The 56496-nt window shown below is 42.0% G+C and carries 60 protein-coding genes, 2 tRNA genes, 3 pseudogenes and 1 riboswitch (1 of these 66 only partly in view); of the genes and pseudogenes, 36 read left to right on the top strand and 29 right to left on the bottom strand.

Features of this window, described 5'->3' with window-relative positions:
- Positions 1 to 1155: the 3' portion of an aminotransferase-like domain-containing protein gene (locus NZD81_RS17015; protein WP_282374006.1), read on the top strand. 294 nt of this gene lie to the left of the window's left edge; 1155 of the gene's 1449 nt are visible here — the last part of the coding sequence; the start codon falls outside the window, past its left edge; it ends in the stop codon at positions 1153 to 1155.
- Positions 1156 to 1272: 117 nt separating this feature from the next.
- On the opposite strand, the gene NZD81_RS17010 is transcribed toward NZD81_RS17015, so the two are convergent.
- Positions 1273 to 1896 carry a flavin reductase family protein gene (locus tag NZD81_RS17010; protein WP_136654812.1) on the bottom strand — a complete coding sequence of 208 codons (624 nt, stop codon included), beginning with the start codon at positions 1894 to 1896 and terminating at the stop codon, positions 1273 to 1275.
- 88 nt (positions 1897 to 1984) lie between these two features.
- Here NZD81_RS17010 and NZD81_RS17005 point away from each other — a divergent pair, with 88 nt between their 5' ends.
- Positions 1985 to 2665, top strand: a complete 681-nt coding sequence (locus NZD81_RS17005) for an ArsR/SmtB family transcription factor (protein WP_282374007.1) — start codon at positions 1985 to 1987, stop codon at positions 2663 to 2665.
- Positions 2666 to 2747: 82 nt separating this feature from the next.
- Here the strand turns inward: NZD81_RS17005 and NZD81_RS17000 are convergent, their stop codons facing one another.
- The 3 genes from NZD81_RS17000 to NZD81_RS16990 all read right to left on the bottom strand — a co-directional run bounded on the left by NZD81_RS17000 (position 2748) and on the right by NZD81_RS16990 (position 3601).
- Positions 2748 to 3191 carry a carboxymuconolactone decarboxylase family protein gene (locus NZD81_RS17000; RefSeq protein ID WP_014662944.1) on the bottom strand — a complete coding sequence of 148 codons (444 nt, stop codon included), beginning with the start codon at positions 3189 to 3191 and terminating at the stop codon, positions 2748 to 2750.
- 87 nt (positions 3192 to 3278) lie between these two features.
- A complete protein-coding gene (locus tag NZD81_RS16995; RefSeq protein ID WP_080478167.1) occupies positions 3279 to 3455 on the bottom strand; it encodes a hypothetical protein in 177 nt (58 codons plus the stop codon).
- Positions 3452 to 3601 (bottom strand): hypothetical protein, encoded by a 150-nt coding sequence (locus NZD81_RS16990; protein WP_014662946.1) that lies wholly within the window; start codon positions 3599 to 3601, stop codon positions 3452 to 3454. Before NZD81_RS16990 ends, NZD81_RS16995 begins: the two co-directional genes overlap by 4 nt.
- 189 nt (positions 3602 to 3790) lie before the next feature.
- On the opposite strand from NZD81_RS16990, the gene ydfH reads away from it, so the two are divergent.
- From ydfH to NZD81_RS16975, 3 genes are all read left to right on the top strand, one after another.
- The gene (gene ydfH / locus NZD81_RS16985) at positions 3791 to 5014 is read left to right on the top strand and encodes a two-component system sensor histidine kinase YdfH (protein WP_168781315.1); all 1224 of its coding nucleotides are present in this window, start codon (positions 3791 to 3793) and stop codon (positions 5012 to 5014) included.
- Positions 5007 to 5648 carry a two-component system response regulator YdfI gene (gene ydfI / locus NZD81_RS16980; protein ID WP_069840377.1) on the top strand — a complete coding sequence of 214 codons (642 nt, stop codon included), beginning with the start codon at positions 5007 to 5009 and terminating at the stop codon, positions 5646 to 5648. Before ydfH ends, ydfI begins: the two co-directional genes overlap by 8 nt.
- A 115-nt stretch (positions 5649 to 5763) precedes the next feature.
- Positions 5764 to 7935, top strand: coding sequence for an MMPL family transporter (locus NZD81_RS16975; protein ID WP_289861010.1), 2172 nt, complete (start codon positions 5764 to 5766; stop codon positions 7933 to 7935).
- Positions 7936 to 8406: 471 nt separating this feature from the next.
- Here the strand turns inward: NZD81_RS16975 and NZD81_RS16970 are convergent, their stop codons facing one another.
- The 3 genes and pseudogenes from NZD81_RS16970 to NZD81_RS16960 all read right to left on the bottom strand — a co-directional run bounded on the left by NZD81_RS16970 (position 8407) and on the right by NZD81_RS16960 (position 11375).
- Positions 8407 to 9309 carry a carboxylesterase gene (locus NZD81_RS16970; RefSeq protein ID WP_282374010.1) on the bottom strand — a complete coding sequence of 301 codons (903 nt, stop codon included), beginning with the start codon at positions 9307 to 9309 and terminating at the stop codon, positions 8407 to 8409.
- A 195-nt stretch (positions 9310 to 9504) separates the two neighbouring features.
- Positions 9505 to 9715: pseudogene (locus NZD81_RS16965) on the bottom strand (DUF554 family protein); the annotation flags it as partial.
- A gap of 271 nt (positions 9716 to 9986) precedes the next feature.
- The gene (locus NZD81_RS16960) at positions 9987 to 11375 is read right to left on the bottom strand and encodes an aminotransferase-like domain-containing protein (protein ID WP_282374011.1); all 1389 of its coding nucleotides are present in this window, start codon (positions 11373 to 11375) and stop codon (positions 9987 to 9989) included.
- A 114-nt stretch (positions 11376 to 11489) separates the two neighbouring features.
- Here NZD81_RS16960 and azlC point away from each other — a divergent pair, with 114 nt between their 5' ends.
- The 4 genes from azlC (at position 11490) to NZD81_RS16940 (ending at position 14586) form a co-directional block, all read left to right on the top strand.
- Positions 11490 to 12251: an azaleucine resistance protein AzlC gene (azlC, locus tag NZD81_RS16955; RefSeq protein ID WP_014662955.1), complete on the top strand. Its 762-nt coding sequence runs from the start codon at positions 11490 to 11492 to the stop codon at positions 12249 to 12251.
- On the top strand, positions 12248 to 12580 hold the full coding sequence (locus NZD81_RS16950) for a branched-chain amino acid transporter permease (protein ID WP_014662956.1): 333 nt from the start codon (positions 12248 to 12250) through the stop codon (positions 12578 to 12580). Before azlC ends, NZD81_RS16950 begins: the two co-directional genes overlap by 4 nt.
- A 161-nt stretch (positions 12581 to 12741) precedes the next feature.
- Complete coding sequence (brnQ, locus tag NZD81_RS16945; RefSeq protein ID WP_282374012.1) at positions 12742 to 14064, top strand: branched-chain amino acid transport system II carrier protein; 1323 nt, start codon at positions 12742 to 12744, stop codon at positions 14062 to 14064.
- Positions 14065 to 14211: 147 nt separating this feature from the next.
- Entirely contained in the window at positions 14212 to 14586 is a 375-nt protein-coding gene (locus NZD81_RS16940; RefSeq protein ID WP_282374013.1) for a Rok-like winged helix domain-containing protein, read from the top strand.
- A 254-nt stretch (positions 14587 to 14840) separates the two neighbouring features.
- Here NZD81_RS16940 and NZD81_RS16935 read toward each other — a convergent pair whose 3' ends face one another.
- The 3 genes from NZD81_RS16935 to mneP all read right to left on the bottom strand — a co-directional run bounded on the left by NZD81_RS16935 (position 14841) and on the right by mneP (position 17441).
- On the bottom strand, positions 14841 to 15530 hold the full coding sequence (locus NZD81_RS16935) for a DUF554 domain-containing protein (protein WP_136654803.1): 690 nt from the start codon (positions 15528 to 15530) through the stop codon (positions 14841 to 14843).
- A 90-nt stretch (positions 15531 to 15620) separates the two neighbouring features.
- Positions 15621 to 16433 (bottom strand): MerR family transcriptional regulator, encoded by an 813-nt coding sequence (locus NZD81_RS16930; RefSeq protein ID WP_071582111.1) that lies wholly within the window; start codon positions 16431 to 16433, stop codon positions 15621 to 15623.
- Between the two features lie 114 nt (positions 16434 to 16547).
- Complete coding sequence (gene mneP / locus NZD81_RS16925; RefSeq protein ID WP_243572507.1) at positions 16548 to 17441, bottom strand: manganese transporter MneP; 894 nt, start codon at positions 17439 to 17441, stop codon at positions 16548 to 16550.
- 454 nt (positions 17442 to 17895) lie between these two features.
- Between mneP and NZD81_RS16920 the strand changes: the two genes are divergently transcribed.
- The 4 genes from NZD81_RS16920 to NZD81_RS16905 all read left to right on the top strand — a co-directional run bounded on the left by NZD81_RS16920 (position 17896) and on the right by NZD81_RS16905 (position 20486).
- A complete protein-coding gene (locus tag NZD81_RS16920) occupies positions 17896 to 18516 on the top strand; it encodes a nitroreductase family protein (RefSeq protein WP_040084051.1) in 621 nt (206 codons plus the stop codon).
- 15 nt (positions 18517 to 18531) lie between these two features.
- The gene (locus tag NZD81_RS16915) at positions 18532 to 19470 is read left to right on the top strand and encodes a ring-cleaving dioxygenase (protein ID WP_282374014.1); all 939 of its coding nucleotides are present in this window, start codon (positions 18532 to 18534) and stop codon (positions 19468 to 19470) included.
- A gap of 106 nt (positions 19471 to 19576) precedes the next feature.
- Positions 19577 to 19966, top strand: a complete 390-nt coding sequence (locus NZD81_RS16910) for a DoxX family protein (RefSeq protein ID WP_014662965.1) — start codon at positions 19577 to 19579, stop codon at positions 19964 to 19966.
- A gap of 181 nt (positions 19967 to 20147) precedes the next feature.
- The gene (locus NZD81_RS16905) at positions 20148 to 20486 is read left to right on the top strand and encodes a thioredoxin family protein (RefSeq protein WP_040084048.1); all 339 of its coding nucleotides are present in this window, start codon (positions 20148 to 20150) and stop codon (positions 20484 to 20486) included.
- 171 nt (positions 20487 to 20657) lie between these two features.
- On the opposite strand, the gene NZD81_RS16900 is transcribed toward NZD81_RS16905, so the two are convergent.
- From NZD81_RS16900 to NZD81_RS16885, 4 genes are all read right to left on the bottom strand, one after another.
- The gene (locus tag NZD81_RS16900) at positions 20658 to 20894 is read right to left on the bottom strand and encodes a spore germination protein (protein WP_014662967.1); all 237 of its coding nucleotides are present in this window, start codon (positions 20892 to 20894) and stop codon (positions 20658 to 20660) included.
- 231 nt (positions 20895 to 21125) lie between these two features.
- The gene (locus tag NZD81_RS16895; protein ID WP_014662968.1) at positions 21126 to 21419 is read right to left on the bottom strand and encodes a hypothetical protein; all 294 of its coding nucleotides are present in this window, start codon (positions 21417 to 21419) and stop codon (positions 21126 to 21128) included.
- A 33-nt stretch (positions 21420 to 21452) separates the two neighbouring features.
- On the bottom strand, positions 21453 to 21683 hold the full coding sequence (locus NZD81_RS16890) for a spore germination protein (RefSeq protein ID WP_014662969.1): 231 nt from the start codon (positions 21681 to 21683) through the stop codon (positions 21453 to 21455).
- 123 nt (positions 21684 to 21806) lie between these two features.
- Entirely contained in the window at positions 21807 to 22388 is a 582-nt protein-coding gene (locus NZD81_RS16885; protein ID WP_014662970.1) for a DUF421 domain-containing protein, read from the bottom strand.
- A 209-nt stretch (positions 22389 to 22597) separates the two neighbouring features.
- Between NZD81_RS16885 and NZD81_RS16880 the strand changes: the two genes are divergently transcribed.
- Positions 22598 to 23305, top strand: coding sequence for a DUF421 domain-containing protein (locus NZD81_RS16880; RefSeq protein ID WP_206869292.1), 708 nt, complete (start codon positions 22598 to 22600; stop codon positions 23303 to 23305).
- Positions 23306 to 23316: 11 nt separating this feature from the next.
- On the opposite strand, the gene cotP is transcribed toward NZD81_RS16880, so the two are convergent.
- Genes cotP through NZD81_RS16865 form a run of 3 tightly spaced genes read right to left on the bottom strand, consistent with a single transcriptional unit; the run spans position 23317 to position 24289 of the window.
- Positions 23317 to 23748: a spore coat protein CotP gene (gene cotP / locus NZD81_RS16875; RefSeq protein ID WP_014662972.1), complete on the bottom strand. Its 432-nt coding sequence runs from the start codon at positions 23746 to 23748 to the stop codon at positions 23317 to 23319.
- Positions 23749 to 23760: 12 nt separating this feature from the next.
- Complete coding sequence (locus NZD81_RS16870; protein ID WP_014478992.1) at positions 23761 to 24003, bottom strand: spore germination protein; 243 nt, start codon at positions 24001 to 24003, stop codon at positions 23761 to 23763.
- A gap of 13 nt (positions 24004 to 24016) precedes the next feature.
- Entirely contained in the window at positions 24017 to 24289 is a 273-nt protein-coding gene (locus NZD81_RS16865; protein WP_003243854.1) for a spore germination protein, read from the bottom strand.
- 355 nt (positions 24290 to 24644) lie between these two features.
- Here NZD81_RS16865 and NZD81_RS16860 point away from each other — a divergent pair, with 355 nt between their 5' ends.
- The 3 genes from NZD81_RS16860 (at position 24645) to NZD81_RS16850 (ending at position 26191) form a co-directional block, all read left to right on the top strand.
- Entirely contained in the window at positions 24645 to 25244 is a 600-nt protein-coding gene (locus tag NZD81_RS16860; RefSeq protein ID WP_136654800.1) for a TetR/AcrR family transcriptional regulator, read from the top strand.
- Complete coding sequence (locus NZD81_RS16855; RefSeq protein WP_289861009.1) at positions 25241 to 25576, top strand: DoxX family protein; 336 nt, start codon at positions 25241 to 25243, stop codon at positions 25574 to 25576. Before NZD81_RS16860 ends, NZD81_RS16855 begins: the two co-directional genes overlap by 4 nt.
- 141 nt (positions 25577 to 25717) lie before the next feature.
- Positions 25718 to 26191 (top strand): GNAT family N-acetyltransferase, encoded by a 474-nt coding sequence (locus NZD81_RS16850; RefSeq protein WP_172640238.1) that lies wholly within the window; start codon positions 25718 to 25720, stop codon positions 26189 to 26191.
- A gap of 136 nt (positions 26192 to 26327) precedes the next feature.
- Here NZD81_RS16850 and vmlR read toward each other — a convergent pair whose 3' ends face one another.
- From vmlR to dinB, 3 genes are all read right to left on the bottom strand, one after another.
- On the bottom strand, positions 26328 to 27971 hold the full coding sequence (gene vmlR / locus NZD81_RS16845) for an ABC-F type ribosomal protection protein VmlR (RefSeq protein WP_282374015.1): 1644 nt from the start codon (positions 27969 to 27971) through the stop codon (positions 26328 to 26330).
- Positions 27972 to 28292: 321 nt separating this feature from the next.
- Complete coding sequence (locus tag NZD81_RS16840) at positions 28293 to 29669, bottom strand: amino acid permease (RefSeq protein WP_172640240.1); 1377 nt, start codon at positions 29667 to 29669, stop codon at positions 28293 to 28295.
- 170 nt (positions 29670 to 29839) lie between these two features.
- A complete protein-coding gene (gene dinB / locus NZD81_RS16835) occupies positions 29840 to 30358 on the bottom strand; it encodes a damage-inducible protein DinB (RefSeq protein WP_095432041.1) in 519 nt (172 codons plus the stop codon).
- A gap of 161 nt (positions 30359 to 30519) precedes the next feature.
- On the opposite strand from dinB, the gene NZD81_RS16830 reads away from it, so the two are divergent.
- On the top strand, positions 30520 to 30978 hold the full coding sequence (locus NZD81_RS16830) for a MarR family transcriptional regulator (protein ID WP_040084379.1): 459 nt from the start codon (positions 30520 to 30522) through the stop codon (positions 30976 to 30978).
- Positions 30975 to 33632, top strand: coding sequence for an MMPL family transporter (locus NZD81_RS16825; RefSeq protein WP_282374016.1), 2658 nt, complete (start codon positions 30975 to 30977; stop codon positions 33630 to 33632). Before NZD81_RS16830 ends, NZD81_RS16825 begins: the two co-directional genes overlap by 4 nt.
- Positions 33633 to 33793: 161 nt before the next feature.
- Here NZD81_RS16825 and NZD81_RS16820 read toward each other — a convergent pair whose 3' ends face one another.
- On the bottom strand, positions 33794 to 34423 hold the full coding sequence (locus NZD81_RS16820) for a nitroreductase family protein (protein WP_014662981.1): 630 nt from the start codon (positions 34421 to 34423) through the stop codon (positions 33794 to 33796).
- Between the two features lie 15 nt (positions 34424 to 34438).
- Positions 34439 to 34932: pseudogene (locus NZD81_RS16815) on the bottom strand (MarR family transcriptional regulator).
- 310 nt (positions 34933 to 35242) lie between these two features.
- Here NZD81_RS16815 and NZD81_RS16810 point away from each other — a divergent pair.
- Positions 35243 to 36451 (top strand): Bcr/CflA family efflux MFS transporter, encoded by a 1209-nt coding sequence (locus NZD81_RS16810; protein WP_040084038.1) that lies wholly within the window; start codon positions 35243 to 35245, stop codon positions 36449 to 36451.
- Positions 36452 to 36488: 37 nt separating this feature from the next.
- Here NZD81_RS16810 and NZD81_RS16805 read toward each other — a convergent pair whose 3' ends face one another.
- Positions 36489 to 37226 carry a sulfite exporter TauE/SafE family protein gene (locus NZD81_RS16805; RefSeq protein ID WP_040084037.1) on the bottom strand — a complete coding sequence of 246 codons (738 nt, stop codon included), beginning with the start codon at positions 37224 to 37226 and terminating at the stop codon, positions 36489 to 36491.
- Between the two features lie 246 nt (positions 37227 to 37472).
- Here NZD81_RS16805 and NZD81_RS16800 point away from each other — a divergent pair, with 246 nt between their 5' ends.
- From NZD81_RS16800 to NZD81_RS16790, 3 genes are all read left to right on the top strand, one after another.
- Positions 37473 to 38147, top strand: coding sequence for a GntR family transcriptional regulator (locus tag NZD81_RS16800; protein WP_003234129.1), 675 nt, complete (start codon positions 37473 to 37475; stop codon positions 38145 to 38147).
- Positions 38148 to 38272: 125 nt separating this feature from the next.
- Positions 38273 to 39535 carry a glycoside hydrolase family 18 protein gene (locus tag NZD81_RS16795; RefSeq protein WP_040084036.1) on the top strand — a complete coding sequence of 421 codons (1263 nt, stop codon included), beginning with the start codon at positions 38273 to 38275 and terminating at the stop codon, positions 39533 to 39535.
- Between the two features lie 158 nt (positions 39536 to 39693).
- On the top strand, positions 39694 to 40881 hold the full coding sequence (locus NZD81_RS16790) for a macrolide family glycosyltransferase (protein ID WP_282374018.1): 1188 nt from the start codon (positions 39694 to 39696) through the stop codon (positions 40879 to 40881).
- A gap of 38 nt (positions 40882 to 40919) precedes the next feature.
- Here the strand turns inward: NZD81_RS16790 and NZD81_RS16785 are convergent, their stop codons facing one another.
- Together NZD81_RS16785 and phoB are read right to left on the bottom strand one after the other, a co-directional pair.
- Positions 40920 to 41624 (bottom strand): membrane lipoprotein lipid attachment site-containing protein, encoded by a 705-nt coding sequence (locus NZD81_RS16785; protein WP_172640246.1) that lies wholly within the window; start codon positions 41622 to 41624, stop codon positions 40920 to 40922.
- Positions 41625 to 41689: 65 nt separating this feature from the next.
- Positions 41690 to 43078, bottom strand: coding sequence for an alkaline phosphatase family protein (gene phoB, locus NZD81_RS16780; protein ID WP_282374019.1), 1389 nt, complete (start codon positions 43076 to 43078; stop codon positions 41690 to 41692).
- A 325-nt stretch (positions 43079 to 43403) separates the two neighbouring features.
- Here phoB and fra point away from each other — a divergent pair, with 325 nt between their 5' ends.
- The gene (fra, locus tag NZD81_RS16775) at positions 43404 to 43775 is read left to right on the top strand and encodes an iron chaperone frataxin (RefSeq protein ID WP_282374020.1); all 372 of its coding nucleotides are present in this window, start codon (positions 43404 to 43406) and stop codon (positions 43773 to 43775) included.
- A gap of 93 nt (positions 43776 to 43868) precedes the next feature.
- Here the strand turns inward: fra and NZD81_RS16770 are convergent, their stop codons facing one another.
- A complete protein-coding gene (locus NZD81_RS16770; protein WP_282374021.1) occupies positions 43869 to 44354 on the bottom strand; it encodes a YdhH/YoaO family protein in 486 nt (161 codons plus the stop codon).
- Positions 44355 to 44371: 17 nt separating this feature from the next.
- Positions 44372 to 44851 (bottom strand): GNAT family N-acetyltransferase, encoded by a 480-nt coding sequence (locus tag NZD81_RS16765; protein ID WP_282374022.1) that lies wholly within the window; start codon positions 44849 to 44851, stop codon positions 44372 to 44374.
- Between the two features lie 82 nt (positions 44852 to 44933).
- Between NZD81_RS16765 and NZD81_RS16760 the strand changes: the two genes are divergently transcribed.
- Complete coding sequence (locus NZD81_RS16760; protein WP_282374023.1) at positions 44934 to 45911, top strand: HD domain-containing protein; 978 nt, start codon at positions 44934 to 44936, stop codon at positions 45909 to 45911.
- A 146-nt stretch (positions 45912 to 46057) separates the two neighbouring features.
- Positions 46058 to 46669 carry a YdhK family protein gene (locus tag NZD81_RS16755; protein WP_081483596.1) on the top strand — a complete coding sequence of 204 codons (612 nt, stop codon included), beginning with the start codon at positions 46058 to 46060 and terminating at the stop codon, positions 46667 to 46669.
- Between the two features lie 13 nt (positions 46670 to 46682).
- On the opposite strand, the gene pbuE is transcribed toward NZD81_RS16755, so the two are convergent.
- Entirely contained in the window at positions 46683 to 47849 is a 1167-nt protein-coding gene (gene pbuE, locus NZD81_RS16750; protein ID WP_014662995.1) for a purine transporter PbuE, read from the bottom strand.
- Between the two features lie 55 nt (positions 47850 to 47904).
- Positions 47905 to 48004: riboswitch (purine riboswitch) on the bottom strand.
- Between the two features lie 175 nt (positions 48005 to 48179).
- On the opposite strand from pbuE, the gene NZD81_RS16745 reads away from it, so the two are divergent.
- From NZD81_RS16745 to gmuG, 8 genes are all read left to right on the top strand, one after another.
- Positions 48180 to 48491, top strand: a complete 312-nt coding sequence (locus NZD81_RS16745) for a PTS sugar transporter subunit IIB (protein WP_014475989.1) — start codon at positions 48180 to 48182, stop codon at positions 48489 to 48491.
- On the top strand, positions 48491 to 48823 hold the full coding sequence (locus tag NZD81_RS16740; RefSeq protein ID WP_014662996.1) for a PTS sugar transporter subunit IIA: 333 nt from the start codon (positions 48491 to 48493) through the stop codon (positions 48821 to 48823). The genes NZD81_RS16745 and NZD81_RS16740 overlap by 1 nt, the downstream gene beginning before the upstream one ends.
- 18 nt (positions 48824 to 48841) lie before the next feature.
- Positions 48842 to 50170: a PTS cellobiose transporter subunit IIC gene (celB, locus tag NZD81_RS16735; RefSeq protein ID WP_014662997.1), complete on the top strand. Its 1329-nt coding sequence runs from the start codon at positions 48842 to 48844 to the stop codon at positions 50168 to 50170.
- 17 nt (positions 50171 to 50187) lie between these two features.
- Positions 50188 to 51585: a 6-phospho-beta-glucosidase GmuD gene (gene gmuD, locus NZD81_RS16730; RefSeq protein WP_282374024.1), complete on the top strand. Its 1398-nt coding sequence runs from the start codon at positions 50188 to 50190 to the stop codon at positions 51583 to 51585.
- Positions 51586 to 51731: 146 nt separating this feature from the next.
- Positions 51732 to 52445 carry a transcriptional regulator GmuR gene (gmuR, locus tag NZD81_RS16725; protein ID WP_014662999.1) on the top strand — a complete coding sequence of 238 codons (714 nt, stop codon included), beginning with the start codon at positions 51732 to 51734 and terminating at the stop codon, positions 52443 to 52445.
- Positions 52446 to 52473: 28 nt separating this feature from the next.
- Positions 52474 to 53373, top strand: a complete 900-nt coding sequence (locus tag NZD81_RS16720; protein WP_282374025.1) for an ROK family protein — start codon at positions 52474 to 52476, stop codon at positions 53371 to 53373.
- Positions 53370 to 54314, top strand: a complete 945-nt coding sequence (manA, locus tag NZD81_RS16715) for a mannose-6-phosphate isomerase, class I (protein WP_289861008.1) — start codon at positions 53370 to 53372, stop codon at positions 54312 to 54314. Before NZD81_RS16720 ends, manA begins: the two co-directional genes overlap by 4 nt.
- An 18-nt stretch (positions 54315 to 54332) precedes the next feature.
- Positions 54333 to 55421 carry a mannan endo-1,4-beta-mannosidase gene (gmuG, locus tag NZD81_RS16710; RefSeq protein ID WP_282374026.1) on the top strand — a complete coding sequence of 363 codons (1089 nt, stop codon included), beginning with the start codon at positions 54333 to 54335 and terminating at the stop codon, positions 55419 to 55421.
- Positions 55422 to 55511: 90 nt separating this feature from the next.
- Here gmuG and NZD81_RS16705 read toward each other — a convergent pair.
- Positions 55512 to 55899: pseudogene (locus NZD81_RS16705) on the bottom strand (manganese catalase family protein); the annotation flags it as partial.
- A 287-nt stretch (positions 55900 to 56186) separates the two neighbouring features.
- Between NZD81_RS16705 and NZD81_RS16700 the strand changes: the two are divergent.
- Both NZD81_RS16700 and NZD81_RS16695 read left to right on the top strand, forming a co-directional pair.
- Positions 56187 to 56263: transfer RNA gene (locus NZD81_RS16700), tRNA-Arg, on the top strand.
- A gap of 14 nt (positions 56264 to 56277) precedes the next feature.
- A tRNA-Gly gene (locus tag NZD81_RS16695) sits at positions 56278 to 56351 on the top strand.
- The last annotated feature ends 145 nt before the right edge of the window (positions 56352 to 56496 follow it).

Raw genomic sequence — 56496 nt, 5'->3', positions numbered from 1 at the left:
TCTGGCATTCAGATGCCAAGCCGAAAAATTGTTCAAGAGATCAATCAATCAGAATCAAATACAGACCTTATACAGCTAAGTAAAGGTGAACTTTCAGCTGAGATTTTTCCTTTGGCTGTTATGAAAGAGATGATGGGGAAGGTATCTCATCACATGGAGGCATTCGGATATGAAGAACCAAAAGGTTACTTACCTTTGAGGGAGGCATTAAGCAACTATTTAAAAACCATTGGAATCAACGTCTCATCTTCTTCCATTCTGATTGTCTCAGGAGCGCTGCAAGCCTTGCAGCTGATATCAATGGGGCTGTTACAAAGAGGATCAACCGTATATCTTGATCAGCCCTCCTACCTTTATTCATTACACGTGTTTCAATCTGCCGGTATGAAACTCACTGGTCTTCCTATGGATCAAGACGGGCTTTTGCCGGAAAGTCTTCATTTGACAAAAGGTGAGCGGGGAATGGCTATCTTATATACAAATCCATGTTTTCACAATCCGACTGGTATTCTCATGTCTAAAAAGCGGCGGGAAGAAATCCTAGCGGCAAGTGAGAATACACAGCTTCCTATTATTGAAGATGACATTTATCGTGAGTTATGGATCGATGAAATTCCGCCATATCCTATTAAAACAATTGATAAAAATGGACATGTACTGTATATAGGAAGTTTATCGAAAACTTTAAGCCCAGGTTTGAGGATTGGATGGATTGTCGGACCGGAACCGGTGATTGAACGCTTATCTGACATTAAAATGCAAACAGATTACGGGTCCAGTTCGTTATCCCAAAGAGTAGCGGCGGAGTGGTTTACTTCCGGCCAATACCAGCAGCATGTAGAAAAGGTTAGGCAGCATTTAAAGGTGAGAAGAGAATTGGCCTTGAGTGCTTTAGAAACTCATTTGAAAGATGTGGCGACATGGAATATCCCAAAAGGGGGATTTTTTGTCTGGATAAAAATATTGCCTTCCATATCAATGAAATTACTTTATACTAAAGCCTTATCAAAAGGGATTCTGCTCAATCTGGGCAGTATCTATGCTCAGGAAAAAGGGAATTATATTCGCTTATCATATGCTTATGCATCTCTTAAAGACCTTCAAAAGGGGATTTATGAGTTGGGTTTGATGATAAAAGAATTGGCAAGTAAGTAACTTTTATATCCTTAAATGGATGTTTCACTAAAAAAGAGATCAAGCCTAATGATCGCTTGATCTGATAATAACAAGGGTTACTAGAATAGACCAAATCATGGTTCGGTCTCAAAATAATCATGTCTCTGAACGAAAGGTCTTTCCGACTTCTCTTCCTAAACCAAAGTAATGTCTGAAATTATAGATCAGTGGGCTCCATTTGGAGGGGTTGATATGGTTTTCATCCAGTATAATACTTTCATCGGCATGAAAGTGCAGTGCCTGCGTCTCTACAATGGCAAATGACTGATCATATTCTGGAATCCGAATATGTTTCACTTCGGCTTCGATTTGGATAGGACATTCTTTAATTCGTGTTGGTGATACTGTTTTTGATTGTAAAGGCGTTAACCCTGCTGCCTCGTATTTTTCTTTTTTATATGTAAATCCGAGCTGTTTCTTTAAAGGCGGTATACTTTTTTTTCCGCTATAAGATGAAATTCTTTCAACGTTTTCCCATAAATCCGGGCCAGGCAAGTTTATGACACACTCTTTGTGTCTTTCCAAATTGTCGATGGCTTTTCCGCCCAGTCCTACTCCAAGGATTATATAATGTCCAAGAGCCCAAGAAGAAGACATAGGACTGATATTGGTGGTTCCATCCTCATTCAACGTGGTTAGAAGAAATGTCGAGGTTCCATAATACATGATCTTTGGCTTGATTTCTTTAAAACGAAGAGTGTCTCGCTTTTTAATGTCCAACGCTATTCCTCCTTGTCATGCTTACATTTATATTGTAAAGGATTAACATTTCAACTATCATCGAAATATGAATGTAAGGAGGAAAATCATGAATCCTAATATTGCAAAAATCTCTTCGTTGCTATCAGATCCCTCGCGTTCTTCCATACTTTTGAGTCTAATGGATGGAAGGATACACCCTGCGGGAGAGCTTGCATATCTCGCTAACATTAAACCTCAAACCGCAAGTTTTCACCTGAATAAATTGCTTGACGCGAAGCTGATTAGCGTAGAAAAGCATGGAAGACATCGGTATTACAGATTGTCTAACTCAGATGCTGCTAACGTGATCGAACAATTGCTTCATATTGCGCCTGAAGGTAAAGTCAAATCTTTAAAAGAGTCAAAAGAGAAAAAGGACTTGCATTTCGCCCGTACCTGTTATGATCATTTGGCAGGTTATGTGGGCGTGCAAATGGCACATTCACTAGTTAAGCAAGGGATGTTAAAAAAAGTTGATTTAAACTTTGAGGTGACTTCAGAGGGTGCTTTATTCTTTTCGAAGTTAGGCATCAATGAAGAGCAACAACGGAATAAGAGGAGAGCCTTTGCCCGCTGCTGTTTGGATTGGAGTGAACGGCAGCATCATATTGCAGGAGCATTAGGAAACGCCCTATTGATGCGCATGTTAGAAGAAGAATGGATCGTTCGTATGCCTAAAACGAGAGCGATCAGGATTACACCAAGCGGGAAAATCGCGTTTGAAAAGCACCTAAACGTGAAGCTTTAGGATTTTGAAACGGAAACACATGATGATGCGGCACGATATCCAGGAGAAGGAGTAAGATTCGTTCTAATCTTACTCCTTCTTCTTATTTTGAAACAGCTCGATTCCCCATTGCAATAGAGATGCGGTTCCAGCTGTTTATTTGATTAATGATGAGAACAAGGTCAACATATTGTTTTTCATCATAATGTTCCCGCACCCGATGATATAGCTCATCAGGAACCCTTTTAGATGGAATGAGCGTGATGTGTTCAGACAGTTCGAGAGCAACTTTCTCTTCAGGGGAGTAAAAATCACATTCATTCCAAGCATGTAAACAGTAAATTCGCTGTTCAGTTTCTCCCATTTTACGGGCATCGGAAGTATGCATATCTATGCAGAAGGCACAGCCGTTTAGTTGAGAAACTCTGATTTTGATTAGTTCTCTCGTAGTTCGGTTAATTGAGGATTGTTTCGTGTATTTCTCCATATCCATCATGATTTTCATACCTTCAGGTGCAATCTCATAGTAGGACACTCTTTGACTCATCAGGCAAAACTCCTTTCCGTCGTATATCTAAATTGTATCTCGATATTGATATCTTTACCAATGTGCGAATTGTATGGCGTTATTTCACTATTTTTTGGCAAAAAGCTGCTTAGAATAAAAATAAGGGTAACCCAAAATGATGAGTGGAGCTGCTAAGGCAAGCAGGGTCCACGAGCCTGAGTGGCTGTCTCTAATGATTCCAATGAATACACAAGTACCGATGAGAAAATATAATAAAGCACCTAAAAACCAATACATGTTCATTCCTCTTTTTCCTTGCATCTGATTTTTGGCTGCGTATTTTTATCTGTCATATGGCTTAATCGATCAGGATATTGATTTTTTAATACCTTCTCAGTCCGGATTCCTTTTCTTTTTAATGATAAAATTGTAAGATCAATTGATTTCAATGATGATCATTCCTTCAATGAATAGTATGTTCCTTATGATTTTAAAGATAAATTTGAAAAGATAAAACGTACATAAAGGCAGAACGTTCATGTACGTTTGGGCAATGATCTTTTGTTGGAAACTCTAATGTTGCGTTCGATTCTCATGAATTTTGATGTGGTGAAACAGGTAAAGGAAGTGGATAAGGTTTGCTGATAAGGAATCCTTTCAAAGATAAATATTACTCACATGATAGGCGTGCATTAAACATGCTTGCGCTTAGAGTGCCTGGCCTGGCTTTTATTCTTATGATCTATATAGCCTCTATCGTGCTGCAATTTGTTTCTGGGAGCTGGTCCATTTTATTGTTTTATGCGTTTACCATATTGATCGGAATTTTTGCTTTGCTTCATTGGCACTCATATCGCTGGGTTAAGAAAAGAGTGATTCTGTATTTCGTGGTACAAGGTTTGATCACCTTTGCACTTGCTAATCTCATGACTGGCTTCTTTATACTTGTCATTATCGGCCTTTATGCATTTTTAATTGGGCAAATCATAGGAATGGCAGACAGAAGAAGGACTTTTCCCATTCTTTATCTATTGCTGCTGCTGGGCATAAATTCGGCGTATCACCTTAATAAAGGGGAAGTGCTGCATTTTATTGTTATTGCTGCGCCGATCATGATTGTCATCATCACTTATGCCGCAACATTTTTTGCCCAAGTTGATGAAAAAATAAAAGCTCAATTGACTCTTGAAAGGCTGGAGCTGGCTCATCAGCAGGTCGAACAGCTGACGCTGCAGAACGAAAGGCAGCGGATGGCCCGAGACTTACACGATACGCTTGCTCAAGGGCTGGTCAGTTTAAATATGCAGCTGGACGCGATTCATGTACATCTATCCAAAGGCAACACAGAGAGAGCGAAGGAAATCATACAACAATCGATGAAAAGAGTGAAAAGCACATTAGCTGATGCACGTTCAGCAATTGATGATCTCCGCAGCAAATCAGAAGAAATCGGTGTTTTAAAAGAAAGAATTACCTCACTAATGGATCATTTTATAGAGTCGACAGGCATGGCTTGTTTATTAGATTACAGATTGCATCAGGTGCTGGATGTGCGTACAGCTGAGAACTGTTATTACATCATTGGAGAATGCATGACGAATGCGGCAAAGCATGCTGAAGCAAAAACAATCTGGATTTCCATTTGGGATGATGAGAAGGGGAGGCTCCATTTAACAGTTAAGGATAACGGCAAAGGATTTGATGTTGAAAAAGGAAAGAAAAAGAGAGGGCATTATGGGCTTCTTGGCATACAAGAACGTGTCAGAGCCATGAATGGCCAGTTCAATATAAAGAGTACAAAATTGAAAGGAACACAAATTGAGATCACTGTACCAATTCAGGGAGAGATGCAAGATGAATAAGGTTTTAATCGTTGATGACCATCTTGTCGTGAGGGAAGGTCTGAAGCTTTTAATTGAAACGAACGATCAATACACCATTATAGGAGAGGCGGAAAATGGCAGAGCAGCAGTCCGTCTAGCAGATGAATTGCAACCGGATATCATTCTTATGGATTTGTATATGCCGGAGATGAGCGGGTTAGAAGCCATTAAAAAAATAAAAGAAATACACGATATCCCCATCATTATTTTGACTACATATAATGAAGATCACCTAATGATTGAAGGGATTGAATTAGGAGCGAAAGGATATTTGTTAAAGGATACGAGTTCAGAAACCCTTTTTCACACAATGGATGCAGCGATAAGAGGAAATGTGCTATTGCAGCCTGATATCCTTAAACGCTTGCAAGAAATCCAATTTGAGCGGATGAAGAAGCAGAGCAGTGAGACGCAGCTGACAGAAAAGGAAGTCATTGTTTTAAAAGCAATTGCTAAAGGGCTTAAAAGCAAAGCGATTGCCTTTGATTTGGGCGTCTCTGAGCGAACAGTAAAGGCCAGATTAACGTCCATTTACAATAAATTAGGCGCGAATTCAAGAACTGAAGCAGTAACGATTGCCATGCAAAAAGGTATTCTGACATTAGACAAATAAACTGCATATTTGAAAATTGCCCAAACGTACATGCCCGAATGTACGTTTTTTTTATTTCGTGGTCAACTACAATGAGAAAGAATGTGATTAAGCAATGTGTTGAAAGGAGATTATCATGTCAAAAATGTTATATACATTAGGAGGATGGGTTGCTCGGCATCGCGTAAAAGTAATATGTGCATGGGTCGTTGTGTTAGTTGCTTCGATTGGCCTTGCAATCACCTTAAAGCCAAGTTTTTCTGAGGATATGTCCATACCTGACACACCTTCGGAAAAAGCGATGGATGTGATTGAAAAAGAATTTCCTCACGGTCCTGATCAAGGGAGCATACGGGTGATTTTCGGTGCTGATGATGGGGAGAAACTGACTTCAAAGCCAGCGAAAAAAGCTATAGAAAAAACGTTCAAGGAAATCAGTAAAGATGATTCTGTTGACTCGATTGCAAGTCCTTTTGTGACAGGAACAATCGCGAAAGATGGCACAGTTGCCTATGCTGATATCAAGTATAAATCATCAGCAGATGATATAAAGGATTACTCTATCAAACACTTAAAAGACAGTTTGAAAATGGCTGATGATGAGGGATTGCAAACTGAGCTAAGCGGAGATGTACCGGGAGCCGAGATGGAGATAGGCGGTGTCTCTGAAATTGTCGGCATTATCTTGGCCTTTGTCGTTTTAGCTATTACATTCGGTTCTTTATTAATAGCAGGATTGCCGATTTTAACTGCGCTGCTTGGTTTAGGGGTAAGCATTGGACTGGTTTTGATTGGGACACAAGTATTCGATATTGCTTCCGTCAGTCTTTCATTAGCCGGAATGATTGGTCTTGCTGTTGGGATTGATTATGCTTTATTTATTTTTACGAAACACCGCCAGTTTTTAGGTGAAGGCATACAAAAGAATGACTCGATTGCAAGAGCCACCGGAACAGCTGGGAGTGCAGTCGTTTTTGCCGGACTTACTGTGATCGTCGCACTTTGCGGATTGACGGTTGTTAACATTCCTTTTATGTCTGCAATGGGGCTGACAGCAGGGCTTAGTGTACTGATGGCTGTTCTTGCCTCCATCACGCTGGTGCCTGCCGTCTTATCAATAGCAGGGAAACGGATGATTCCGAAAGCAAACAAGAAAAAAGGAAAACAAAGAGCTGCCACAAATGCATGGGGGCGTTTTGTCACAAAACATCCTATTCTGCTAAGTGTTTGCAGCATTCTCATTTTGATCGTCATTAGTATTCCATCTATGCAATTGGAACTGGGCTTGCCTGATGCGGGGATGAAAGCGAAGGATAATCCGGATCGACGGGCATATGACTTGCTTGCCGATGGGTTTGGAGAAGGATTCAATGGCCAATTAACCATCGTAGCGGATGCCGCAAGTGTCAAAGGAAATAAAGCGGAGGCTTTCGCAGATGCAGTGAAAGAAATAAAGGGCTTAGACCATGTAGCAAGTGTCACCCCTGCAATGCCTAATAAAGAAGGGAACTTTGCCATCATTACGGTCGTTCCGGAAACAGGTCCAAATGATGTGGCAACGAAAGATTTGGTACACGATGTACGCAGTTTGTCAGATAAAAACGGAGTAGATTTGCTTGTTACTGGATCGACTGCAGTGAATATTGACATTTCAGATCGCCTGAATGATGCGATACCGGTGTTTGCTGTACTCATTGTCGGCTTTGCATTTGTATTGCTGACCATTGTTTTCCGTTCGCTGCTTGTGCCGCTTGTTGCTGTTGCAGGTTTCATTTTAACGATGACAGCCACTCTTGGGATCTGTGTATTTATCTTACAAGACGGCAATCTCATCGACTTTTTCAAAATACCTGAAAAAGGGCCGATACTCGCCTTCCTGCCGATTTTATCGATTGGGATTCTGTTCGGTTTAGCTATGGATTATCAAGTATTTCTTGTCAGCAGAATGCGTGAAGAATATGTAAAAACAAAGAATCCAGTACAAGCCATTCAGGCTGGATTAAAACACAGCGGTCCTGTTGTCACCGCGGCTGGTTTAATCATGATTTTCGTTTTCGCAGGATTTATCTTTGCCGGAGAAGCTACTGTGAAAGCCAACGGATTGGCCCTTTCATTTGGTGTGCTCTTTGACGCATTTATTGTGCGAATGACACTGATTCCAAGTGTGATGAAACTGATGGGGAATGCAGCCTGGTATTTGCCGAAATGGCTGGACAAGATCATCCCGAATGTGGACATAGAAGGGCATCAACTCACAAAGGAAATACAGCCAGAAATAGATCATGAACAAAAGAAACAAATCATGTAATAGAAAAAGCAGATCTTTTATGATCTGCTTTTTTGCTTACTATTCCCGATCAAGCTGTAAACGATTTTATAGCCGAACATTGTGGTGGTATTTGGAAAGTGAAGGAGACACTTATGGCGCCATCACTCATTTTCGATTTGTGGCAGAAGCTGCGTCATACTAGCAGGCATCCCAGGAGAAGTGATAAAGCACATCAAATGATTTTTTTGACTTTGCATTCACACCTTGATGCCAAGGATCTTGAGAATCCTTTTTAAAAATTAAGGAATTTAAAACTGATCTGTAAAAAATGCAAATGAAACAAGCACACAAAACCAGTTCTGGGTCTTGTCCAATCGATCATGATATAAATGCAAAAACAAAATGATGTGTAAAAAATAGAGTCCATGAAAGAGACTCTATTTTTTGAAATGGCTGGCTAGAAGCATATTGCAGGTTTTTATGAATACGAATCACTATCTTAATAAGCACCTATTGTGAAATGTCTGTTTCTGCATTAAAAAAACGCATTACACGTTCATTTACGTATGCGGGTTGCTCCATCGATAAAACATGTCCGGCATTTTTAATGACTTCCGCCTCAATATCAGGAACGAATGAAGAGGCTCGGTGCAGGGCTGAGTGGGGATCATAGATGACTTCATGTTCACCGAGTAATAATAGAATAGGGACTCTTGCTGATTGTAATTCCTCATCGGTAAATACATACGGAAATCCGTCTGCTTTAGGATTTGGATTTCTTGATCCATCCTGCCACATTACCCCTGCCTGAAACTGCTTCACAAAAATCGGGTGCAGCATACTGTGATCATTCATCATCCAATGTAAGAATGTTTCAACTCCATTTGGCGCTGTCAGGCCAAGAGCGTATTTGTAGAAATCGTGATGAAATGGCAAAAATGTTTCTGCCGGACTCAGTATAACTGCGCTTTTTACTCTCTCAGGCATACGTAAAAGGAAATTCATCGTATGGAGACCGCCAAGCGAAAGTCCGATGATGTGGGACTTTTCGATCCCCAGATTGTCAAACACATCAAGAAGCCAATTGGCGTAATCCGTTCTCGTACCGCTTAGATTCTCAGGAATACTCTTGTTTTTATCACCTATGATATCAACTGCATAAGTTCTGTATTTGCTGCTCCAATCGGCGATGTTGGGATACCACATCGTGGAGCTGAATAATGCTCCGTGGAGTAATACAAGCGGCGGGGCATCCTCTGGCCCGCTAGCAATCACATGTGTTTGACCAAAACGAGTAGATATGTAGAATGATTTGCAGCGGACCGGCCAAAGACTAAGGCTTTCATTATAAGTTTGATAATAGCGGATACCACTGTCACTTAATTCGGGAATACTAGATGAATGGTTTGACATACAAGTGCCCCTCTCAATTTTGTTTAAATGAATGTGCCGTTTCGTGATGGGGAGTCTGATTTTGATATAACAGAATTTATTTACAATATAATACAGAGGTTATTCAACGTCAAATCCAAGATAAAAAAGGAATAAAACGATTGGAACAGATTATTGAAAATCAATATAACAGAATATTAATCTCCTTTTTGGGAGCGCCGCAGCAATTCCAAAACCAAAAGTTGAAGCGAGCACAATGGAGGTGATCCCATCTAATATTCCATTTGTCAGGAGGTATGATAATCTCCATGCAAAGCGGCTTCAACAGGACTTAAAATTGACAGCGAACCGATACAGAATCATAGGATCGCAGTTGATAAACCCTCTGCTAAATTGCTTTGTTCACCAGCTTGTTGAATCGTAATTCCTTCATTCTAACAACTTTTCTGTTCATATGATTTATACATTCACATTAAATAGTACAGTGAGTTCCAAAGGTAAAGTTTGCGGCATAATGAAAAAGCCCCTTTTAAAAAGCAGATCTTTTATGATCTGCTTTTTTGCTTCACGTTTATTGCCTGATCATGTTGTAGGCGATTCTATGGCTACTCAATGTGGAAGTATTTAGAAGGTGAAGCCGCCATTTTGTTTTTACGCAGGTAGAGGACATCAAGCGGTATAGGGTGTGTTTGATCAAGTTAGCCGAGATAATATTTCAATCTCTCTAATCCTATTCTCAACTCGTCTAATGATTCTGTTGAAGAAAGCGCAACACGCAAATGCTTATGAGGGGTGGCAGAACCGCTCAGGAAGCGATCAGAATGAAATGCGCGGATTCCATGTTTCTTCAAATCCGTTTCCAGCTGTAACGCATCGGTATCATCATTGATGGAAAGCCATCGATAAAAGCTGAGAGGATGTCCATTCACCTCTGTTTCAGGAAAAAACTCTGCAAACATATCATTAGCCGACTGGGCAAGCTGTTTTTTTTGAGAAACAATATCATGCGCTTTTCCTGATAAAATCAGTTCTGTTATGACCTCTGCATCAAAAGAAGACGTTTTTACATTAATGTTGAACATCGCCTGATGGATTTTCTCGCCCAAGGCATCTCCATAGACCATATAGGCCACTCTTAATCCTGAACAGATTGACTTAGAGGTGCTGCAAATATATACGCTTTGTTCTGGGAGCAAGTTGAACATGGGCTCCTGATAATCAGAAATCAAGCCTGCGGTCATAAACGCATGAATATCGTCTTCGATCAATAATAAACGATGTTTTCGGATCACTGCCGCGATTTCTTTCTTTCTGGCACTCGACATCATAACAGTAGTTGGGTTACAGCAAGAAGGCATCAAAAAAATGCCATGAATGTTGAGTTGAGTACATTGCTTTTCTAGTTCGTCCGGCAGCATTCCATACTCATCTCCGGGAATCGGCACTAGCTGAATGTGGTGCATTTTTGCAAGTTCAATAAAATTTGAATACGTGTATAAGTCAGTGGCAATTCGATTCCCTGGCTCAAACAGCGCGGCCAATGAAATGGCCAGCGCATTTTGGGCACCGGAAACAATTGAGATATGGTCTTGGTCAGTTTGAATGCCAAACGATTTCATCCAGTTTAGCCCTGCTGTTTTTTGATGCGGAATGCCTGTTGGATCATTGTAATTGAGTAACTGTTTTACGTAATGTTTACTCGCAACCTGTTGAATCACTTCCGTTACAATTTGATTGGTTTCTTCAAAAGAGGCGATTAAACCAAGATCGATACAGTTGGTGATTTTATCTTTAGAAATCGTAATTGAACGAGCGGCGCTAGGAGAAACAAAGGTTCCCTTTCCGGTGACCGCATAGATCAGTCCCTTTACCTCACACACTTTATAGGCTCGGGTAATTGTAGTGAAGTTTAAGTCAAGAAAGTCAGCTAATTCTCGCTGGGGCGGGAGCTTTGTACCCGGTGCCAAAAAACCATTTTTGATATCGTGTTCAAGCAGTGCAGCGATTGATTCATAGAAAGGCCGCTTTAACGCCTCTCTTTCTGGCTTCCAAGACATTGGGTAATTGTCGAATGAATTGACCGGCATAATCCACCTCTATTGTTTCGTTTTCCATGAATGGTTTTTAAAAGGAGTGCAGCAAGTTTTCTCTATTATGATACAAAGGATAATTGTAATCCATACAATTATCTTGTTTGTTGTATGGATTTAATATGGTACTTTAAAATAAAAATGTTGCAAGGTGTGAATCTTATGACAAAAAGAAATCAAATAGGGGCTGCATTTCGTTCGGCCTTCCCGTATACGATTCCGATTTTTGCCGGATTTTTATTTCTAGGAATTGCTTATGGAATCTTTATGCATTCTATAGGGTTTAGTGCAATTTATCCGATCATCATGAGTTTTATTATATTTGCAGGATCAATGGAGTTTGTTGCCGCCCATTTCTTGCTGGGCGCGTTCAATCCGTTGAATGCCCTTTTTTTGACGTTGATGATTAATGCCCGACATTTGTTTTATGGAATTTCCATGTTGGATAAGTACAGGGGGACTGGAAAGAAAAAGCTTTATTTAATCTTCGGGATGTGCGATGAATCATTTTCTATCAATTATACCGCTAATGTTCCGGCGAATGTTGACAAGGGCTGGTTTATGTTTTTTGTGACATTGCTTAATCATTTATATTGGGTCGCGGGAGCAGCGATAGGCGGTATTTTTGGATCGTATGTGAAATTTAATACCGAAGGGCTTGAATTTGTGATGACCGCCCTCTTTATTGTGATCTTCATTGAGCAGTGGATGAAAGAGCAAAAACATCACAGTGCTCTCGCAGGCCTTGGGCTTTCAGCTGCCAGCCTTATCATTTTTGGCGGAAACCATTTCATTATTCCTGCTATGCTCGCCATTTTAGGGATACTCACTGTTCTGAGAAAACCATTAGAGAAAGCTGAGGTTTCTGTATGACGATGAGTATAACGCAGCAAATCATTACCGTTGCTATGGTCGTGCTTGGCACAATGCTGACACGGTTCCTTCCATTCATGATTTTCCCGTCTGGGAAACCGACGCCGAAATACATACAATTTTTGGGCAGGGTGCTGCCATCAGCGGTAATCGGGCTTCTGGTTATTTATTGTTTTAAAGACGTGAGTCTACTTTCTGGGAGTCACGGTATTCCTGAATTGATTGGAGCAGCTGCAGTTGCACTGCTTCACTTTTGGAAAAAAAATATGCTACTTTCTATAGCGGGGGGAACCGTTGTTTATATGGCTATGGTACAATTGTTTTTTTAACCGTATGGGGAACGATCAATGATCAAACTTTTATTGAACTTTTTAAAAATTAATGAAATTGACACAATCTTATTTTGGACTCAGCACCGTGCCAATGTATATAGCATCTGTAGTGTTTCCTTGCCATTCAAGAGGTGTCTACTTTATTCGGAGGATTTATCATGTCAAAAAAAGTGTCTGCTTCCTATATCATCATTATAGGACTAATGCTATTTGCATTGTTTTTTGGGGCGGGAAATCTCATTTTTCCGCCTATGCTTGGGCAAATGGCTGGAAAAAATGTATGGATTGCCAATGCGGGTTTCTTGGTGACAGGAGTCGGCTTGCCGCTGCTGGCAATGACTGCATTTGTTTTTTCAGGTAAAGATAATTTACAATCGTTAGCCAGCCGTGTGCATCCGGTGTTTGGCATTGTGTTTACAACGATTCTCTATCTGGCCATCGGGCCTTTTTTCGCTATCCCAAGATCGGGGAACGTATCGTTTGAAATTGGAGTGAAACCTTTTTTATCAGATGATGCAGGTCCTGCTTCATTGATCATATTTACAATATTGTTTTTTACAGTTGCATGTCTGCTATCACTTAATCCCACAAAAATAGTGGATGTGGTCGGAAAAGTTTTAACACCAATTAAATTGACATTTATCGGTTTGCTTGTAGTGGTAGCTCTTGTTCATCCAATTGGAACCATTCAAGCGCCATCAAAAGGGTATACATCGCATGTGTTTTTTAAAGGCTTTCAGGAGGGATACCTTACACTGGATGCCCTTGTAGCATTCGTTTTTGGAATCATTGTGGTGAATGCAATGAAAGAACAAGGGGCAGCCACCAAAAAACAGCTGATCATCATTTGTGCGAAAGCCACTGCGATTGCTGCGACACTTTTAGCCCTTATCTATACTTCCCTTTCATATATGGGGGCCTCCAGCGTTGAAAAGCTGGGGTTTTTAGAAAATGGGGCTGAGGTTTTGGCTAAGGTTTCATCCTATTATTTTGGATCCTATGGTTCTATCTTATTGGGTTTAATGATTACGGTAGCATGTTTGACGACAAGTGTCGGACTCATCACAGCGTGTTCTTCGTTTTTTCATGAATTATTTCCGGGCATTTCTTATAAAAAAATAGCTGTGATGTTAGCGGTGTTTAGCACACTTGTTGCAAATATAGGATTAACAGAGCTCATTAAGGTGTCCAAGCCTGTCTTAATGACGATGTATCCAATCGCGATTTCCTTAATATTTTTAACGTTTTTGCACTCTGTATTTAAAGGGAAGGCTGAAGTGTATCAGGGGAGCTTACTGTTCACGTTTATCATCAGCCTATTTGACGGTTTGAATGCAGCTGGGATAAAAATTGAAGTCGTGAATCGCGTTTTCACTCAGGTTCTTCCTATGTACAGCATAGGGCTTGGGTGGCTTATTCCAGCCATTGCAGGGGGGATAGGCGGCTATATACTGAGTATGTACCGAGCAAAAAAATCATGATTTAGCGCTGTAGGGCCGATAGAACCACTCACCTTCATAGATGGTGATTTCCCTGATCCGTGTTCTAAAGAGTTGAACAATGACTCAGATCTGCAGGTGGAATAAAGCTCTTTTCCGTCTGCTTAATTGGGGGGAGAAGCTTTGTGTATGAGATTAGCACACATAGATAAACATGAAAGCTCGATCCTTCGTGAGTTTCAGCTACAACGGTCAAAGACGAGCCCATCTCAAGTTGCGTTCATGGCACAAGCTGCAAATGATGTAAAGACATATCGTGTAACATCAAAACCTATCCAAAAGAAAAAAAGAAGACAGGGCAGAGCTGAATCAAAAGCCTCCCGTGAAGCAGCATTACACATATTAAAGCAGCAGAATAAGCCAATGAGCAGTATCGATTTGAAAAGAAGGATTGAAAAGGAAACCGGCGTACACATTTCGAATATGACATCATTTATGAATACTTTGATGAAAACACACCCCGAGGTGAGAAAGCCTTATAGAGGGCAGTACATTGTGATTTGAATGCATGGTATCAAAGACTCAGCATTACAAATGTAGATCAGAGACAGAAACACAGCGCATGTTCAGCATGATACCAAGGATCTTGACGACCTTGGTATTTTTGTTGTGAACTGCCGGCCATCGATCGGTTTATGTACAAAGACGATCGCAAAGATTGTGATGAATGAATTGACGCCCATATGACCATTCTCCGTCTGTTCAAGCAATAAAACATGGCCGGCATTCATGATTTTCGCTTAATTGATGCCGATTTGTTAAAAATGCAATCCAAATGATTGAATCACAAAAATCACAACAGGAGGGATCAACAGGGAAGGCAGCAGATTCAGTGTTTTGAACTTCTTGATTCCAAGAATGCTTAGACCTGAACTGAGGATGAGTATGCCTCCCACAATAGTAATTTCGTTAATAAGGTCTGTATTGATTGCGCTCTCCATTACTTTAGCAAATAAATAGATGGAGCCCTGCCAAGCAAACAATACAATGGCAGCTGCCGCTATCCCAAAACCAAAAGTCGAGGCGAGCACAATGGAGGTGATCCCATCTAACATACCGTTTGTCAGAAGGTACGTATAATCTCCATGCAAAGCCGCTTCAACAGGACCCAATATTGACAGCGAGCCTATACAAAATAATAAGACCGCAGTTGATAACCCCTCCGCTAAATTGCTTTTAGAAAATTTGTTCACCAGCTTGTTGAATCGTAATTCCAGATTAATGACCTGGCCAAGCAAACCTCCAATGGCTAAACTCACGATGAAAAGAATGGGGTATTTACTATCAGGCAAATGCTGTGTAACGGCGTTGATTCCCAGCGCGACTGCAGCGAATCCCATTGCCTGCATCAAAATATCCTGGTATTCATCTTTAATGCCTTTTTTGAATATCCCCCCGATTATGCTTCCCGCAATGATCATCACTGTGTTAAAAATCGTTCCAAACATAAGCTTTCTCCTCCAATAATGATTCCTGCATAAAAAATAAACCCTCTAGTTAGTAGAGAGTCAAGGGAGATCAAAAACATATTCATGAGATTATTTGATGGGCAAGAGGATTTCAGTCACATAATTGTCTAGGTTATTCGTAATGCCATAATCAATGAGTGTGATTTCGATAGAATCTCCTGCTACCTCATAATGATGCTCTTCCATATACGCCAGTAATGTTTTGTAGTATGGTTCGGCTTCTGGGTGTGACCCTCTAAACCTAATTTGCAGATATTCTCTTGAAGGGAAAATGATTTCTGATGAAGTTTTTTCATTTTCATCTTCAAGAATCATAAATATACTGGAATATTTGTCAAACTGTTTTGCCTTCACATTTGCTGCTGAAATGGATAAACCGATTTTGCCTATAAATATATCTTCGTTCACATTCAGGTGAGTTCTCAATTCCGCTAATGAATGTTCGATATCATGGCCGAGAACATATTCATGCTGTAAATAAGCCACACGAATTGCGGGAAGTTTGATTTTTGAAATGTGATGTAACGGTGTGTGAACGGCATCTTCTATATGTGTGATGCGGCGGGAGATCTTTCGTTCAATGCGTTCCAATTCTTTCTTCTTGCGGTCAATTTCAGCTTGCTGGCTTTTTAGTAAATGAAGAAGGGTATTTGTATTTTGAGAGTTATAAAAATCAAGCAGCTTATGGATTGGCAGACCTAAGGCCCTCAAATACTTGATGGTATCCAGCCGCTCAAACTGTTGGGTGGAATAATATCGATAGTTCGTTTTCTCGTCTTTATATTCCGGCTTCAAAAGACCGATTTCATCATAATACCTAAGAGCAGAGATTTTCACATTGAATAACTTTGACACTTCCCCAATCGAAAAAAATTCCTTCATTCTAACAACCTTTCTGTCCCTATGATTGATATACATCCATATTATATAGTACAGCGAGTTCTAAAGGGAAAGTTTAACAGCATAAAGCAAAAGCTCCTTTTCAAAAGGAGCTTTTCATTCTTCGAAATAAGGATTCACATGGATGAGCACTTCTTCAACATCGGAAAACTGTCTTTTGATTTCATTTCGAATTTCGCGGGCAATGTCATGTCCCTGCTTAATTGTCAAATCATGATCCAAAGATAGACGGACATCAAGCAATTTATAGTGGCCGTGTTCTCTCGCGCGGATTCTATCGATTCGTTTTACCTGATCACATTGAAAAATAACAGCTTTATATTCCTCGATCAGCTTGGGGTCAACGCTCTTTTCCATGAGCACATCAACAGACGGCCTGATTAATTCCATAGAAATCTTAAAAATGAGGTAAGCAACGATTGCACTGGCAATTGCATCGGCGTACAACAGATAGGCCCAGCCGCGGGTGTTTCCGATGATAGCCAATAGGACGCCGATAAAAGCGGCAAGGGAGGCAACGATATCGCCTTTATGATCGTATGCAATCGCTATAATCGCTTTGCTGTTCCATTTTTCCCCTTGCTTGATAGAATAACGATATAAGATTTCCTTAGCCACGTACGAAATAAGAGCCGCAAATAATGCGCTGTATTGGGGAACGCTTGGCCCTTTAACAAAGGACAGAATCGCTTCAATGAGGATATAAACGGATACGATCACTAAGATTATTCCTACAATCGCCTCACTAATGACTTCTGCTTTTCCGTGTCCAAAAGGATGGTCCTGATCGGGCGGTTTATTGGAAATGCCGATCACTGCCAAGACCGCAATCGAAGCAACGACATCTGCCGCGGAATGGATTCCGTCTGCAAAAACGGCTTCACTATCGCCTATCAGTCCAAAAAAGACCTTTCCTGCCATTAGGATCAGATTGGCGATCAATGCAATCAAAGCAACTTTTCTGCTGATTTGTTCTCTTTCACTTGCCATTTTTTCCTCCTATAAAACTGCACAAAAAAAATAGGAGTGCTCTTTAGACGCTCTCCGTATCCTTTTCTGTGTAATCACTTTGCTTATCATACCAATTCAATTTCGAGTGGGTCTATAGCAACGTTGTTTCCTGGTTACTAATAAATAAGGTAACAGAAAAAAAGTTGGAGCTGTGCTAAAAGCTCACACTGCAAACAAATGAGTTCTCATGTAACAAGGAGTGGCAATAATAATGCTGCCTTCAGCGGAAAAATTCCATCTGTTATAAAAAAACTATTGACATTAGATGATCTGTATTTTACTATTATCTCATATTCAAGATATTTTAATTCGAGATATTAAGTTAATAAGATCAACGCTCAAGGTCCAATCGCAGTCAGTTCTTTTTTTAAAATTCAATGAGATTTTTTATAGAATAATATCTCGAATTCGAGATAAGAAGGAGTGTATCGTAATGGCTGAATTTACACAGTTAGTTAATGAAAGAAGATCTGCAAGCAATTTTCTTTCAGGTCATCCAATTACAAAAGAAGACCTCAATGAGATGTTTGAATTGGTTGCATTGGCACCATCGGCTTTTAATTTGCAGCATACAAAATATGTGACGGTTCTAGACCCGGATGTAAAAGAAAAGCTGAAACAGGCCGCAAACGGACAATATAAAGTGTTTAGCTCATCTGCGGTTCTTTTGGTATTAGGGGATAAACAGGCATATCAGCAAGCGGCTGACATCTATGAAGGATTAAAGGTGTTAGGGGTATTAAATAAGCAAGAGTATGACCATATGGTTCAAGACACCGTTTCGTTTTATGAAAACAGGGGAGAGCAATTTAAGAGAGATGAGGCGATAAGGAACGCTTCACTTTCTGCGATGATGTTTATGCTGAGTGCTAAAGAAAAAGGCTGGGACACTTGCCCGATGATCGGCTTTGATGCGGAAGCTGTAAAACAGATTTTGAACATAGATGACCAGTTTGAGGTTGTCATGATGATTACAATTGGGAAAGAAAAAACAGAGAGCAGAAGGCCGCGCGGCTACCGTAAGCCTGTGAATGAGTTTGTTGAGTATATGTAAAAGGAGCAGATAAAAATGGCTAAAAAAACAATGGGAATTCATCATATTACAGCGATTGTCGGCCATCCTCAAGAGAACACAGATTTCTATGCAGGAGTGCTTGGGCTTCGTTTGGTCAAGCAAACTGTCAATTTTGATGATCCAGGTACGTATCATCTTTATTTTGGAAATGAGGGCGGGGAGCCGGGAACCATCATCACTTTCTTTCCGTGGGCTGGAGCCCGCCAAGGCGTCATTGGAGACGGCCAAGTTGGCGTGACTTCATATGTCGTGCCGAAGGGGGCTATGGCATTTTGGGAAAAGAGACTAGAAAAGTTCAACATTCCATACACCAAAATCGAGCGCTTTGGAGAACAATATATTGAGTTTGATGATCCTCATGGCCTGCACTTAGAAATCGTGGAAAGAGAAGAAGGAGCGGTTAACACGTGGACCTTCGGAGATGTAACGCCTGATGTTGCCATTAAAGGTTTTGGGGGCGCAACTTTATTATCAGCGCAGCCTGACAAAACCGCGGAGCTATTGGAAAACATTATGGGGCTGGAACGAGTCGGCAGGGAAGGAGACTTCATTCGTTATCGTTCTTTCGGTGATATCGGAAATGTGATTGACCTTAAGTTAACGCCTATTGGCCGCGGTCAAATGGGAGCCGGCACGGTGCACCACATTGCTTGGCGGGCTAGTGATGACCAAGATCAATTAGATTGGCAAAGACATATTGCTTCTCACGGATACGGTGTAACTCCTGTTCGGGATAGAAATTATTTTAATGCCATTTACTTCAGGGAACACGGGGAAATTCTGTTTGAAATCGCAACTGATCCACCGGGCTTTGCCCATGATGAATCACACGAAACAATGGGCGGAAAATTGATGCTGCCTGTGCAATATGAACCGCATCGGGCACAAATTGAACAAGGGCTGCTGCCGTTTGAAGTAAGAGAATTAGATTGATTTGACACATAAAAAAATAAAGAAACATATATTCAATTGATGATTGCTGGATGGATGGTACCGTCAGCAAAGAATCAGATGAAATCAAAGATGAGGAGAGATAAAAATGGAAGATGCAGGACTGTTGCTTATTCGGATTATGATTGGTGTGGTGTTTCTGTTTTATGGCACACAAAAATTATTCGGCTGGTTTGGGGGATACGGAATTAAAGGGACCGGACAATGGTTCGAATCAATTGGGGTAAAACCAGGTAACGCTGCGGCCGCTCTGTCAGGCCTTGGGGAGTTAGTAAGCGGAATTCTATTTATTTTAGGTGTGTTCCTCCCGCTTGGAGCTGCTATCATCACAATCATTATGCTAGGTGCGATCGTAAAAGTTCATGGAGCGAAAGGCTTTGCGAATGGCGCCGGCGGTTTTGAATATAACGTGGTGCTCATTGCCGTCTCCATAGGAGTTGCACTCATCGGTTCAGGAGCTTACGCTTTGCATTTTTAATACGAAAGTAAATCAGAACAGTTACTGTCATGCAGTAACTGTTCTTTTGTATTTACATTTTCGGCAAGCTTGCAGGTGATCTGCAAAGCAAAAAAGCGGAAATACTAAATATAAATCTGTATAGTGAATGGTATATATTAGCTTGGTCATGAAAGGCAGACCTATTTGAAGGAGTAAATGGATGAAAGAAATGACAGCATTACATTCATTAGATTCTATAGATCATTTTATCAAACAGCACCAATTCAGTTTTATCTATATATCAAGGCCTGGCTGTACAGTATGTCACGCAGTTCTGCCGCAGCTTAGAATAGTATTGGATCAGTTTCCAAACATCAAATTGGGGCATGTCAATGCTGACGATGTAGCAGAGGTTGCCGGCAAATTTTCAGTCTTTACTGTTCCCGTGCTTCTTTTGTTCATTGATGGGACTGAGTATTTGAGAGAAGCCCGCTTTGTTCATTTTGAACAGCTTGAACAAAAGCTGGATAGGGTTTATCGATTATATGAAGGCGAATAAAGGGTTTATACATTTATATTGGTCATCATGAATCCATCAGCATATTAGTACTCCTCACTTTATCATATCCTCAGCACTCACACCATCGAGCTTTTCAGAAAAGAAGCATCATATCAAACGAGACAAACGATTAAAAAAGAACTCATATGAGTTCTTTTTTTGTGGATCATGTTATTCTTCACTAGGTGAAGAAGGGTTATCATTCTGCCCTTGATCACTTGTATCATTATCACAACTTGCTGAAATAATAATGGAATTAGAAGGAGAGTAATCTCCTAATGTGAAATTGACACCGTAGTTTTTGCTGTTCGCAGTATGGCTGTTTTGCAAGTTTTGTCCGATATCTGTATTGGCGTTTTGTGTCATCCCATTTATCGTGAGATTTGAGATGTTGATTTGAGATCGCATGCTTCAAAAGCTCCTTTCATTCAGAAGTAGATGTCATAGAGGACGCTGGCAGTCTATTTACTTCTATGATATTTCGTTTTTATTTCATTGCATCAACATAATGGTAAAAATAAATGTGCCTCTTTAAGCGAGTCAATGAGCATCTCTTTTGAAGATGAACGTAACAGCATTCAAACCTATCAGCAGATTTAAAGCCGCCTGATCAAGAGGCGGCAGATCGTTATATGTCATCTATGAATTTGATGTATCGTTTTTCGTTTGCCTGAAGGATAAGATGGTCGTTTTTAATGATGAGTAGGAGCCTATAGCGGCGTAGCCATAAAACCAGCCCATAAACACGCCGGAAAAGAGGCTGTGTCGATGGCTTATGAAAACAGAAATGACAAGACCTATTATTAAAGCAACCGATGGCACAAAAGTTTTGGGGATTTTCAATAATATTTTGAGGATTTGGGTTATCACTATGATGATTGGAATGGCTATCACAGCATCCCAAAAGTTTGTATGAATAATTGGAAAAGCCATATGGCACCTCATGAAGTGTTTATTTCTTAATTTTTACGCTAAAAGCTTGGAAAGCAGCTCTTGGATCGCATATGTTACATTTTGGGCTTGATTGGCGGAGCTTGTTTGGCTTAAAGTATTGGATTCAAAAACCAAACCTGTATTACTCCCTCCTGAACCCTCTGTTGTTTTAGACACAGAGAACGGGCTGATGGAAACTGCAAATCCGTTATTAAAAACGCTGTTCCCGGATATCGAATGAATATAAACTGGGCATTTCATCATTCATCTCTCCTCTCCGTTATGACTGTTTATACAATATGGTGTGTGAGCAGCAGTTGCTTAAACAAAACGGCAAAAACTTTCAGTAAGAGACAAAAACCTGCAAAATGCCACAAGCGTCTTTTGTTAATGCAGCTTTTTAGGGACGTTTTTTTTATTTTTTTTACCAACTTCATCAAAAATATTCTGATTGCCAGACTGGGCTTGTCCATCCTTATTTATGAAATCGGGGTGAATGAGTTTTTTCAAATCCCTGACTGTTAAAGGCTTGGCGTCATCAGTTAATTCAATTCCTAATTGCCCGTTGGCCTCTAATGTCGCTATTTTAACATCTTGTATAGCCGTAACGCCGTGAAGCCTTAGCTGCATTTCAAGCTGGTCAGCTGTAAGTCTCATCTTCTTTAAGTTTTCGATATGAAGCTGTCCGTTTTCAATGACGATTTTTGCTTTTCCGGTTAACATCTTTTCAATGATGTTCGATTTCATTTGGATCCATTCCATAACGATGAGTGTGCTTGTGAAAATTGCCGCTGCAATTAATGTTTTGAAGAGGCTGTACTCGATGATTGGCTGAACGATAATCGTTCCGATCGAAATCATGACAACCGTTTGAGTTGACGTCATTTGTGCGATTGATTTCCTTCCTGAAATTCTCAGCAAAATGACCCCGGCTACAATGAGAACAAGAGATTCCCAAGTGAACTTCATGCTACCACCTGACCAATGAGGAATTAGATTTGTCCTGGGATTGGCTTTCCTTCTGGCCAATCGCAATTTAATATATCCGAAAGGCAGCCGGTTCATTCTGCTCTAAACCGAACAATATTTTTGGGGTAGATGGGATATATTAAGCCCAACAATGATATCGGCAGGAGTTTTTTGGCCAACACAATCTGGGAAGCGGGGAGCGCCATAACATGATTGAACTAGAAGTTGTCATTAGAACGGTTGCCAGCTTTGGATTGCTGTTAATCGCAGAACGGATTTTAGGCAAACAGACAATTTCTCAAATGACGATTTTTGATTTTATTGCGGCGATCACATTAGGGGCGATTGCTGCCGGATTAGCTTACAATACTTCAATAAAACCGCACAATATGGCCATTTCGTTTAGTATTTTTGTGCTAACCATTTTTTTGATTTCGTTCCTGTCGATAAAGAACAGGAAGCTGAGAAAATTTTTTGCCGGAGATCCTACAGTGCTGATTCAAAACGGGAAGATACTTGAATCGAATATGAGGAAAATGCGTTACACACTTGATTATTTAAATCAGCAATTACGTGAAAAAGAAATATTTAATATCGAAGAAGTACTTTTTGCAATCCTTGAAACGAATGGTCAGCTGACTGTGTTAAGAAAACCGCAATTCCGGCATGTAACCAAACAGGATTTAATGATTGCGGTAAACCAAGAACACAGGCTTCCGATAGAGCTTATTATGGACGGAGAAATCATTCAGAATAATTTACAGCAGAATCGATTGACAGAATCCTGGCTTTTGGAAGAATTGCGAAAAAGAGACATAAAGGTGAAAGAGACCGTATACGCAGTGCTGCTTGGTAATGGGGATATTTATGTGGATCAATATAAAGACCATATATCAGCCCCTGTGGATAAGGAATGAAAGGAACCATCTTAAAGCCCTTTTTGCAACGGGATGGTTTCGACTTGTCTTGGGTACGAAATGTGGAGAAGCCCGTTTAACAGCTGAATTTGTAATAAATGGGATTCGGTGGCTTCAGGAAGCTGAATGGTTCGCTCAATTTCTCCGTAATACCGTTCACGCAGCACCACCATTTCGTCTGGAAAAACAGGCGTGAGCGTTCCTTTGATCAACAGCTGGGTTTTAGATAATAAGCGGATTGTTAATTCTTCCTCATACACACCGGGCATTTCCACAATGATAAAATTATATTCTTCATCTTGATAAAAGTCGTAAACAAACGTAGAAGCTTCGGAATCAAAAAAATGTTCCGGGGCTTTATACTTGAGCACATTTGTCCAAAAGTCACTTTGTTTATATTCATTCGTAATCTCAAGCCACTTTCGAATTTTTTCGAAATCCATATGAGATTCTCCTTAAATTTGATTTGCAATCGGCGCAGAAGGGTTTCCGATTTGGTCTTGGTCACTAACGTCTGAATCAATATTTCCAGTGTTCAAAAGTGAAGACGTAGGCGAAAGATCCCCTAAGGAAAAGTTTGCTCCAAAATATTTGCTGTTCGCAGTATGGCTGTTGTGCACAGTCGGACCGACATCTATATTTCCGTTTTGCGTGACGCCGTTGATCTTAATATTTGCGATGTTAATTTGATATGGCATAGACGAAACCCCTTTAATCTAAAATTGGCGGTGGTGCAATCGGAGGAGCATTAACATTGGATGTATCAGAGTTGCCGATAGATGTCTGGTCATTTACATCAGGATCGTTTAAGAAGTTTTCCATAACCGATTCTGTAGGTGAGGTATCACCGAAAGAAGAATTGGTCCCTTGAGATTTTTGATTGTTGGTAGGGCTGTTATAAGCAGCTTCGCCTATTGTAATTGAACCATTGCCCGAAATACTGTTGATCTTCAAATAATATAGGTTGATTACTGTAGACGGCATCCCATCACACCCTTCCATCTTTCTGTACAGTACATTATGCGCCGCTGCACCCAATTGTTCCTTGCATTTGCTGGCAAAACTCTATCTGGCCCCGGAGTGATGCTCGTTAGAAAAAAAGAATAAAGTTTGTCACAGCCTGAATGTCAATCTATTCAGCAAATACTTATCAGTGAATGAAAAGCCATTGATATAGGAATCAATGAATTGATTGAGTTATTCGAAATACATGAGGCCTTTAATAAAGGAAGCTGGCAAACAGGATCAGTTTGAAATCATTGACAAGGAAGCTAGTGCCATGAAATAATACTCACGAATAACATTACTCGTGAGTATTATTTTTTGGGGGTGGTCCTCGTTGGAAAGTAAAAAAGGACGTAAAGGAGAAGAAAGCCGAAAACGATTACTCAAAGCTGCCGCTAATGAATTTTCGATTCGGGGATTCCATGACACGAAGATAAGTGAGATTGTAAAAAAAGCTGGGTTCACACAGCCTTCATTTTATCTGTACTTTCAAAGCAAAGAAGCCATCTTTGAGGAGTTAATCACCGATTTTCACTCCCGATTAAGAAAGCTGACAGAGTCACTTCTTCTGGAAAACGGATTACACACGGAGGATGTGTCAAAACGGGTGCTGTCTGCTGTGGAAACTGTTTTTCAATGTCTGGCTGAAGACAAGGATGTAACCAGGATCGGCTTTTTTCTCAACCCGGAAGCGAAACAAATGAAAAAAGACCTGGCGATGGTTTTGAAAGAAAACCTAGAAGCAGAACAGAGGCTTGGCTATTTTCACTCCGAGCTGGACATGGAAACGGTCGCTGAATGTTTGATCGGCATGATTGAACATTTAACCGATTCCTTTTTGTTAACCGGAATCAAAGATCCGGCAAGCCTCGCAGCAGAGGTTGTGAATCTTTTAATATACGGGATGCTTCCAAAAGGGAGTGACGTAAGATGATATCTATTATTTTGAAAGTCAGTTTGGCAGTTTTTATGCTTGTGGGAGGCATCATCAAGGTAATCCGCGTTCCCTTTCAAGTTGAGCATTGGCGGCATTATCAATATCCATTATGGTTTCTGACTGTTACTGGCATCCTTGAAATAGCCGGGGCACTTGCTATGACAGCGGGAATTTGGAATCGGTATGCAGCGTTAGGAGCAGGTGTGCTGTTTGTCGTTCTCATGGCGGGAGCAATTCATGCGCATATTTTTCGAGCGCGGCAATCGATCCTTATGACAATACCTGCGATGATCTGTTTGATTGTGTCTATCATGATAATCATGGTGTAACAAACCTATATGCAGGAGATCTCCTTCTCTTATTGAATAATAGAAAGTCCCAGGTATTAACCGGGTAATTGAAATAGAGCTTCATTTCTGCGTTATTCGTCCGGCACCAGCTGGGCTTTTTTTATAAAGGAGGAGTACAGAATGACATTAACTTTAGAAGCCATGACTTTGAAAGAATTCGAAGCCTTTCGCGGGATGTCCGTGCAAAATTATGCGAAACAAAACATAACGTCGGGAACTTGGACGGAAAAAGAGGCGCTTGAGAAATCGGAGCAGGCATATGAGAACATGATTCCGAACGGGCGAGACAGCAGCAATCATTATTTTTGGAACATCACAAATGACCAAGGGGAAAGAATGGGCTGGCTCTGGCTGTATGCTGATCCGTTTCACCCGCAAAAGGAAGCGTTTATCTATTCCTTTGGATTGTATGAAGCCTTTCGCGGAAAAGGACTTGCTCAATTGGCGCTTCAAAAGCTTGATGAAAGAGCAAGAGAGCTTGGCGTGGAAAGGCTGGCTCTTCATGTGTTTGCGCACAACGAGACAGCCGTCTATCTTTATCAGAAGATGGGCTATGCCATGACCAATATTCGTATGCGGAAACAGCTAAGCTGAAAAGCCGCTACGTTACCCAAACACAGCATGCCTATCTGGAAGCGATGATAGGGGATACTATAAGTCATCTTTTTGAAAATAAAAAGAAAAAGGACAACAGCTGTTGTCCTTTTCAATGCCGCTTGAACTTTGCCTCTCAGCCTTTTTTGTCTTGATGATCCAGCGCTTTGATTTGTTTCGTAAGCTCATGGAAAGCTTGATCAAGCTCCTTATACCCTTTATCATTTGGCGTCATAAAACTGAGCTTTCCCAGCACTTCTTGTCTTTCTGTCTCAAGCTTTAACCGAAGCTCCTCCCGCTCATTTCTTTCTGAAGGAGTGTCGTTTAACTGCTTTTCGATGCCGTTGTTTGAAATGACGAGTTTACTGTTTGTTGTTTTTTCGAGAAAGTAGCGGTCATGTGAAACCGCCAGCAATGTGCCGCTGTATTGTGACAGTGTTTCTTCCAGCTGTTCACGTGACGGCAGGTCGAGGTGGTTTGTCGGCTCATCTAAAATCAGCACATCTTTTTCCTCCAAAATATATGCCATCAGCTTGATCTTTACACGCTCACCCATACTCATATGCTTGATCGGTTCAGTCCATTGGGCGGCTGTAAAGCCTAAGTGCCTCATCAGATTTTGAACGTGCCCCCTTGCTTTGAATGTTTCATTCTCAAATAACTCTTCCGGTGTTTGTTCTAAAGGCAAATCAAACACCTCCTGCGTTAAAAAGCCGATGTTTGCGGACGGCGACACCCATACACTTCCTTCTGCTGTTTCCTGTCCCAGAATGATGTTTAGTAATGTCGTTTTTCCGCTGCCGTTGGGGCCTAAGATGGCAACCTTTTCGCCATGCTGAATCGTAAAGTTGGCGTTTTTAAAGAGAGTCCTTTCTCCAAAAGCCTTCGTTACATTCTGAACTTCCAAAAAACGTTTTCCTGTTTTGTGGGTTGTATCGATTGAAAAGCTGACTTTATATTCTGGGGTAACGGGTTCCGCCTTTGCTTTTTCCAGCTCTTTTTCCAGCCGCTTCCGCTTGGATTTTATTTGGGCATCCGTACGCTTCGCTTTTACCCGGTGATATTCTTTAAACCCCTCCTTTTTCGTCGATTGGGCGTGGGCTTTTTCCGACCAAGAAGCGAGCTCATTCATTTGTCCTTCAATTCGTTCAACCATTTTTTGCTGCTTTTCATATTCGCGCTGCTGGGTGAGTCTTCTCTTCTCCCGGAACTTCATATACCCGGAGTAATTCCCTTTGAATTCAACCAGCGTCTGATCCTCGAGGGACCATATTTTTGTTGCGGCTTCGTCTAAAAAATATCGATCGTGAGAAACGAGAATCACAGTGCCGCTATAATGTTTCAGCTGTTGGATGAGAAATTGCAAGCTTTTTTCATCAAGGTGGTTTGTCGGTTCATCTAACAGCAGCAGATCTGCATCCTCTGAGAGTCCTTTCGCCAGCCGCGCTTTCAGTTTTTCACCGCCGCTTAACTGATGAAATTCACGAAGGGGCACATGCCATTTCTCCAGTAACTTCTTTTCGGCAGGTGTCTGATTGGCAAAGGAATACGCCGCGGTTTCCTGTTCGACCAAAGCCATTTTTATATCCGCCCGAAGGATTTGTCCTTGTGCAGGGGCCAAGTCGTTGTGAATAAGGTGCAGCAGCGTAGATTTCCCAGCGCCGTTTTTGCCGATAATCCCAATGATATCTCCTTGCTGAACACTGGCATTTACGTTTTTAAAAACAGATAGATCCTTCACTTCGTAGCTCACGTTTGTTAATGTTATAATCTCTTTCATCCATATCCCTCGCTTTAAAGGGAGAATAAAAAAATCCTCCCAAATGTGTTGGAAGGATTAGCCGTGCCTGTGCATGATCAAATAAGCTATTCTTTATAAATAGCGGTGTCGTATATATAGAAAATGGGCAGACTAATCCTATTTTTTCTGATTTGAAATATTGATTTCAAACGGTAAAAATAAGATTAGTTAATCATTGTCCACCCATCATCCCTTCTTGTTTTGATTACAAACACTATAGCATACCTTCAAATTCAAAAGCAAAGGTCATTTTCATCAAAAAAACTCCTGCTCTCATTTTTGAGGCAGGAGTTTCGAATCTTATTGATGCTTCGCTTTTCTCACTTTATAAATCACAATCAGCAAAATAAACCAAACCGGTGTGACAAATAAGGAAACACGAGTATCCTGTGCCAGTGCCAGCACAACCAGAACAAACGCCAGGAACGCAAGAATCAGGTAATTTGTAAACGGATAAAGCGGAAGCTTAAACTTGTTTGTTTTCGCTAATTCAGGTCTTGTTTTACGGTATTTCAAATGGCAGATGACCGTAATCCCCCAAATATAGATAAAGCATACGGTTGAAATACTTGTGATCAGGGTGAATACGCCTTCTGGCATGATGTAGTTTAACGTAACACCGATTAAAATCACGATAGCTGAAAAGAATAAAGCATTTCTAGGCACTTTACGCTGAGTCAGTTTCGCCATTGACTCAGGCGCATTGTTATCTTTCGCCAGGGAATAGACCATACGGCTTGTACTGAATACAGCGCTGTTGCATGCTGAAGCAGCGGATGTCAACACAACAAAGTTGATAATACTTGCAGCCCCGACGATGCCAACCGCAACAAATACTTGTACGAATGGGCTTTCGCTAGGGTTGATGACATCCCAAGGATAGATGCTCATAATCACGAGAAGAGCACCGATATAAAAAAGCAGTACACGGACAGGGATATTGTTAATCGCCTTAGGGATTACTTTTTCAGGGTTTTCTGTTTCACCGGCCGTAAGCCCGACAAGCTCAATGCCGACAAAAGCAAATACAACCATCTGGAACGAGAGGATAAACCCGTGCATGCCATTCGGGAACAGGCCTCCATGGCTCCAGAGGTTTGTGAAGCTGGACACTCCTGAGCTTGTGGAAAAGCCTTTGAAAATCATCACAAGACCAATGACGATTAACGCCAAGATGGCAATGACTTTAATCAAAGCAAACCAAAATTCTAATTCTCCAAAAAGCTTGACTGTCGCCAGGTTCATAATCAGTAAAATAATAAGAGCGATTAAGCCGGGCACCCATTGCGGCACACCAGGGAGCCAATATTGAGTGTAAAGCCCGACGGCTGTCAGATCAGCCATCGCAATGGAAATCCAGCAGAACCAATATGTCCAGCCGGTGATAAAGGCTGCCATATCGCCTAGATAGTCTTGTACAAAATCCACAAAAGAGTGGTAGTTCAAATTTGATAACAGCAGTTCACCCAGCGATCTCATAATTAAAAAGCAAATGATTCCTGTGATCATATAAGCAAATAAAATCGACGGTCCGGCAAAATGAATCGATTTGCCTGAGCCGAGAAATAAGCCTGTCCCGATAGCCCCGCCGATGGCGATAAGCTGGATATGCCTGTTTTTCAAGCCTCTCTGCAATGTTTGCTGATTTATATTGTCTTTCGTCATGTCGTCTGTCACTTTATGTGTTCCTCCATTAAAAATTGATTATTGAGTCAGCAACTATTTTTAATGATTATTATAACACTAAAATTTCTATCTTTTTTACTATAAAGGGTATATGAAAGGAAATTTTAATGTGATTTGGACTATTCAGCAAAAGAAAGCAGCTCCATGTAGGAGCCGCTTTCCTATGCCTGTTCAGTTTTTTGCATGTACAGGTAAAGCCCATAATCTGTCGGTGCGGATGCGTATCCTGCCTGCCGCAGCATTGCCGTGATATTGCCGCGGTGGTATGTTCCGTGATTGACAACGTGGGGAATCAGTTCGGAAACAGTTGTTTTCATGATTCCGCCTGAGGGATTTTGAATCTGGAGGGGCTGATTGAGCTGTTCTTTTTGCTGTAAAAATAGTGTGTAGCGCTCGGATAACTTCAGAAACAGGTCTTCCATTTCCTCCATTTCTTTTGCCGCTGTCTGTTCTTTTAGCTGCTCAGCTAACGCCAAAGCATCGCTCATCGTTTTGCCGGAAAATACTTCAATCCAGCCGAGATCAGAAAGGTAAACATGAGACAATACATGGGATATCGACGGAAACACACTTTGAATGTCTTGATGGTATACCTCTTTTGGAAGCTCTTTTAATCGGTTGAAGATTTGCTGATTGGCCCAGATGTTATATTGATACAATTTCAGTGCAAAATCTGACATGTCAATTTTCCCCTTTCACGGTTATAACTCCTATTATACACGAACGAGTGTTCCGGGTGTTCACAAATAAAATATGTTGACAGATATAGTTTAGAGGAATAAACTAATTAACATTAATCATAAAGTTTAGCAGGGTAAACTACAATGAGGAGGGGAAGATGTTGAATGAACAAAAGCTATGTCAGGCGATAAACCTGTTTGTGGAAGTCCTGCTTGAAGGGACAGAGTTTGTGCATCGTGAAATCAATCAGGATGTCTTCAAGCATATCTCCAGAGAACAGGCAGACCTGTTAAAAATTTTAAAGGTCAAGGGCCCAACCTCTCCCGGCAGTCTGGCCATGTATCAAAATGTACATAAGAGCGCCATCTCTAACAGGCTGAAAAAGCTGCTCGATAAAGGATGGGTTGAATGGGATGACTGTCCGGCAAAAAGTGATAAGCGCTCTAAGCTTATTAACATCACAACCAGCGGTGAAAAAATTCTCGAAGAATTAGATTCCGCCATCTTTAACGCGCTCAAAGAGCTGATCGATGATATAGATGAGGAACACGTAAATTCCATCATAGAGATATTCACCATTTTAAAAAGCAAATTTAAAGGAGGAGATTCTGCCGAATGAGAGCCATCATCAAATTCAAGTGGGCAATTGCAGCCATTATATTAGCGCTTACCGTCGTATTGAGTTTATTTTCTCCGAACTTAACGGAGCTGGCCAATCAAAAGGGGCAGGCCCAGCTTCCCGCTAATGCTGTTTCAGAAAGGGCAAATGCCATTTTAAAACAAGCGGGAGAAGACAATAATTCGATCAGTGTTGTCTTTACATTAGACCACGCTTTAAAGAAAGAAACAGAGGATCAGCTCCGGACAATGATCGATAAAATCAAAAAGATCGACGGTGTAGAAGAGGTAACATCTCCTCTGTCAGCGGAAAAAGAAGTCAAAGACCAGTTGATGTCGAAAGACAAGAAAACCGTTCTCATTCCTGTCACGATTACAGGTTCTGATAAAAAGGCGGAAAAAATCGCGGACGAGATTTATCAAATCGTTCCCGATGATTTGACGGCATATATTACGGGAGCTTCCCTTATTAATCAGGATTTCGCTCACAGCTCAGAGGAAGGGCTTAAGAAAACGGAAGTGATCACAGTCTGCCTGATCATCGGTTTACTGCTGATCGTGTTCCGATCTGTTGTGACGCCTTTTATACCGATTGTAGCAGTGGGTTTTTCTTATCTGATCAGTCAATCCATACTTGGCATCCTTGTATACTATGTTGATTTTCCTATCTCGACGTTTACGCAAACCTTCTTAGTCGCGATTCTGTTCGGCATTGGAACAGATTACTGTATTCTGCTGCTTACACGATTACGTGAAGAATTGGCAAACGGGCATGACAAAAAAGAAGCGGCGCTTATCGCTTACCGCACAGGGGGAAAAACCTTATTCATCAGCGGATTCGCGGTATTAATCGGATTTTCCGCGTTAGGATTTGCGAAGTTTGCGATTTTCCAATCCGCCGTAGGAGTAGCGGTCGGTGTGGGAATCTTAATGATCATTCTCTATACACTGCTGCCATTATTTATGGTGACACTGGGTGAAAAATTATTCTGGCCATCAAAGAAAGTGCTGTCGCACAGTGACAACAAATTATGGGCGTTTCTCGGCAGACACTCCGTTGCGCGTCCGTTTCTGTTCATTGCCATCACGGTGGTGATTACGCTTCCGTTCATCTTGACCTATGATGACCAGATATCATTCGATTCAACTGCGGAAATCAGCAGTGATTATCAATCAATCAAAGCTCTCGAGGCCATCAAGGACGGATTCGGGGAAGGAAAAGCGTTCCCGATCAACGTTGTCGTAAAAGGAGACAAAGATCTCACAACAGCTGATACAATCCCTTATCTCGGAAATATCAGCAAAGCGATCGAGAAAGTCGATCATGTTGACTCTGTCATGACCATCACTCAGCCGACTGGTAAAAAAATCAAAGATTTATATATTGATAACCAGCTAGGATCGGTTTCAGACGGGCTGGATAAAACGGTAAAAGGGATTGCCGATGTCCAAAATGGATTAACAGATATAGAAAACGGCCTGAATCAAATGGCAGGGCAAACCGGCTCGGCCTCAAATAGCGGCTCTGGCGGTTCACTGGGTGATGCCGCAGATGGTTTGGGCAAAATCAATCAGCAGCTGCAGCTCGTGAGCAAACAGATTTCCCAAACTGGAAATACCGCACAGACCGTGCAGCAGCTTACAGCAATCAGCGGACAGCTTGGCCAGATTCAAACCGGCCTTGAACAAGCAAACCAGCAGCTCTCAGGCCAGCAGGCACAAGCCGGAACATTGACAGAAAGCCTGAAGAAGCTGTCAGAAGGCGTGAAGAGCGCAAATGAAGGCCTGACGAAAGTCTCTGACGGCATTACAGCTTCCAGTGATATGTTAGAGGACATGAGCAAAAGTCCAACTGTAAGAGATACAGGCATATTCATTCCTGGTCAAGTAATGAAGGACAAAGACTTTAAGAAGTCAATTGACCAATATTCCTTTGCAGACGGAAAAGGTGTTCAATTAAGCGTCGTTCTGGATTCAAATCCGTACTCAGAACAAGCTATTACGACAATCAACCAAATCAAAAAAGCTGTCGCAAACGAAGTTGATGGCACTCCTCTGGAGGATGCCCAGATCGTGTACGGCGGAGTCACGAGTATGAATGCGGACTTAAAAGAGCTGTCCACAACGGACTTCTCCAGAACGATGGTGATCATGATTATAGGCCTGTTTGTCGTGTTAACCATTTTGTTCCGCTCCATGATCATGCCGATTTATATGATCGCGTCACTGCTGCTGACGTACTATACGTCCATATCTATCACAGAATTGATTTTTGTAAACGGCTTAGGAAACGCCGGCGTCAGCTGGGCAGTACCATTCTTTAGCTTTGTCATCCTGATCGCATTAGGGGTAGATTATTCGATCTTCTTGCTGGATCGATTTAAGGAAGAGGTGCACCTTGGCATTCAGCAAGGTGTTGTCAGGTCAATGAGCAAAATGGGATCTGTCATTATTACAGCTGCCATTATACTGGCCGGTACGTTCGCGGCGATGATGCCTTCAGGCGTCAATACGCTAATGCAGGTGGCAAGTGTTATCATTATCGGGCTCTTGCTATATGGCCTTGTCATTCTTCCGCTCTTTATTCCGGCAATCATTGCGACCTTCGGAGAAGGAAACTGGTGGCCGTTCGGCAGGAAGAAAATAAAAGAATAATAGAAAGAAGAGTGATGAGTGGTCATCACTCTTTTTTCATGACTAAACGACAAAATCAAATCAAGGGTTAACTTCAGACATGTTAACCAAAAGGTCAGACGATCGAACGGCGGCTATACTTAAAATTAAAGAGCCCGGAAAACATTCCTGGGCTCTTTGTTTTATTTCCATTCTGCAATTGTATCAATCGGCAGGCGGTAGGAAGCATAGCCTTCGTCTGCTGCTTTTCCGATAGAAAGCAGCATGACCGGTACATAACGTTCTTTATCCAATCCGAAGGTTTCCGCGATGTTTTCTTTATCGTATCCGCCGATCGGGTTTGTATCGTAGCCGTGTGCGCGTGCAGTCAGCATCAGCTGCATGGAAACGAGGCCTCCGTCAATCAGGATCGTTTCGCGGTTCACCTGTGCCGGAAGCTTTTCAAAATGAGCGGTCAGCGCGGCGATTTGTCTGTCTTTGACCTCCTGCGGCATATAACCGAGTTCAACGGCTTTAGAATAGATTTCTTCTAAGTAGTCATCATTGTTCATGTCTGCAAATACAGCGATGACAGCAGATGATGTTGTGACTTGTGTTTGGTTAAAGCTTGCGAGCGGTGCGAGCTTTTCTTTTCCTTCCGGGCTGTCAATAACAAGAAAACGCCATGGCTGCGCGTTAACAGAAGATGGCGCAGTTGTTGCTTCCTCTAAGATTTCTGTCATCTCTTCTTTGCTGATTTTCACTGTCGGATCATAGTTGCGAATAGAACGGCGGCCTTTCATAATTTCCATAAAATCGTTTGTTTTGATCATGTTGATACACTCCTCTTATGCTTCAATATTGTTTATGTTGTTCCGCATGCGCCCCAGCACATCAATGAGCAGGCGGCGCTCTTCTGCGCTTACATTTGCGAGCATTTCCTTCATGAAACGCTCCTTTTCTTTCTTAGAAGACTCGATTCGCTCTCTTCCCTGATCTGTAAGCCGAACAAGGGTGATGCGATTGTCCTCAGGCTTGCGCCGTCTTGACACCATGCCTTTGGCTTCCAGCTGTTTCAGATGTCTGGTAACGGCTGCGCTATCGATATTTACTTTCTTTTGAAGGTCGCTTTGACTGATCTCATCTGCATGATAAAGCAATGTCAGCAATTCCAAACGAGATTGGCTGATGCCCGTGCATGCCTCGAACTTCACACCAATCACCTTGTTCACGCCTTGCAGCTGATACAAAATCTCGGCTTCCTCTGAACAAAATGACGCCAAAACCCATACCTTCTTTCTGTCAAAATTATTAATTGATATATCAATGATTGACATGTCAATTAATATACAACGATTGATTTCATCTTGCAAGTCATTTGCGTTTTTTTAAAAATTTCCAGTATATAAAACTCGCTAGGCTAGAGCTTAGCAAAAAAAGCTGGCCGTTTCTTCAGATGGCGCTGATCACGATGATTCCCCGGCCCATTCCCTTTTGAGGTGTTTGGAATATCGCTTTGCCGAGCCAGTACTCAAGCGGCTTTCATAGGTTGAAAGTTATGATACAATATACAAATGTTTCACAGCTTCAATCCATTATTGGAGCTGACATCCATTATATAAGGGATTAGGTTGAAGGGAAGGTTTGATAACATGCAGCACAATCCAACTGGAAAAGAACGCTTGGCACTGGCGTTTCTGCTCGGCATGCTTGCTATATTGGGCCCGCTTAATATAGATATGTATTTGCCAAGTTTTCCTGAAATCGCGGAAGATTTATCAGCGAGTGCTTCACTTGTTCAGTTAAGTTTAACAGCCTGTCTGGTCGGACTTACGATCGGCCAGCTGATTGTCGGGCCGGTCAGTGATGCGCAGGGAAGACGAAAACCGCTATTAATCTGTATTTTTTTATTTGCGTTATCCTCTCTGTTTTGTGCACTATCGCCCAATATTACAACTTTAGTGGCAGCGCGTTTTTTACAGGGATTCACTGCTTCCGCAGGGCTTGTCCTGTCTCGCGCAATCGTCCGCGATGTGTTTACCGGAAGAGAGCTTTCTAAATTTTTCTCGCTGCTCATGGTGATTACCGCCGTGGCGCCGATGGTTGCGCCTATGACAGGCGGTGCCATTTTGCTTTTGCCGTTCGCAACGTGGCATACAATTTTTCATGTCCTAATGATCATTGGATTTTTGCTGGTTCTTCTGATTGCATTGAGGTTAAAAGAAACGCTTCCGCCGAAAAAACGGATTCCAAGCTCAATCGGAACATCCGTCAAAACGATGGGCAGCCTGCTGAAGGATCGGTCCTTTATGGGGTACGCGTTAACTGTCGGGTTTATTCACGGAGGAAGCTTTGCATATGTGTCCGGTACGCCTTTTGTATACCAGGATATCTACGGGGTGTCTCCGCAGGTATTTAGTATCCTTTTCGGCATTAACGGCCTGGCCATTATATCAGGCAGCTTTATCATCGGGCGCTTCGGCGGAATCATTCACGAAAAAAGCCTGCTTCGCATGGCGGTCATTACGGCTATGATTGCGACGGCTGTGCTATTAACCATGACCATCATTCACGGTCCTCTTGCCACATTAGTCATATCCATTTTCATTTACATGATTACGATCGGCATGGTTCTGACCAGCACGTTCACGCTGGCCATGGAAAAGCAGGGGCACCGCGCCGGAAGTGCAAGTGCACTGCTTGGAATGCTTCCGCTGCTCCTCGGTTCGATTGTGTCACCGCTTGTTGGCATTAATGAGACAACAGCCGTTCCGATGGGAGCGATTATGTTTGTGACAGCTGTCATCGGCTCACTGGCGTTTTTTGGATTGACGAAAGAACGAGTAGGGCAGAATTCATAAAAAAACCTGACATGACGTCAGGTTTTTTTTGTTTTATTTAGAATAACAACAGCAGACCCGCAATCGCAGGAGTCAAAAAGATGGCTGATTTCAAAACCACCTTTGGCATGAGGTTGGTGAATTTGGCGCCTACATAGGCACCGCACATTGTTCCGACCAGAACTTTAATCAGCAATACATAATCGACGAAACCTTCGGTGATATATCCGATGCCTCCGCCAACTGCCAGAGGAATGATCACAAGCATCGTCGTTCCGACAGAATGGCGGATGGACAGATTCAGCATAATCATTAACCCGATTTGGATAAAAGGTGCCGATCCAATGCCGAATGTTCCGGAAAGTACACCTGCTGCAATTCCTAAGATAACCGCTCTCGTATACGTTGAAAGAGTGCTTTGATTCATTTGAGCCTTCTCTTTTAAAATAAATAATCTAATCAAAATAAGAATCGCTGATAAGAATAACATTCCAGCCGTCAAATAATGAAGCAAATCAGCCGGAATAAAAGATGTCAGCTTGGCGCCGAAAAATGAGCCAACCGCAGCAAAGCCTCCGACTATTAAGCCGATTTTCATTTGAATGTTGCCCTCGCGATAGTGGCTGTATGCCCCTGATAAGCTTGTAAAAGCCATGCCTGCGAGAGAAGTGCCTAAAGCCGTATGGATCGGGATATGAAAAAGCAGCGTTAAAAGAGCAATGACAAAGCCCGCTCCACCGGCGCCAATAAAGCCTAAAATAATTCCGAGAAGAAACATAACAAGAATAATGAGCATATTTTTTCCTCCATTGAAAAGATGTAAAAATGTAATCGTGCGCTATTCTGGCGGAGGTATCGTGTCCTATTGACGAAAAAACACGCCGGTTTTCTAGTTGTCAGTAGTCCGTCGACCGTCGTTCAGCAAACATATCGTACCTCAAATTCTGGGATCTGACAAGGCAGTTTGTTGCTTCCCATTACCATCTGTTATATGATTTTGATGAAGAAAAGCCCTTGAATATATTCAAAAGAGGTATTATATATGGACGATTTTAAATTAGATAAGCCGACTCCCTACTACCTGCAATTTTATAATCAGCTGAAAAAAATGATCTTTAACGGGACTTTTAAGCCTGGGGAACGGATAAACGAAACACAGCTGGCCAAAAGCTTTGGCGTCAGCCGCTCGCCGATAAGGGAAGCCATGCGATTGCTTGAGAAAGATGGTTTGTTAAAAGCGGATGACCGAAATGGATTTTCGATCACGTCATTAACGGCAAAAGATGTAGATGAGATTTATAAAATCAGAATTCCGCTCGAGCAGCTGGCAGTCGAATTGGTCATAGACGAAGCGGATGAAGAAGAGCTGACCATACTTGAAAAGCAGCTTGAAGAAACAGAGAAAGCGATTCACAACGGCACGGAAGATACGGAAATCATTCGTTTAAACCAAAAATTTCATGAGCTGCTTGTTGATTTCAGCCATAACCGACATTTGAAAAATTTGCTTGAGCATGTAAATGATCTGATTCACTTTTGCAGAATCCTTAATTATACCGGCGACCATCGTGCAGAAACGATACTACGTGAGCACCGCAGGATATTTGAAGAAGTGAAAAAGAAAAACAAAGAAGCAGCCAAACAGCATGTGCTGGCTCATTTCAATCATGACTGTGAGCATTTGAAGCATGTGCTTGAAGAAGGAAAAGAGAATTGATTGTATGATCCGGTACCAAGGGGGAGCAGAACCCTTGGTATTTTTTTATGCATTCACCACATATCTAAGCGGCCCCGTTAATAAGATTTTATGATGGTTTGACTAACGAATAATGGGGGTTAAACATGTTTATCCATATCGTCGGGCCTGGTGATTCTTTGTTTTCGATAGGCAGAAGATACGGTGCTTCTGTTGATCAAATAAGGGGTGTGAATGGTTTAGATGAAACGAATATCGTGCCGGGGCAGGCTCTGCTTATCCCTCTTTATGTATATACAGTCCAGCCGGGAGACACGCTTACAACCATTGCGGCAAAAGCGCTTGTTCCATTAGAGCGCCTGCGGGCAGCCAATCCGGGCATCAGCCCAAATGCTTTACAAGCGGGATCAAAAATAACGATTCCTTCGATCTCAAATTACATTGCGGGAACATTAAGTTTTTACGTGCTCCGAAATCCTGACCTCGATCGGGAGCTAATCAATGATTATGCGCCATACTCGTCTTCAATTTCGATTTTTGAATATCGTATTGCACCTAACGGCGATATTGCAAACCAATTAAATGATGCGGCTGCTATCGAGACAACTTGGCAAAGGCGAGTCACGCCGCTGGCAACAATAACGAACCTTACATCAGGAGGCTTCAGTACGGAAATTGTTCACCAAGTGCTGAACAATCCGACAGCGAGAACCAATCTGGTCAACAACATTTATAACTTAGTTTCTACAAGGGGATATGGGGGTGTTACAATTGATTTTGAACAGGTGAGCGCCGCGGACCGCGATCTTTTCACTGGCTTTTTGCGCCAGCTGAGAGATCGCCTTCAGGCGGGAGGGTATGTGCTGACGATAGCTGTTCCGGCAAAAACAAGCGATAATATTCCATGGCTGAGAGGCTACGATTACGGGGGGATAGGATCGGTTGTCAATTATATGTTTATCATGGCTTATGATTGGCATCATGCGGGAAGTGAGCCGGGCCCTGTAGCGCCGATTACTGAAATAAGGAGAACCATTGAGTTTACGATTGCACAGGTGCCGAGCAGAAAAATCATTATCGGAGTCCCGCTCTACGGGTACGACTGGATCATCCCGTATCAGCCGGGTACAGTTGCTTCAGCGATTTCAAATCAAAACGCAATCGAAAGAGCGATGAGGTACCAAGCTCCGATACAATATTCTACCGAATATCAATCACCATTTTTCCGGTACAGTGATCAGCAGGGACGAACGCATGAGGTATGGTTTGAGGATGTCAGAAGCATGAGCCGGAAGATGCAGATCGTCCGCGAATACAGACTGCAGGCTATTGGCGCTTGGCAGTTAACGCTGGGCTTTACACCGGGCCCATGGCTTCTGCGGAAATTTTTTACGATCAGAAAAGTGTAAAAAAGACACCACAGCTGGGGTGTCTTTTTTTGATTACATCCAGAGCAGCAGATTAGTTCATTCATTTGTCCCTTGCATGAGTTGTGTTCCCATCTTACGATTAGTAGTAGTCTGATCAAACAAAGATTCAGAATACGATTTGAGAGGGAGTTGTCTACATGAAGACAGTATTGATTTTGAATTTTCCTGCGGAAGGCCATGTGAATCCTACCTTAGGCATTACAAAAGCGTTTTCCGATAAGGGATATGATGTCCATTATATCTCCACTGAAAAATATAAAAAACGTTTAGAAGCAGCGGGAGCAACTGTCCATCTTCACAGGGATCTGCTGAGAACAACACCTATTCATGTCGGTTCGCCCAATGGCATTCTTGAATTCGTCAAAATCCATATCAAAACGTCATTGGACATTTTACAGATTGTCAAAGATTTATCTAAGAGCATTCAATTTGATTTTGTTTATTATGATAAATTCGGCGCGGGGGAATTGGTGAGGGATTACTTAGATATTCCAGGAGTCTCTTCATCGGCGTCTTTCCTGTTTGGCGAGGAGCATCTGAAAATCCTGCCGCTGCATCCGGAGTCTGGAGCGCCGCTTGAATTGGATCAAGAGTGCGAAGACCTTTTGGCAAAAATGAAAGAAACGTACGGTGTTGCCCCGAAAAACCTGGTTCAATTCATGAACAATAAAGGGGAATTGAATGTAGTGTATACAAGCCGTTATTTTCAGCCGGAAAGTGATCGTTTCGGGGACGAGTGTCTGTTTATCGGCCCAAGCTTTCCAAAGAGAGCGGAAAAAACAGATTTCCCGATAGAACAGTTAAAAGATGAAAAGGTCATTTATATTTCAATGGGGACTGTACTGGATCATACAGAGGAATTCTTCAACCTTTGTATCGATGCATTTTCCGCCTTTAACGGAAAAGTCGTCATCGCTGCTGGAGAAAAAGCGAACTTGACCAAATTAAAGCAGGCCCCGGAAAACTTTATCATTGCTCCGTATGTCCCTCAGCTGGAAGTGCTGGAGCAATCGGATGTTTTCATTACACACGGCGGAATGAACAGCGTAAACGAAGGGATTCATTTCAGCGTGCCACTGGTTGTCATGCCTCATGACAAGGACCAGCCGATGGTGGCGCAGCGTCTCTCTGAACTCCAAGCAGGCTATGTCGTCTCTAAAGATGAAGTCAATGTCCAACTATTAAAACAGGCTGTAGATGAGGTTTTACACAACGATCAGTATACGGCAGGCATTAAAAAAATCAATCAAAGCTTCAAAGAGTGCATGGAGATGGAAGAAGTGATGGAGCGGATTGAGGAATTGATTCGCCAAAAATACAAATAAGAAAAAGAACTCCCGTACCTTGTACGGGAGTTCTTCATTTAAAACTTGATTTTGATCTTTTGAGCATCACTGATTTTCTGATGGTTATGGTCAAAGACGTCGCTTGTCGTGATTTCGATCCACTTGATCTCTGCTTTCTTCTGATCTGCTTCTTTATCATGAGCATGGCCGCTTGATGCGTTCACAATAAACCCGAGATTTCCGGACTTTTCGGCGCCGCCTTCCAATTCGCCGTTTAACTCTTCAAGATAAATATCTTTGTTCCAATCAAAGGTTTCGCCTGTATTTGTTTTTATCAAGGCAATCGGCGCAACATTTACTTTTTTTGAAGAGGTGTTCTTAATATCAACGAAAACCTTAACGAAATCGAACTCTTCATCGTGTGTTAACTCATGAAAATAATCAATCATGCTGTAGTCCGGGCGCAAGTGGATCAGCTTCATTTCTTTTACTGTTAACTCCACGTCGCCAATCTTATAGGTTTTGTTCACTTGTTTGATATCTTTTAAGACAGCTTTTCCCTTATCATCAGAAAACGTTTGGCCGACCTTAAGCAATGACCGGTCATCAGTTACCTGGGAATTAGGCTGATAATCATCTGTACTGTCCTTCTGGGATGAAGTGCTTTGCGGCTCGGCTTTTACTGTTTTCTCCCCACCTGCATGCTGTTTTTCAGTACTGGCGTTTGATGAGCAGCCCGCAAGCATGATGGCAAAAACCAAAATTGAAAGAATTCTTCTCATGATGATTCCTCCATTAAAAAGATATCCCGTTACTTCATACAAGCAACGGGATATCTTGTATTCTTTTACTTATCGTTAATCTTAATGTTGTATTGTAAAGCCTTGAAGACATTTTTGGCGATTTCTGTATTGTCGATTTGGCCGGCAAATGTCTCACTAGACGGACCGTATGCATAGACGGGAACATCTTCACCGGTATGGCCCCCTGTTGTCCATCCAGTGTGAGAGCGTTTATTGAAAATGTTTTCAATGGCGTTATCGATATCCAGCACTTCCTTCGATTTGGCTGCTTTTTCAACCGATTGAATTTCGGATTTTGTTAAAGCCAATTTCTTTTGATCGATATATGTTTTTAACGTTTTTTCAACATTCGCGCCGTCAGCGATCTTTTCTGCCATAAAGTCAGGTGTGCGCTTTGCGGCTTTAATGGGTTCACTGAACCAATTGTAGATGCCGTCCGCACCGATGGAATATCCGCCGGTTGAGTGGTCAGCCGTTGCGACAACCAATGTGTGCTTGTCTTTTTTAGCGAAATCAATAGCCGCCTTATAAGCTTGTTCGAAGTCTTCCATCTCGCTCATGGCGCCGACGATATCATTGTCATGGCCCGCCCAGTCAATTTGGCTGCCTTCCACCATGAGGAAGAATCCGTCTTTATCCTTGTTTAATTTTTTAATGGCTGTGTTTGTCATATCTTTAAGTGATGGAATATCCTTCGTCCGGTCAATCTTTTTAGGCAGGCCGCCGTCAGCGAATAGGCCGAGAACTTGGCTGTCTTTGTTTTTCAGCATGTCCTTACGGTTATCCACGTAGCTGTATCCCGCTTTTTTGAATTCCTTGATCAAATTACGGTCCTTACGGTCAAAATTGCTCTTTCCTCCGCCTAGAAGAACATCAATTTTGTGCTTGCCGTTGACCATCTCATCAAAATAATCATCCGCAATTGAGTTCATATTTTTTCGGCTGTGGTCGTGTGACCCGAAAGAGGCCGGAGTGGCGTGTGTAATTTCTGAAGTAGCCACAAGTCCTGTTGCTTTTCCTTTTTCTTTCGCAGCTTCAAGCACCGTTTTGGCCTCTGACCCGTCGTTATCCACGGCTATAGCACTATTATATGTTTTAATTCCCGCAGACATAGCCGTTGCCGCCGCTGCAGAATCCGTTACATTTTGTTCTGGATCATCGGGGTAAGTTGTTTGCTGGCCGACAAGATACTGATCAAAAGCAGTAGGCTCCACAGCTTTTGTCTTTTTATTATCCTTTAAGTATCGATAAGCAGACGTATAAGACACACCCATACCATCACCAATCAGAACAATAACTTTCTTAATTTCGTCTTGGTTCCCCTTTTTCTTTTCCTGGGCGCTGGCTTCAGGCACACTGCCGCCGGCTAAGCTGCTGAACGCAATAGATGATAGAACTGCGATAGGCAGTAATTTCTTCGGGAATTTTTTCAACTGGATAACCTCCTAAAATAGTTAAATCTCAAAGACAACCCAATTATATTTTTAAACTGTTAAGCTGGTATTAATCGATTTTAAAGATTGGGTTTACAAGAATAATAAACTGAGACCCTTATATAATGATTATTCTTTTATGAGAAGTTTTAGAAGGAGAGAGCGATAGTACTAAAGAAATAAATTGAAGGTATGGATACTGGTCGTGAGTAGGAGGACTGATAACTGATATCGCCCCATAGAAACAATCCGCTTACATCTTGAACAATCAGGATTCTTTTAACGAACTTCTCTTTACGGCATCATTTATTTAGGAGGGAACAATATGGACGTTTTTTCTGAATATGTAGCGGGGATTGATGACCCGTTCCACCGCGATAGAACCGATGAGGTGTTGACTTGGATAAAAAATAAATATCCAAATTTACATACAGAAATAAAATGGAACCAACCGATGTTTACGGATCACGGTACATTTATTATTGGTTTTAGTGTTTCTAAAAAGCATTTAGCTGTCGCTCCTGAAAAAGTAACGATAGCGCACGTAAAGGATGATATTGTGAAGGCCGGATATGACCACACCGAGCAGCTAATACGTATCCCCTGGAACGGTCCAGTTGATTACACGCTACTTGAGAAAATGATTGAGTTTAATATTCTGGATAAGGCGAACTGCTCCACTTTTTGGCGGAAATGAAAAAAGTAGAAAAGGCATAACATATTAGCTGTTTAAAATATGCTACGCCTTTTCATTTGTCTTTTTTTAAATTTTGATCATCTATTGCTGCTTTTACTCAAACAAGGTCTTTTCATGGAGCGTAAGCTGACTCGCAGAATAATGATCGCCTTGCTTCCATTTCACTTCAATGGTTATATCATGGCCTTCAAGCTCATGTTCATCTAACCGCTCTAAAAAAGAAACAGACTTTTCTTTTGCGCTTCCATCACGAAAAGTGCCACCGGAATAGTCACGCATTGGAATTTCTGTGTTAGAATTCAGCAGAACCTCATTATCCTTTTTTACAATCAGTGATTCCAAATAAGTGTCGGCTGTTTCATTTGTATCGCCGATCCAATAAAGTTCGCCGCTGTATTCATTCGGTGCATCTTCATTTTTTTTGAAAACAGCTTCCCAATTCTGATCTTTGCTTTCTCCCTGCCAATTCGGATACTCCAAACGCACATGATGAATCAGGCGAAAGGAAAAAAAGATTAGGCAGAAAGCGATGAATAGAAATGCCGTGAAAATGAGAGGGTATTTATAATGGCTGGACATAAAAGACTCCTATTCGTTTAATATATTACCTTCAAAAAAAGAATTTCATCCCGAATCAAAATGCCGTTTTCAGCTATCACGGGAATCGCCGGCTTGAGCCTCCGCGCTTTTTCAACTGCGTTTGGAAACACTGCAGCGAATTGATAGCCTCTCTTTTGATAAAACGCCATCGCATGTACATTATCATTTGTTGTGATAAGCTTTATTCGCTGACAATGTGCATGCTTAGCTGTCGCTTCAACCTGCTGAAGTAAAGCTGTGCCGATTCCTTTATTTTCAATCATACTATCTAATGAAATAATTTCACAGTCTTTCCCATCTATTGTGTATGTAATGCAGCCAATGATTTCGCCGCTCTCATTTACGGCGGCAAATCCATCTATTTCATCACACCGAAAAATGCCGCTGGAAATCGCCATCTCGGGTGTACCCCAATGCTTGGCAAAAAAATCGGTCAACATCTGTTTCGCTATCTCATTGTTTGGGATGATGATCATCGTAACACTCCTCTATATGAAAGTATACGATCAATATATACAATAAAATGAACACTAAGAAAATAGATGTTGAGGTGACAGCATGGAAATCAACGATGTTATTTACGGACAGCACCATATAGACGGAGTACTGGAAGAGCTTATCAAAAGCGCTCCGATGCAAAGATTAAAAGGAATCTATCAAGGCGGAGCAAGCTTTTTAGTCAATCGAAAGTGGAATGTGACCAGGTATGAGCACTCCATCGGCGTGATGCTCCTCATCAAAAAGCTCAGAGGAACGATAGAAGAGCAGATTGCAGGCCTGCTCCATGATGTATCACACACGGCTTTTTCGCATGTGGCCGACATTGTTTTTGAAACTCAAGCCGAAGACTATCATGAAAACATCTATCAACAAGTCATTGTTCACTCTGAAATCCCGGACATTTTACAAAAATACGGCTATCAAAGCGAAGAACTTTTATTTGACGATTCAAGATGGACGTTGCTCGAACAGCCTGCACCGGAGCTGTGTGCTGATCGGATAGACTATACGCTGCGTGATATGTACCGATATGGGCACATTAGTCTGCACGAAGCGCAAACCTTTTTGGATCATCTTATTGTGAGAAACGGAAGGATGTTTCCGGACGGTATCGAAGCCGCCGAATGGTTTGTCGGTGTGTATTACAAAGAAGTGATTGATTTCTTTTTAGATCCCGTGAATGTATATGGATATGAATATTTAGCGCGAGCGTTGAAAGCAGCGCTGCGGCATCATGTCATATCCGCAAAGGATCTGCTGAAAACGGATCAAGAGGTACTGAACATCCTGTGGTCATCAAAAAATGAAGAAGTTCTGAGCTTGCTTACATCCATTCAACCAGGCATACAAGTAATAGAAGATGACATCCAGTATGATTTCCATCAAAAGAAGAAAATGCGTCTTATCGACCCATCCATTTTTCACGATGACAAATGGATCAAATCCTCAGATGCTTCTGAACAGGTGAGGAAAATGGGTGAGGCAGCCTATCAAAAAGCAAAAAAAGGTGTGTATATCAAAATTTTAAATCAGTAATTGCCGCCTGACAGCGGCTTTTTTTCATGTTTGGCTTTGCGAACAAAGGGGAATAGGACAAACTGCGGGAACGTTTTATGAGAACATCAGCGTATTTACATACCATTCGGGGGTATAGTATTATCGAGAGGGCATGTTATTTTTCATTGTCTGCGGGCAAAAGTTACAGTAAAAAAATGAAGCAAAGGAGAATGAACATGAAAATCTCTAAAAATGCACTGGGAATTCTGATGTTATCTCTTGTTTTTGTTTTATCAGCATGCGGCAACAATAACAGTACGAAACAAAGCACACATGACAATTCCTCAACACATGAAGAGATGGACCATTCCGGATCAGCTGACATTCCAGAGGGATTACAGGAATCTAAAAATCCAAAATACAAAGTAGGAAGCCAGGTAATCATCAAGGCTTCTCATATGAAAGGCATGAAAGGTGCCGAAGCCACAGTGACAGGCGCCTACGATACAACGGCGTATGTTGTCTCTTATACTCCGACAAACGGGGGACAGCGCGTGGATCATCACAAATGGGTCATCCAAGAAGAAATCAAAGATGCCGGAGATAAAACGTTACAACCCGGAGATCAGGCGATTTTAGAGGCTTCTCATATGAAAGGCATGAAAGGAGCAACAGCTGAGATCGACTCCGCGGAAAAAACAACTGTATACATGGTTGACTATACATCGACAACAAGCGGCGAAAAAGTGAAAAACCACAAATGGGTCACCGAAGATGAGCTTTCAGCTAAATCATAAAAAAATCCTCCTTTTACAAGGAGGATTTTTTTGCTGTCTGAACAGGTCTTGTTAAAGAAATGAAAGCAAACAGGACAGCGATGATCACAATCGATCCGCCGCACCATGCCGTTGACACCACAGTACCCGTCTGATCCAAAACAACACCGCCAATGGCTGAGCCAAGGGCAATTCCGACTTGGAGGGCAGATGTGTTAAAGCTTTGCTGAATGTCAGAGGAATCTGGTGCAATTTCAATTAAATAGCTTTGCTGAGCGGGGGCGAGGCTCCAGCTCAGAAGACCCCAAATGACCATGACAGGCAAAAAGAAAATCATAGACGATGTAGACAGCGGCAGTAAGAACATAATGATGGCAAAGGAACCGGTTACCAGCAAAATGCTCTTAAAGGAACCAAGCCGGTCTGAAAGCGCTCCTCCGAAAGGGCCTCCGCATACAGCGGATATCCCGAAAAGGAAATAACAAATGCTGACCCAGAAAGAACTCAGATGAAGAGTTTCTTCTAAAAACGGAGCGAAGTAGGCGTATAGTGTATAATGCCCAGCCAATGTAAACATCGTGACGAGATGTGAACTCGCGATTTTCAGATTGCCAACCGTCTTGAGCTGTTCCCGGAAAGGAATCATTTTCTCTGCTGGTATTCTTTCAAAGAAGATTGAAATAATCAGCATGGAGACCAGCGCCAACAGGCCGATGCCAAGGAACAAAATCCGCCATCCGAAAGAATCGCTGATTAAGATTCCGAGCGGCACGCCCAATGCGATCGCGGAGCTGAATCCCATAAAAATAATTCCGATTGCGCGGGCTCTGTATTCAGGCGCTACAATTTTCGGGGCAATCGTTAAAGAAAGTACAACAATCAGCCCTGTACTCATCGCCGCCAATACCCTGGATACCATCAGTGTTGCAAAATTAGGGCTGAAGTAGGCGACAAGATTGCTAAGGAAGAAAACAAATAAAGCAATTAAATATAAGCGCTTCCGCTCAACCTTCGCAGTCAATGCCAAAAGCAAAGGCCCAGATACTGCATATCCCAGCGCAAATACACTGATCAGCTGTCCGGCTGAAACAATGGAAATGTCTAAATCATTTGCGATCTGAGGAAGAATCCCTCCCACAATTAACTCAACCAATCCGACTGCAATCGTAGAAGCTGCAAGCAGGAAAACTTTGAAATTCATAACAAACTCCTTTACTTAAATGTTTTGATAAATAAAAAAAATCCTGATTACAAAAAATGTCATAAACAAATTTTGTAATCAGGATTTTACGGTTCCTGGTAGACACCCTCAAACCATATTATTGAGGTTATACAAGTGATAATAGCTATTTAATTGATTCGTTTCCGTTGATGAGTGTAACACATTATGAATGAATCTTCCATAGAAAAATTTACAAAACGATGAACCGTACAAAAATATGATTATATTTATTTTATAAAAGTATAGACATTTAAAATTAAATGACTATAATAATCCATGTAAGCGTTTTAAATACAGGGGGGATAGCAGTTGAAAAAAATATTACTTGCGTGCAGTTCAGGAATGTCTACCAGTTTATTGGTGACAAAAATGAAGGAATACGCACAGTCTATCGGTGAGGAAGCAGAGATTTGGGCTGTTGGCCAAGATAAGGCAAAAGAAGACATGAGAAAAGCGGATGCCGTTTTGATTGGTCCGCAAATGAGCTTTCTGAAAAGCGAACTCCAAAAAGAGGCGGATCAATACAACATTCGAGTTGAAGTTATTGACATGATGGCCTACGGAATGGCAGATGGGAAAAAAGCGTATGAGCAGGCATTGTCCTTAATGGTGAATCAATAATGGAACAGATAAAAATCACGAATTTAACAGACGAGCAAATCAGTTTTCAGCTAATCCTGCACAGCGGAAATGCCCGCAGCTGCATCATACAATCACTGCGCGCCTATAAAGAAGGGAACAAGGACGAGGCGGATGTCCTCATTGCCAAGGCGGAGCAGGATTTATCCGCGGCCCATGACATTCACTTTCAAATGATACAGAAGGAATCCGGCGGAGAAGCAGCAGCTTTCTCATTGCTGCTTATGCATGCAGAGGATCATCTGATGTCAACGTTATCCATGAAAGAATTAGTGAAAGAGATGCTTGATCTCTTTAAAACCAAGAATCTATAAATAATCGGGGTGGATAGGGTGTTCGAGAAAATCAGCCAATTCCTTGTTCCAATTGCAGGGAGGTTAAACAATAACCGCTATTTGCAAGTGCTGCGTGATGCATTTATGCTGGCTTTCCCGCTGACGATATTCGGGTCCATTTTTGTCGTGTTAACGAATTTGCCGTTTCTAAACAAAATCATGAACACCACAATGCTTACATCGTTTCAGTCTCATTTCGGCATTGCCTCCACGGCGACTATGGGCATTATGTCTGTCTTTGTTGTGTTCGGGATAGGCTATTACCTGTCAAAAAGCTATCAGGTCGAAGCTGTATTTGGCGGAGCGATCGCTTTGGTTTCCTTTTTGCTCTTAACGCCATTTATCGTTCAGCCGGAAACAGGAGATGCCATTACAGGCGTTATCCCTGTCGACCGTCTCGGTGCAAAAGGGATGTTTCTTGGCATGATTACGGCATTTCTTTCTAGTGAAATCTACAGAAGGATTGTTCAGAAAAATCTGACGATCAAAATGCCAGCCGGCGTTCCGCCTGCTGTAGCAAAATCATTTGCCGCACTTATTCCGGCTTTTATCACATTGACCGTATTTTTGCTGATTAACGTAATGGTGACTCTGTTTTTCAAAACAAATATGCACGACGTCATTTATCACGCGATTCAGGCTCCGCTTGTCGGACTTGGAAGCGGTATCATTCCGACGCTGATTGCCGTGTTTTTCATTCAAATTCTTTGGTTTTTCGGACTGCATGGACAGATCATTATCAACTCCGTAATGGACCCGATTTGGAATACATTGCAGGTAGAAAACCTTTCTGCTTACACGGCGGGAAAAGAAATTCCTCATATTATTTCAAAACCGTTTATGGAGATTTATACAGTAGGGATGGGCGGAACGGGGATGACGCTTGCGATTGTGTTTACCATTCTCATCTTCATGAAAAGCAGGCAGATGAAGCAAGTATCAAAACTTGGCCTCGCTCCCGGTATTTTTAACGTAAACGAACCGATTATCTTCGGGCTTCCGATTGTCATGAATCCGATCATCATTGTGCCTTGGGTGCTGGCGCCGATGGTTGTTACGCTCGTCACCTATCTGGCCATGTCAGCGGGGCTCGTTCCGCCTCCGACTGGTGTAACGGTGCCGTGGACGGTTCCATTATTCATTAATGGCATCATGGCGACGAACTCGATCATGGGGGGCGTGATGCAGCTTATCAATCTGCTGATTGTCTTCGTGATTTGGTTTCCGTTCCTAAAAGCAATGGATAAATTAAATCTGGCAAAAGAAAAAGAACAGGCTGTGCAGGAAACAGCTGCTCAGCAAAATGATAACAGCATTAAAATGTGACATAAGGGGAGAGAGACTTGGCACAAACAGAACAATATCGTTTTCCGAAAGATTTTTGGTGGGGATCCTCCGCTTCAGCAACACAAACGGAGGGTGCTGCTGATAGAGACGGAAAAGGGCAGAATATATGGGATTATTGGTTTGAGAAAGAACCGCATCGTTTTTTTGACCATGTCGGACCCGCAGCCACATCCCAATTTTACGACAATTATAAAGAAGATATCAGGCTGATGAAGGAGCTTGGCCACAACTCGTTCCGGATGTCGATTTCCTGGTCGCGTTTCATACCAGACGGAACAGGCGAGATCAACGATAAAGCCGTAAATTTCTATAACAATGTCATTGATGAGTTGATCGCTAACGGAATTGAACCTTTTGTCAATTTGTTTCATTTCGATATGCCGATGGCGCTTCAAAAAATCGGCGGCTGGGTAAACAGAGAGACGGTTGACGCGTATGAAAACTATGCAAGAACGTGCTTCCGTTTGTTTGGCGGCAGAGTGAAAAAATGGTTCACGCATAATGAACCAATCGTTCCCGTAGAAGGCGGCTACTTATATGATTTTCATTATCCAAACAAGGTCGACTTTAAAGAGGCTGTCCAGGTCGGATTTCATACGATGCTGTCAAGTGCCCGCGCGATTCAGGCTTACAGGGAGATAGAACAGGACGGAAAAATCGGCATCATTTTAAATTTGACCCCATCATACCCGAGAAGCAGCCATCCGGCGGATGTGAAAGCCGGGGAAATCGCAGACGCGTTTTTTAACAGATCCTTTTTAGACCCATCTGTCAAAGGCGAATTTCCAAAAGAGCTGGTTGACATTTTGAAGAATGAAGGCTTTATGCCTGATTACAACCCTGAAGATCTTGACATCATCAAAATGAACACGGTTGACCTGTTGGGAGTGAATTATTACCAGCCGAGACGTGTGAAAGCAAAAGAACATCTTCCGAATCCCGACGCTCCTTTTGTGCCGGACAGGTATTTTGATCCTTACGTCATGCCGGGCCGCAAAATGAATCCGCATCGCGGCTGGGAGATCTATGAAAAAGGCATTTATGATATTTTGGTCAATTTAAAAGAAAACTACGGGAACATCGAGTGTTTTATCTCTGAAAACGGCATGGGAGTTGAAGGCGAAGAGCGCTTCAGGGATGAACAAGGCATGATTCAGGATGATTACCGGATTGAATTTATAAAAGAGCACCTTAAATGGATTCACCGCGCCATGCAGGAAGGATCGAACGTAAAGGGCTATCACTTATGGACGTTCATGGACAACTGGTCTTGGACAAATGCCTATAAAAACCGATACGGGTTTGTATCAGTCAATCTCGAGAAAGACGGAGAAAGAACCGTCAAAAAGAGCGGAAAATGGTTCAAAACGGTTGCTGAGCAAAACGGTTTCTAGATTTTCTTAAGGTCAAGATCTTCCGGTAATCATCATGATGAATAGAGATGACGAACAGCCGCAACATTGATGAAATAGGGAAAAGAACTTATGATATCCGTAAAAGCTTATGTGATATCAGACTCTAACAGCTGCCGGAGGATCCAATGAATAAATACGAAATCATTGCAAATGAAATGAGAAAAAGAATTAAAAATAACGTATATCCGATCGATCAGCCCATTCCTGATGAAGTATCTCTTGCAAAAGAATTTAACTCAAGCCGTATGACGATGAAGAGAGCCTTGGATAATTTAGTTGCCGAGGGTCTGCTGTTCAGAAAACGCGGCCATGGCACGTTTATTATTCAATCTGCAATACAGGATGACCATGTCCATGTAGTCAGCAATGAGATTCTCGGATTGACCAACTTGCTGAAAGATAAAAAAATCAAAAGCAAGGTCATTCAGTTTGAAGTGCAATTTCCCACTGAGGAAGTGGCCGCCCATTTGTCTATTGATCAGAAAACACCGGTTTATTATGTCGTTCGGCTGCGGATTGTAGAAGGTGAACCCTATGTACTGGAAAAAACATATATGCCGACGCATTTAATCCCAGGCATTAATGACGATGTCCTTCATGATTCGATCTACAATCATATTACAAATGTGCTGCAGCTCAAAATCGCCGGAACGCATCGGAAAATCAGAGCCTGCAAATCTGATCATATTGACCAGCAGCATCTGGGCTGCAAACAGGATGATCCAATTCTTGAAGTGGAACATGTGGGCTTCTTAGATACCGGGATTCCATTTGAATATTCCTTTTCACGTCATCGGCATGACAAGTTTGTTGTCACTTCTGTAAACATACGGCGCTGATTGCGGAGACAACAAGGAGGCCATCTGCATGCTTGGCGGTATTGAAGCAGGCGGCACAAAGTTTGTTTGTGCTGTCGGCAGAGAAGATGGAACGATCATTGACAGGATAGAATTCCCTACAAAGATGCCGGATGAAACGATAGAGAAAGTGATTCAATATTTTCGCCAATTTTCATTACAGGCAATCGGCATCGGCTCCTTTGGTCCTGTTGATAACGATAAAACCAGTCAAACATACGGCACCATTACGGCCACGCCGAAAGCGGGCTGGAGACACTATCCCTTTTTGCAAACCGTTAAGAACGAATTGAAAATCCCAGTCGGGTTTAGTACGGATGTTAACGCTGCAGCGCTGGGTGAATTTCTTTTCGGTGAAGCGAAGGGGCTCGACAGCTGCCTGTATATAACGATTGGCACTGGCATAGGCGCGGGGGCTATTGTAGAGGGGAGGCTCCTTCAGGGGCTGTCACACCCAGAGATGGGCCATATTTATATCCGGAGGCACCCGGATGACATATACCAAGGGAAGTGCCCTTATCATGGAGATTGCTTTGAAGGCTTAGCTTCAGGCCCCGCTATCGAAGCCCGCTGGGGAAAAAAAGCTGCTGATTTATCAGATCTAACCCAAGTCTGGGAACTGGAAGGGTACTATATTGCCCAAGCGCTGGCTCAGTATATTTTGATCCTTGCACCTAAAAAAATCATTCTTGGCGGCGGCGTCATGCAACAGAAACAAGTGTTTCCTTATATCTATCAATATGTACCGAAGATCATGAACAGCTACTTTAATTTTTCTGAATTATCAGAAAGTATTAGTGGTTATATTGTCCCTCCTCATTTAGGCAGTAACGCAGGAATCATCGGCACGCTGGTTTTAGCGCAACAGGCCTTGCAAGCAGAATCAGCATCCGGGGAGGTGCGATCATGAAGCATCCTATATTTTTAGAGCCTGTCTTTAAAGAAAGAATATGGGGGGGAACAAAGCTTTATGCTTTCGGCTACGCAATACCCTCAGAAAAAACAGGTGAATGCTGGGCCGTTTCTGCACATGCTCATGGTCCGTCGGTTGTAAAAAGCGGTCCGCTGGCAGGAAAGACACTTGATCAAGTATGGCAAGATCATCCGGAGTTCTTCGGGTTTCCGGATGGTAAGGTGTTTCCGCTTTTGGTAAAGCTGCTTGATGCAAATATGGATCTCTCCGTGCAAGTCCATCCTGATGATGATTATGCAAAGCTGCACGAAAACGGTGATCTTGGTAAAACAGAGTGCTGGTATATCATGGATTGCAAAGATGACGCCGAACTGATTTTGGGACATCACGCAAGCACAAGGGAAGAGTTCAAACAGCGAATTGAAAGCGGTGATTGGAACGGGCTGCTGAGGAGAATCAAAATTAAGCCCGGAGATTTCTTTTATGTGCCAAGCGGTACACTCCATGCTTTATGTGAGGGAACCCTCGTCCTTGAAATCCAGCAAAACTCTGATACAACGTATCGCGTATACGATTATGACCGCTGTAATGACCAGGGCGAAAAAAGATCTCTTCATATAGAAAAAGCTATGGAAGTCATAACGATACCGCATATTGATAAAGCGCATACACCTGAAGTGAAAGAAGCTGGTAACGCGGAGATCACTGTTTATGTGCAATCAGATTATTTCTCAGTGTACAAATGGAAGATTAGCGGCCGAGCTTCTTTTCCTTCTCATCAAACCTATTTGCTTGGGAGTGTTCTGAGCGGATCAGGACGAATCATCAATAATGGTATTCAGTATAAATGCACTGCAGGCTCACACTTTATTCTGCCTGCGCATTTTGGCGAATTTTCAATAGAAGGAACATGTGAATTCATGATCTCTCACCCTTAATGAATGGAGGAGTTGGATGTGGTTAAGAAATATACGATCTCTTTGCTCATTTTATTTTTACTTGCGTCTGCTGTTTTAGCAAAACCAGTTCAAGCGCATACTGTGTCTCCTGTAAATCCTAATGCACAGCAGACAACAAAAGCAGTGATGAATTGGCTTGCTCATCTGCCGAACCGTACGGAAAACAGAGTTCTTTCTGGCGCGTTCGGAGGTTACAGTCATGACACATTTTCTATGGCTGAGGCTGATAGAATCCGAAGCGCCGCCGGACAATCGCCTGCTATATACGGCTGTGATTATGCCAGAGGGTGGCTTGAAACAGCAAATATTGAAGATTCAATAGATGTAAGCTGCAACAGCGATTTAATTTCGTATTGGAAAAATGGCGGAATTCCGCAAATCAGTTTGCACCTGGCGAACCCTGCTTTTCAGTCAGGGCATTTTAAAACACCGATTACAAATGATCAGTATAAAAAAATACTAGACTCTTCAACAGTAGAAGGGAAGCGGCTAAATGCCATGCTCAGCAAAATTGCTGACGGACTTCAAGAGCTGGAAAACCAAGGTGTGCCAGTTCTATTCAGGCCGCTGCATGAAATGAACGGTGAATGGTTTTGGTGGGGACTTACATCATATAATCAAAAGGATAATGAAAGAATCTCTCTATATAAACAGCTCTACAAGAAAATCTATCATTATATGACCGACACAAGAGGACTTGATCATTTGCTTTGGGTTTACTCCCCCGACGCCAATCGAGATTTCAAAACCGATTTTCACCCTGGTGCGTCTTACGTGGATATTGTCGGACTAGATGCGTATTTCCAAGATGCCTATTCGATAAATGGATATGAACAGCTAACGGCGCTTAATAAACCATTTGCTTTTGCAGAAGTGGGTCCGCAAACAGCAAACGGCAGCTTCGATTACAGCCTGTTCATCAATGCAATAAAACAAAAATATCCTAAAACCATTTACTTTCTCGCATGGAATGATGAATGGAGCCCAGCTGTAAACAAGGGTGCTTCAGCTTTATATCATGACAGCTGGACGCTTAATAAGGGAGAAATATGGAATGGCGATTCTTTAACGCCAATCGTTGAATGAATGATTTTCACAAATTAGAAGGTGCTCAAGAAGTTGCATTGAGCACCTTCCCGCCTTGATTAGGCATTCATATCGCCTAACCCCGGACTACCCTGCCGGAGGGTCTATGACTTGTAACTCTCCGCCATTTCGGCTGGAGATTTCCCTTGATAGATTTCGCCGATTCTCGTTTCATCGAACCTGAAGGTAAACTGTGCATCATGGTAGCCTAATTCAACATACTCTTTGCACTGTTAATATCATAATTTGGAACAGGGGAGAGCTTCGCCAACTCAACGCCCAATGTCTCGATCGCTTTCGCAAATACATTCTGGTGAGCATTGTCGCGTACAATCAAAAAAGCAAGTGTTTCCCGAAACGTCTGATTAGAGCTCATTTCATAAATCCTTGTTTTTGGCAGTACGCCTGTCGACTCAAGAAGCAATTTATCCAACAGGTCAGTAATTAAGTTTCCGTTGTTATACACCCATCTAATATTGTTTGTAAGATGAGATAAAATATATACAAAACAAAGGCGTGAAAGAAGAAAATAAAAAATACAGGAAAAGTATTGACCAAATAAAACAGGCATGGTATATTATTAAACGTCGCTGATGAACAGCGTGAAACAAAACGAAAAACAAAAAAGTTTTTCTAAGGTGTTTACAAGAATTTTAAAATGTGTATAATAAGAAAAGTCGAATTAAAAAAGATTCGAAAAACATTTTAAAAAAACTTCTTGACTTCAACAACGAATGATAGTATGATAGTTAAGTCGCTTGATAAGCGCCCGTAGCTCAATTGGATAGAGCGTTTGACTACGGATCAAAAGGTTAGGGGTTCGACTCCTCTCGGGCGCGCCAATATAAGATATCACGCGGGTGTAGTTTAGTGGTAAAACCTCAGCCTTCCAAGCTGATGTCGTGAGTTCGATTCTCATCACCCGCTCCATTATTGAATGATCTTTGAAAACTAAACAAGACAAAACGTACCTGTTAATTCATTTTTATAAATCGCACAGCGATGTGCGTAGTCAGTCAAACTTTTTATCGGAGAGTTTGATCCTGGCTCAGGACGAACGCTGGCGGCGTGCCTA

Origin of the sequence: Bacillus sp. B.PNR1 (assembly GCF_030386235.1) — a bacterium.
In the GTDB taxonomy this organism is placed as follows: domain Bacteria; phylum Bacillota; class Bacilli; order Bacillales; family Bacillaceae; genus Bacillus; species Bacillus stercoris.
Note: the sequence above shows the minus strand (reverse complement) of the source record. Positions and strands in the feature narration are given on the sequence as shown.

Excerpts from the sequence above, each read along its gene's own strand:
- manA (WP_289861008.1), top strand. The coding sequence starts at position 53,370 with ATGAAGCATCCTATATTTTTAGAGCCTGTCTTTAAAGAAAGAATATGG.
- NZD81_RS17000 (WP_014662944.1), bottom strand. The coding sequence starts at position 3,191 with ATGAGTCAAAGAGTGTCCTACTATGAGATTGCACCTGAAGGTATGAAA.
- azlC (WP_014662955.1), top strand. The coding sequence starts at position 11,490 with ATGGATTTAATATGGTACTTTAAAATAAAAATGTTGCAAGGTGTGAAT.
- NZD81_RS16770 (WP_282374021.1), bottom strand. The coding sequence starts at position 44,354 with ATGTCCAGCCATTATAAATACCCTCTCATTTTCACGGCATTTCTATTC.
- NZD81_RS16720 (WP_282374025.1), top strand. The coding sequence starts at position 52,474 with ATGCTTGGCGGTATTGAAGCAGGCGGCACAAAGTTTGTTTGTGCTGTC.
- NZD81_RS16740 (WP_014662996.1), top strand. The coding sequence starts at position 48,491 with ATGGAACAGATAAAAATCACGAATTTAACAGACGAGCAAATCAGTTTT.
- NZD81_RS16910 (WP_014662965.1), top strand. The coding sequence starts at position 19,577 with ATGGAAGATGCAGGACTGTTGCTTATTCGGATTATGATTGGTGTGGTG.
- NZD81_RS16900 (WP_014662967.1), bottom strand. The coding sequence starts at position 20,894 with ATGCGATCTCAAATCAACATCTCAAATCTCACGATAAATGGGATGACA.
- NZD81_RS16790 (WP_282374018.1), top strand. The coding sequence starts at position 39,694 with ATGAAGACAGTATTGATTTTGAATTTTCCTGCGGAAGGCCATGTGAAT.
- NZD81_RS16930 (WP_071582111.1), bottom strand. The coding sequence starts at position 16,433 with ATGAAGGAATTTTTTTCGATTGGGGAAGTGTCAAAGTTATTCAATGTG.
- NZD81_RS16940 (WP_282374013.1), top strand. The coding sequence starts at position 14,212 with ATGAGATTAGCACACATAGATAAACATGAAAGCTCGATCCTTCGTGAG.
- NZD81_RS16915 (WP_282374014.1), top strand. The coding sequence starts at position 18,532 with ATGGCTAAAAAAACAATGGGAATTCATCATATTACAGCGATTGTCGGC.
- NZD81_RS16995 (WP_080478167.1), bottom strand. The coding sequence starts at position 3,455 with ATGAACATGTATTGGTTTTTAGGTGCTTTATTATATTTTCTCATCGGT.
- NZD81_RS16760 (WP_282374023.1), top strand. The coding sequence starts at position 44,934 with ATGGAAATCAACGATGTTATTTACGGACAGCACCATATAGACGGAGTA.
- NZD81_RS16905 (WP_040084048.1), top strand. The coding sequence starts at position 20,148 with ATGAAAGAAATGACAGCATTACATTCATTAGATTCTATAGATCATTTT.
- NZD81_RS17005 (WP_282374007.1), top strand. The coding sequence starts at position 1,985 with ATGAATCCTAATATTGCAAAAATCTCTTCGTTGCTATCAGATCCCTCG.
- pbuE (WP_014662995.1), bottom strand. The coding sequence starts at position 47,849 with ATGAATTTCAAAGTTTTCCTGCTTGCAGCTTCTACGATTGCAGTCGGA.
- NZD81_RS16935 (WP_136654803.1), bottom strand. The coding sequence starts at position 15,530 with ATGTTTGGAACGATTTTTAACACAGTGATGATCATTGCGGGAAGCATA.
- ydfI (WP_069840377.1), top strand. The coding sequence starts at position 5,007 with ATGAATAAGGTTTTAATCGTTGATGACCATCTTGTCGTGAGGGAAGGT.
- NZD81_RS16880 (WP_206869292.1), top strand. The coding sequence starts at position 22,598 with ATGATTGAACTAGAAGTTGTCATTAGAACGGTTGCCAGCTTTGGATTG.
- NZD81_RS16810 (WP_040084038.1), top strand. The coding sequence starts at position 35,243 with ATGCAGCACAATCCAACTGGAAAAGAACGCTTGGCACTGGCGTTTCTG.
- NZD81_RS16885 (WP_014662970.1), bottom strand. The coding sequence starts at position 22,388 with ATGAAGTTCACTTGGGAATCTCTTGTTCTCATTGTAGCCGGGGTCATT.
- NZD81_RS16855 (WP_289861009.1), top strand. The coding sequence starts at position 25,241 with ATGATATCTATTATTTTGAAAGTCAGTTTGGCAGTTTTTATGCTTGTG.
- cotP (WP_014662972.1), bottom strand. The coding sequence starts at position 23,748 with ATGGATTTCGAAAAAATTCGAAAGTGGCTTGAGATTACGAATGAATAT.
- NZD81_RS16950 (WP_014662956.1), top strand. The coding sequence starts at position 12,248 with ATGACGATGAGTATAACGCAGCAAATCATTACCGTTGCTATGGTCGTG.
- NZD81_RS16890 (WP_014662969.1), bottom strand. The coding sequence starts at position 21,683 with ATGATGAAATGCCCAGTTTATATTCATTCGATATCCGGGAACAGCGTT.
- NZD81_RS16970 (WP_282374010.1), bottom strand. The coding sequence starts at position 9,309 with ATGTCAAACCATTCATCTAGTATTCCCGAATTAAGTGACAGTGGTATC.
- NZD81_RS16960 (WP_282374011.1), bottom strand. The coding sequence starts at position 11,375 with ATGCCGGTCAATTCATTCGACAATTACCCAATGTCTTGGAAGCCAGAA.
- brnQ (WP_282374012.1), top strand. The coding sequence starts at position 12,742 with ATGTCAAAAAAAGTGTCTGCTTCCTATATCATCATTATAGGACTAATG.
- fra (WP_282374020.1), top strand. The coding sequence starts at position 43,404 with ATGGACGTTTTTTCTGAATATGTAGCGGGGATTGATGACCCGTTCCAC.
- NZD81_RS16820 (WP_014662981.1), bottom strand. The coding sequence starts at position 34,423 with ATGATCAAAACAAACGATTTTATGGAAATTATGAAAGGCCGCCGTTCT.
- NZD81_RS16765 (WP_282374022.1), bottom strand. The coding sequence starts at position 44,851 with ATGATCATCATCCCAAACAATGAGATAGCGAAACAGATGTTGACCGAT.
- NZD81_RS16805 (WP_040084037.1), bottom strand. The coding sequence starts at position 37,226 with ATGCTCATTATTCTTGTTATGTTTCTTCTCGGAATTATTTTAGGCTTT.
- NZD81_RS16870 (WP_014478992.1), bottom strand. The coding sequence starts at position 24,003 with ATGCCATATCAAATTAACATCGCAAATATTAAGATCAACGGCGTCACG.
- mneP (WP_243572507.1), bottom strand. The coding sequence starts at position 17,441 with ATGGCAAGTGAAAGAGAACAAATCAGCAGAAAAGTTGCTTTGATTGCA.
- NZD81_RS16975 (WP_289861010.1), top strand. The coding sequence starts at position 5,764 with ATGTCAAAAATGTTATATACATTAGGAGGATGGGTTGCTCGGCATCGC.
- NZD81_RS16800 (WP_003234129.1), top strand. The coding sequence starts at position 37,473 with ATGGACGATTTTAAATTAGATAAGCCGACTCCCTACTACCTGCAATTT.
- NZD81_RS16920 (WP_040084051.1), top strand. The coding sequence starts at position 17,896 with ATGGCTGAATTTACACAGTTAGTTAATGAAAGAAGATCTGCAAGCAAT.
- vmlR (WP_282374015.1), bottom strand. The coding sequence starts at position 27,971 with ATGAAAGAGATTATAACATTAACAAACGTGAGCTACGAAGTGAAGGAT.
- dinB (WP_095432041.1), bottom strand. The coding sequence starts at position 30,358 with ATGTCAGATTTTGCACTGAAATTGTATCAATATAACATCTGGGCCAAT.
- NZD81_RS16785 (WP_172640246.1), bottom strand. The coding sequence starts at position 41,624 with ATGAGAAGAATTCTTTCAATTTTGGTTTTTGCCATCATGCTTGCGGGC.
- NZD81_RS16850 (WP_172640238.1), top strand. The coding sequence starts at position 25,718 with ATGACATTAACTTTAGAAGCCATGACTTTGAAAGAATTCGAAGCCTTT.
- NZD81_RS16795 (WP_040084036.1), top strand. The coding sequence starts at position 38,273 with ATGTTTATCCATATCGTCGGGCCTGGTGATTCTTTGTTTTCGATAGGC.
- NZD81_RS16825 (WP_282374016.1), top strand. The coding sequence starts at position 30,975 with ATGAGAGCCATCATCAAATTCAAGTGGGCAATTGCAGCCATTATATTA.
- NZD81_RS16865 (WP_003243854.1), bottom strand. The coding sequence starts at position 24,289 with ATGCCGTCTACAGTAATCAACCTATATTATTTGAAGATCAACAGTATT.
- gmuR (WP_014662999.1), top strand. The coding sequence starts at position 51,732 with ATGAATAAATACGAAATCATTGCAAATGAAATGAGAAAAAGAATTAAA.
- NZD81_RS16895 (WP_014662968.1), bottom strand. The coding sequence starts at position 21,419 with ATGGCTTTTCCAATTATTCATACAAACTTTTGGGATGCTGTGATAGCC.